Here is a 52,764-nt window from a genome sequence, read left to right on the forward strand (position 1 = left end):
GACGTGTCCCCGCCATTGAGATCATGATCGGATCGGCCGCCATCCGCGAGGCGATCCTCGATCCGGAGAAGACCGGCCTGATCCAGGACCTGATCGAAAGCGGTGTGACCCAGTACGGCATGCAGACCTTCGACCAGTCGATCATGAAGTGGTACCGGCAGAACGTGATCTCCTATGAGACCGCGATCGCCGCCGCCTCCAGCCCGGAGGATTTCGAATTGCGCCTGCGCGGGATCGTCGGCGCCGCCGACCGCGGCTGGCAGGAGTTCGAACGTCAGAATTCGATGTAACACACCGCCTCACAGTCCACCGGGGCGCCATGGCGGCCGCGACCGCCATGGCGCTTCGCTCTTCTGCCTCGGTTTTTTCTGTTTGACTTCCGCCCCGCCAGTGGATATTTCGCCGACGCTGACGCGTATCAGCACCCGGGTCTGCGTCGGGGGGACAGGGGAACACATTGGCACAACGCACGGTCTCCGCCGGTCGGCGCTCCGACGGCGCCCGCCGGGAGACGCCGCACTAACCGATACGAGGCAGGGCTGGACGCATGCAAGTCTGTGATTACTGCGGGGTCGAGATCGAAGGCACCCCGGTCCGCCGGAAAAAGCATGTCTACTGCTCCAAGACATGCGCTGAAGAGCACGAGTTCGAAGTGGCCGAGGCCGACGACGAAGAGTTGGAATACGAGCTGGAGGACGACGAGGAAGACGACGAACGCAACGGCCACTGACGCCGCCGTCTCCGCGCCCGGACCATGTTCAAGAAAATCCTCATCGCCAACCGCGGCGAGATCGCGCTGCGCATCATCCGCGCCTGCCGGGAGTTGGGCATTCCCACGGTCGCCATCTACTCCGAGCCCGACCGGGAGTCGCTGCATGTGCGTTTTGCCGACGAGGACGTTTGCATCGGACCGGCGGCGCCGTCGAAATCATACCTCGATCCCAAGCGCATCGTCGCCGCCGCGGAGGTGACCGGCGCCGACGCGATTCATCCCGGTTATGGCTTCCTGGCCGAAAACGCCGACTTCGCCCAGATCTGCATCGACTGCGGGCTGACCTTCATCGGTCCCTCGCCGGAGACCATCCGGCGCATGGGCGACAAGGCCGCGGCCCGTCAGACGATGAAGGAAGCGGGTGTGCCGATCGTCCCGGGCACCGACGGCCCGGTCTCCGACCCGCAGGCGGCGCGCGAGGCGGCGCTGGCCATCGGCTTCCCGGTGATCATCAAAGCCGCCGGCGGTGGCGGCGGACGCGGCATGCGCATCTGCCGCGATCCCGGCGAGCTCGAAATGCTCATCCTTGCCGCCCAGACCGAGGCGAAGCTGGCCTTCAATAATCCCGACGTCTACATCGAAAAGTACATCGAGCAGCCGCGCCATGTCGAATTCCAGGTCATCGGCGATTCGCGCGGCAACGTGGTCCATCTCGGCGAACGCGATTGCACCGTCCAGCGCCGCCACCAGAAACTGATCGAGGAGTCGCCGTCGCCGGGGATCAACGACGAGACCCGCCGTCAGATGGCCGCGGCCGCCATTATCGGCGCCGACGCCGTCAGCTATCAATCCGCCGGCACCATCGAGTTCCTTGTCGACAAGACGGGCCACTTCTACTTCATGGAGATGAACACCCGCATCCAGGTCGAACACCCGGTCACCGAGGAGCAGACCGACATCGATCTGGTCAAAGAGCAGATCCTGGTGGCCGCCGGGCAGCCGTTGTCCTTCTCGCAGTCGCAGGTGAAGTTCTCGGGGCACACCATGGAAGTCCGCATCAACGCCGAGAATCCCGAAGCCGATTTCCGCCCGTCGCCCGGCAAGATCACTTCGTTTCACGTTCCCGGCGGTCACGGTGTCCGGGTCGACACCCACGCCTACGCGGCCTACACCATCCCGCCGTTCTATGACTCCCTGGTTGCGAAACTGATCGTGCATGGCAAAACCCGCGACGAGGCGTTGACGAAGATGCAGCGGGCGCTGGGCGAATTTGTGATCGAGGGCATCCACACTACCATCGACTTCCACAAGCGGGTCATTGCCTCGGCCGAATTCCGTTCGGGACATTTCGACACGACATTCGTTGAGCGCTTCTTCCTCGCCGAAGCGCGGGCCAAGACGATCGGCGAGACGCCCGCCAAGGCCGTGGCCGCCTGACAATTTCTCCACCGGACCATCTCGCGCTGACACGGCCGCCGGAACCGTCCTTGCTCCGGCGGCGTCTTTTTGGGTATGTTCCCCGCAACAGGGAGGACATGTGATTATCAAGGACAATCTCCGGTATACCAAAGACCACGAGTGGCTGGACATCCAGGGTGACACCGGCACCATCGGCATCACCGACTTTGCCCAGGGTGAGCTGGGCGATGTCGTCTATGTCGAACTGCCCGCGGTCGGCACCGCCGTCAAGGCCGGCGAACCCTTCGGCACGATCGAAGCGGTCAAGGCGGTATCGGAACTTTATGCCCCGGTTTCGGGTACGGTCAGTGAGGTCAATACGCGGCTGGCCGATGAGGCCAATCTCGTCAACCAGGACTGTTACGGCGCCGGATGGATGATCAAGATCAAGATTGCCAACGCCGCCGAGGCCAACGCGCTCCTGTCGCCCAAGGACTACAGCCAACTCGTCGAGCAACACTAAACCCACTCTTTCGGAAAGTCAGACATCACCATGGCGTACCTGCCCCACAATGACGAGCGGCGCCGCGCGATGCTCAAAACCATCGGCGTCGGCTCGATCGATGATCTGCTCCGGCCGATTCCGTCCGAAATCCGCCAGCAGGGGCCGATTGACATCCCGCCGGCGCTGGCCGAATCCGATGTCGATCTGTTGGCCGAACAACTGGCGGCGAAGAATGCCGTCGCCGGCGGCTTCGACTCTTTCCTCGGCGGCGGCATTTACGATCACTATATCCCCGCCGCGGTCGACCATGTCGCTGCGCGCTCGGAGTTTTACACCGCCTACACGCCCTACCAGCCCGAAGTCGCGCAAGGGACTCTGCAGGCCACCTACGAATACCAGTCGATGGTGCGCCGTCTGACCGGCATGGAGGTGGCGCAGGCGTCGATGTACGATGGCGGCTCGGCGACCGCCGAGGCCGCGCTGCTGGCAATGGCCGAGACCGGACGCGGCAAGATCGTGATCGCCGGCGCCCTCAACCCGCGCTACCGCAGCATCCTCGAGACTTATCTGTCGGCGCAGACCGTCACGATCGAAACGGCCAATCGTCCCGACGGCTCCACCGACTTTGATCGTCTGGCGCAACTGGTGGATGACAACGCCGCGTGCGTGATCATGTCGTCGCCGAATTACTTCGGCGGCCTCGAGGACTGGGCCCGCGGCGCCGAGATCGCCCACGCCAGGGGCGCGCTTCTGATCGCGGTCTTTCATCCGATTTCGCTGGGCCTTCTCCGCTCGCCCGGCGAATGCGGCGCCGATGTCGCCGTGGGCGAGGGGCAGTGCCTCGGCAATCCGCCCGCTTTCGGCGGGCCGCTGCTGGGCCTGTTTGCCACCCGCAAGAAGTTCATCCGCCGGCTCCCCGGACGGCTGGTCGGCAAGACCGTCGATGCCCGCGGCGTGATGGCCTTTGTAACCACCCTTCAGACGCGCGAACAGCACATCCGCCGCGAAAAGGCCACCTCGAACATCTGCACCGCGCAGGCGCTTTTGGCCACACGCGCGGCGATCTACATGGCGATGCTCGGCAAGCAGGGCATCACCACGCTGGCGAAGACCTGCCTGGACCGCGCGCATTATCTCGCGGAGAACATCGCACGGATTCCCGGCTACAGCGTCCCGTTTGGGCCCGCCTTCTTCAACGAGTTCGTCGTCGAGGCGCCGGCCAATGCCCGCACGATTCTGGCGCGGCTGCGTCAGCAACGCATCCTCGGAGGGATCGAACTGGCCGGACGATTCCCCGGATTCGATCGGCGTTTCCTGGTCTGCGTCACCGAGAAGCACAGCCGCGCCACGCTTGACCGCTTCGTCGCGGCCCTGCGCGAGGCCGGCCAGCAAGCCGGCGCCGGCGCATCCGACTCGATGACTGTGGGAGGAGCCGCCGCCCGGTAGGGCGGAATCGCCATGCGACCGTTGCGGCCTGCCATCGCTTTGCTGCTGCTTACGGCCCTTGGGCCATTGGCGGTATTGGCGCAAGATGACACCGCCGCCACGCCGCCCGCGGCCGGCGACAGCGCGCCGGCCCCGGTCTGGCAGGAGTCTTTCGACCGCGCTGTGGGCATTGCCACCGGCGAGCGGCGCCAAATGCTCCTGGTCTTCCAGACCGAATGGTGTCCCTGGTCACGGGCAATGAACGAGTCCACCTGGACCGACACGCAGATCCTCGAGCGCGCCAAGACACTGGTGTTTGTCCGCATCGATGGCGACCTCGACACGGCGACCGTCTCCCGGTTCCGCGTCTCCCGTTTTCCGACCACCATCCTGGCCACCGACAAGGCCGTCGAAGTTGACCGCTTTGTCGGCTACTTCGGTCCGCGCGAACTCGATAAGGAACTGACCCGCGCGTTGGAAGGCACCGGGACGGTGTGGGAACTGGAACGCCTCACTTCGGAAACGAAGAACGACCCGAAGGTGCTGCTTGCGCTGGGCAAGAAGTACATCGAGCGCAACGAGTTTGATCGCGCCGCCGAGTATCTGTCGCGGGCGAAACTGCTGGATCAGGACGGCGGGCTCGGTGTCGTCGATGACATTCTCTTCACCGAGGCGCGCATCGAACGCGAGCGCAAGAATTGGTACAAAGCGATTGAGATCTTCAAAAAACTGATCAAGGACCACCCCGAATCCGAATGGCGCGAGGACTCCGAATTGTACACCGCCTGGCTCTACGCCCAAGCCAGCGACCGGAAGGAAGCGACCAAACGGTTCACGCAATTCCTCAAGGAACGCAGCGGATCCTCTGAGACCCAGTGGGTCCAGCGGCAACTCAACCGGCTGGCCGCCGCCGATTCCGCCGCGGCATCGTCCGCCAACCAAGGCAGTCAGACACCATGAACACCATCGCCCAGACGATCTTCGACCTATCGATCCCCGGCAGCCAGTCGGTGGCCATGCCGTCCTCCGATGTTCCCGAGGCCTCCCCGGCGTGGCGGCTGCCCGCCGGATTCCTGCGCGCCACTCCGCCCGACTGGCCGGAAGTGGCCGAAATCGAGGTGGTGCGTCACTACACGCGCCTCTCGACGCTCAACCACCACATCGACAAGAATATCTACCCGCTGGGGTCCTGCACGATGAAGTACAACCCCAAAGTCAACGAGCGCGCCTCCGCCAAGCCGGGATTCGCCCGTTTGCACCCCGAAACGCCCGACGAGGACTGTCAGGGGGCGCTGCAACTGATGTGGGAACTGGCGCGCGACCTGGCGGTGATTACCGGCATGGATGAGGTGCGTCTGCAGGGCTCGGCCGGCGCGCAGGGGGAAATGATCGGGTTGCTCATGGCCCGCGCCTATCACATGCGCCGCGGCGAAAATCGCCGGCGTGTCATCATCCCTGATTCGTCGCATGGCACCAATCCCGCCTCGGTCGCCCTCTGTGGGTTCGAGCCCCTGGCGATCAAGTCCAACGCTCACGGCCTGGTCGATCCGACGGTGCTGGCATCGGTGATGGATGAGACCGTGGCCTGCATCATGCTCACCAACCCGAACACGCTCGGCCTGTTCGAGCGCGACATCGTCCAGATCGCCAGGATTGTCCACGACAAGGGCGGGCTGCTCTACAACGACGGCGCCAACACCAACGCGCTCCTCGGGCTGGCGCGCGCCGGGGACATGGGTTTTGATATCTTGCATCTGAATCTGCACAAGACCTTCTCGACCCCGCACGGCGGCGGCGGACCGGGCGCGGCCGCAGTCGGCGCCAAGAAGGGTCTGGCCCCATTCCTGCCCGGCCCGCGGGTGGTGCGAAAGTCCCGCGAGGGAGAGGCGAAAGCCGACGCCGATGCGCGCTATGTCTACCAGCGCGAGACTCCCGGCCCGGAGTCGATCGGATCGGTCCATCCCTTCATCGGCAATTTTGCCGTGCTCGTGCGCGCCTTCACCTACATCCGCGCCCAGGGCGCCGAGGGACTGGCGCAGGTCTCGCGCGATGCCATCCTTGCCGCCAACTATGTCCGGGCCCGACTGAAAGACGCCTACGAAATCCCGCACGAGGGGCCCTGCATGCATGAGTTTGTCGCCTCCGCCAACCGGCAGAAAAAGCACGGTGTCCGCGCCGGCGCGATCGGCAAACGCTTGCTCGACTTCGGTCTGCATGCGCCCACCGTCTACTTCCCGCTGATTGTCCCTGAGGCACTCATGATCGAGCCGACCGAGACCGAAAGCAAGGAGCGCCTCGATGCCCTCGCCGACGCCTTCCTCCAGATCGCCCGTGAGGCGGAGGAAAACCCCGATCTGGTCAACCATGCCCCGCACGACACCCCATACCTCCGCATCGACGAGGCCAAAGCTGCGCGGGATTTGGATTGCGGGTAGAGACCTGGGCGTGATCACACGGAAATGCAGCTAAGAGAATCTCTGGTGTGTCGGTCTGCTAGAAGTGATCGCGCCGTCGATACCTTTGGCGGAATGAGTCGCTCGGCAATCATGTCCAAGATCCGAAGCTCTCGGAACGCATCGACGGAATTGAGACTCATGTCGATGCTTCGGAGAGAGCATCTCGCGGGCTGGCGCAGGGGCTCACAACTCCCTGGCCGCCCCGACTTCGTCTGGCATCGAGAGAGGGTAGCAGTCTTCGTCGATGGGTGCTTCTGGCATGGACACAACTGTCGCAATCTGACGCCACGGACGAATGCACGGTGGTGGGAGGCGAAGATCCTGCGGAACATCAAGCGCGACAACCACTTCGGGAGGCGGCTCAGGTCGCTTGGATGGAGAGTACTTCGGATCCGTGAGTGCCATCTGAAGAGACGCCCCGAGTGGGTGCTGACCCGTATCCGATTGGCCTTAAGCAGAAAGTGATACACGGTGACTGTTAGCCCAAATACATTCAGTGTTATGAGAGAGAGACCAACATTCATCGATCTGTTCTCAGGTGCAGGAGGACTTGGTCTCGGCTTCGAAATGGCTGGATTTCGGAGCGTTTGGGCTGTGGATTTTGATCGCGCAAGTTGTGAAACATACGCGTTGAACTTCGGTCATACTGTATTCTGCGGGGATATCCGGGAAGCCAAGCCACCATTCCCAGAGGCGGATGTTGTCATTGGTGGGCCACCGTGTCAGGGATTCTCTCCGCTGGGGCAGATGAGCCCTTCAGACGAGCACGTCCGCATGAATGAGTTGTGGCGTGAGTTTCTGAGAATACTGCGTGTCGTTCGTCCCAGTGCGTTCGTCGTCGAGAATGTCCCGCAATTCCTGGGATCCAAGCAAGCTCAACTGTTTCTGAGTACCGTAGCACGGCTTGGTTATGGCGCACTACCAATCGTTTTGAACGCTTATGAATTCGGTGTCCCGCAGAAGCGGCGACGAGGATTTATTCTCGGATCGATAATCGGTCCGCCAATGCCGCCTACTCCGAACGGCATTAGACGAACTGTTCGGGATGCCATCGGAGATCTCCCAATTGAACCGACCAATCTTGATCTTCACTTCGGTCGTTCGCCTCGCCCGAACTCGTTGGAAAGGTACAAGTGTATCCCGCCCGGCGGGAATCGCTTCGACCTTATTCGCAAACGCCCAGACTTGGCCCCTGCCTGCTGGCTAAAGAAGAAATCCGGTAGCACTGACGTCTTTGGAAGGCTGAGGTGGGACCGCCCATCCCTGACGATACGTACTGAATTCTATAAACCCGAGAAAGGTTGCTACCTACATCCCGAGTCGCATCGCCCGATAACTCACCGTGAGGCAGCTAGACTTCAGAGCTTTCCGGACAGTTTTCAGTTTTTAGGGAGCAAGATCGAGATCGCGCGCATGATTGGGAACGCGGTTCCCCCGTTACTTGCGAAAGCAGTTGCCCTGTCAATTCGACCGTACGTAGTTCCCCGACAAAGGACGCCACAAGAAAGTAGGATGATGGCGGAATCAAAATGAAGAAAGTCAGCACTTCGGGTAGCAAGAGACGCGTGGCGGCTCGGGAGCGGATTCTCGACCATCTCAAGAAGCGATTTCCTGAAAAGGTCAATACCAAAGATCTCCAGCGCGTCTCGGGTATCTCTGACTATCAACGGCGCATCAGAGAACTGCGGGCTGAGGGCTGGCAGATACTCAGCCATCATGATGACACCGCACTGAAGCCCGGCGAGTACAAGCTTGCTTCTCTGAAGAAAGGGGAGGGTTATAGATTCGCACGGGCGATTGACGCTCGCACTCGCGCGTTTGTCTTGCAGCGCAATGGATTCACTTGCACGGCGTGTGGGCGTGGAGTGGGGGACGAGGATCCGACGACTCCCGGAAGGAAAGTGAGACTTCACCTGGACCATGAGGACCCTGATGGGCCTTCCACTCCTGAGAACTTAAGAGTTCTGTGCTCGGCTTGTAATCAAGGTAAGCAAGATCTGATTCTTCAACAGAGTGCAGTAAACCTCTTAAGAGCCGTGAGGCGCGCTGCCAACTCCGATCAAAGAGCGGTGTATGAGTGGCTTAAGACGAAATTCGGGTCGAGTTCATCGAACCCTAGTCACAGCGGAAAGGAGACTTGAAATACAGCACTGACTTTTTATTGTCGTTCTGCCGTCCCTGACCCTAAGCGCAGCATCCGTAGTGAATTCCCCGCCCGCGACATTCCTATCGCCTCAAAGTCTTTGACTAATCCGCCACAACCATGTTGCGTTGAGGGCTACCACTCACGACACGGTTGGCCGCGCGATGACAAAGTCCACCTCTCAGAGCCAGCCCCCGATGGCAACCGACGACGGCGGGTTCCCCTCGCCGATGCCGGCGGTCATTGCCGGCGTGGTCATCGGTTGCGCGCTCCTCTTCTGGCAGGCGCGCGTCCTCTGGTTCACGCAGGATGACGCGTACATCACCTACCGCTACGCGCAGAACGCGCTGGCCGGACATGGGCTGGTCTTCAACATCGGCGAGCGCGTCGAAGGGTACACGAATTTTCTCTGGGTGATCTTGCTGGTGCTGGCCGGAAGCATGGGGTTTTCCTTCGATGCCGCCGCCAAGCTGCTGGGACTGACCGGCGCGGCGGGGATGATCATTGTCGCGGCGCTCCTGGTCCAGGATTGGACGGCGCGTCTGCGCATTGCGCGGGGCGACTGGCTGGCCGCGGGCATCGCGCTCTGGCTGGGCGCCAATGGCGCGCTCGCCTACTGGGCGGTCTCAGGATTGGAGACCGCGTTTTTCGGTCTCCTGGTGACGCTCGCGATCTATCTCTGGTGGCGGGGATCGCGCCTGTCTGTGATCCCGATCACGCTCGCCATCCTGACCCGTCCCGAGGGCGGCCTGATCTGGCTCTTCCTGGCGGCAGGGGAGTGGTATGTCGGCCGCGACCGACAGCGGTTGCAGTGGATGTTGCTCACCGTGGGGCTCTCCTTAGTTCCCTTCGCCGGCTTCAAACTACTCTATTACGGCGACCTGCTGCCCAATCCCTTCCACGCCAAGACCGGCCTTTCCTCCGAATATTTCGCCAGCGGCCTTGTTTACCTCTGGGAATTCCTCCGCGATTATGGTCTCTGGGGGGTGGCGCTGATTCCGCTTGTGATGGCGCTGGTGGGGGGCGGGCAACGTCTGCGTGTCTTGGCGTTACTTTGGGTTGGCTTTGCGCTCTATGTCGTCGCTGTCGGCGGCGATGTGCTTCGCCCGAACCGCTTCTTCGTGCCGCTTCTGGCCGTGTTCGCTGTCATCAGCGCGATCGGGCTCACGCTGTTCATTGCCCGTTGGCGGGCCGCGTGGGCCACCACGGTCGTCGCAGCGCTGCTCCTCGCATGGGGAACGACCGGATGGCTTCTGACGCGGGCACCGCTTCTCTCCACCCACAAACTGGAGTTGGCGCTCACCGGCAAGATGCGCGAGACCGCGGCGCGTCTGCGCGCCTCCAGTCCGCAAACCTTCACGGTGGCCGCATCCACCATCGGACGGCTCGGCTACGAGCTGCCGGGATGCCGTGTCATCGACATGCTAGGCCTGACCGATCGTGAGATCGCACGCCACCCGGAGATCATGCCGGGCATCAGTTCCAGCTGGAAGGAGCGCAACTTCAACGCCGGATATGTGCTGGCGCAGAACCCCGAGTACATTCTGTTTTCCACCGGCTACAAGCCGTCGGCGCCGGCCGAACGCGCGCTGCTTTTGCACTCGCGCTTCCGCCGCAATTACTTCGGATTTCTTTTTTTCGCCGACGATGGCGGTTCGTTGCCGGTCTATCGGCGCAAGCGAATCGATACCGCGCCCGACAGCGTCTGGTCCGATCTCGGTTTTGCCGACGCGGTCAACGCAGCCTTCAATACGCTCGCCACACAGGACTTTGACCGCATCGCCGAGGCATTCAGCCGTGCCCACCACAGCGGGCCGGGCGACTACGGGTTGGCGGTCGCCTATGTCGGCAACGCGCTCAACGAGAAGGGCGACTTGCCGCGCGCGCTGGCCTACTGCGATTCGGCCATCGCCATCGACTCGTTCACGGTCGATGCCTGGCAGATCAAGGCCGGGATCCTCGAAAAACGGGACCAGCCTGACTCGGCCGCGGCCATCTACGAAGGCCTCAACCGCATCCTGCGCACCGTCCGCTGAGACCGCGTGGCCATCGCAGCAAGCCAAACGATCAGCTTAGGATTCAATCGCTGCCGACATCGTTGTCGGGTGCTGCGTCAAAGGTCTCGATCATCCCACAACATCACCGTACAATCTCCGCCCGCGAATCCCTATCATCCGCGCGCATGTTGTGGTCCTGCGCCCATGTGTCCGTGCGCTACCGTCAGGAGGATGGCACCGAGGTCCTCGCGCTGGACGATGTCTCGTTTTCCGTTCGAACCGGCGAGCGGGTCTGCCTCGTCGGCCCCAATGGATCGGGCAAATCGACACTGGCGCTGCTGATGGCCGGCTTGATCAATCCGTCTGCCGGCGCGGTGAGCGTGGATGGGCATCCGCCGATTCCGCCCACCGGGGCGATTGCGTTTCAGTCTCCCGAGGACAATCTGCTCGGCGCCACGGTCGCCGAGGAGCTCGCGCTCTCGATTGAGCACCGGATGCAGGCCGTCAATCCGGACGCCAGCGTCGATGACTGGCTCGAACGATTTGGGCTCACTCAACTGGCCAAGACCGAGGTCGGGCGCCTGTCGGGAGGGGAAAAGCAGATCGTCGCGCTGGCCTGCGCGCTGGCTTCCGGCAAATCCATGGTCGTCATGGATGAACCCACCTCCCATCTCGACCCGCCCGGCAGACGGCGTCTCTGGGAGTTCCTCGCCGCGTTGCCGTCGGCCGGCGATGACACGCCGGCGATCGTCTTCGTGACGCAGTACCGTGACGATGTCGTCCGCTTCGACCGTGTCATCGCGCTTGACCGTGGACGCATCATCCATGACGGGCCCTCCATCGACTGGCCGATTTCGCATCCGTCCGTTGTGTCCTCGCCGCCGGCGCCCCCTGAATCCGGTCCGGTCCTGTTGTCCGTGCGCGGACTGGGCCAGAAGTCCCATCCCGGATGGCCGCTCCCGCCGCACCCAGTCCGCGATGTCTCGCTGGAGATTCGCGCCGGCGAAGCGATCGGCCTCTGCGGTCCGATTGGCGCCGGCAAGACCACGCTCGCGCTCCTGCTCGCCGGACTTCTCGACCGGTTCGAGGGCGCACGGACATGCGTCGGCGGACAGCCGGTCATGTTGATCCAGTTTCCCGAACGCCAGCTCTTCTGCCGCACCTGCGCCGATGAAATCGCCGTCGGGTTGCGCCACCAAGGGCTCGGCGAACAGGAGATCGCGAACCGTGTGCGGGATTATCTCACACTGGTCGGCCTGCCGCCGGACCAGTTCGCCCGCCGCGACCCGTTTTCGCTTTCCGGCGGCCAGAAACGCCGCCTGATCATAGCCGCTGCCGCCGCGCTGACTGCCCCGCTTTATATCCTCGATGAACCGCAGGCCGCACTCGACGAATCGGGAATCTCGATGCTGCGCACCCTGACGGAGCATTGGCGCACACGAGGCGCTTCCTATCTGCTCATCTCGCACGACCTCGTGTTTCTGCGTCGGTTGACTCACCGCTTAATGATCATAAGCGGGGGTGAACTTGTCTTCGATGGAGATTGGGACCGCGTGGAAGCGAGCCCTAAGCCGCTGTTGGACATCGGCTTTCCGCTCCCGGAAAAGACGTGGATTTGAGCTGCCCACGGGTGTTTATTGCCCCCGCCTTTAACCCGGTTCGGCGAGGCCGGAAAGGATTGGATGCAGTGCCCGCGTTTGTTCCCGACCACCGTATTTCCCGGCCACATTTCCAATCTCCGGCGCCGCTCCGTTTGAGGAGGAGTTCTTGAGCACCGATCTGATCTCGTCACGTCCGGTCATGGACGCGGCCGCGATGCGCCGCGCCATCGAACGCATCGCACACGAAATCCTCGAGCGCAACGATGGCCTCAACGATGTGGTTTTAATCGGGATCCGCACCCGCGGCGCGCCGTTGGCTGACCGCATCGCCGGCGTTCTCGACCGCGTGGAAGGCAGCGCCCCGCCGGTCGGTTATCTCGACATCTCGTTTTACCGCGATGACCTGCGCGGCTCGCTCGCCCAGCCGGTGGTGCAGCGCACCGAAATCCTCTTCGACATCACCGGCAAGATCGCCGTGTTGGTCGACGACGTGCTCTTCACCGGACGCACCATTCGCGCCGCGCTCGACGCCCTGACCGATCTGGGCCGGCCGCGCGCGATCCAACTGGCGGTGTTGGTCGACCGCGGCCACCGGGAACTGCCGATCCGCGCCGACTACGTCGGCAAGAACCTGCCGACCGCCCGCGGCGAGCAGGTGGTCGTCCAACTGGCGGAGAAGGATGGCACCGATGGCGTCATCGTCGGGCGACTGTCTCCCGGCAAGAAGTCGAAACCCCAACCGGCGCTTGAATTCGGGCTCAACAACGAGTGAGGCCTATGGACCAGTCGCTGACCATGACCGACGCGCAGAAGCGCCCGGGCGGCGCCCCCCCGGAGGCCGCCGCTCCGGAAGGACGGCTGCGCATCAAGCACCTGCTCGGACTCGAGGGCGTCTGCCGCGAGGATCTGGAACTGATCTTCACCACCGCCCGCTCGTTCAAAGACATCCTCGACCGTCCGATCAAGAAAGTCCCGCCCCTGCGCGGCCAGACCGTCGTCAATCTCTTCTATGAGCCGTCGACCCGTACCCGCATCTCGTTTGAGCTGGCGGAAAAGCGGCTCTCCGCCGATGTGGTCAATTTCACCGCGTCGGCTTCGTCGGTGACCAAGGGCGAATCGCTGCGCGACACGGTGAAAAACATACTGGCGATGAAAACCGATGTGGTGGTCATCCGCCATCCCTGCCCCGGAGCGCCCCATTTTCTGACTCGCGCCACCGATGCCATCATCCTCAACGCCGGCGATGGCGCCCATGAACACCCGACCCAGGGACTGTTGGATATCTACACCATGTGGGAACGCTGGGGCGAGGTGAAAGGCAAGCGCGTTCTGATCGTCGGCGACATCCTGCACTCACGCGTGGCGCGCTCCAACATCTGGGGACTTCTGACCATGGGGGCCACCGTGGCGGTCGTCGGACCGGCCACGCTTATGCCCTCCTTCGTCAATGACCTGGGCATTGAAGTCTTCACCGATATGGACAAGGCGCTGGCGCCCGGCTGCGATGCGATCAACTGCCTGCGCATCCAGCGCGAGCGTCAGAGTTCCGATTTTCTGCCCTCCATGCGCGAATACTCGCGTCTCTACGGGGTTGATGCCCGCCGCGCCGCCAGTTTGCGGCCCGGCGGCCTGATCATGCACCCCGGTCCGATGAACCGCGGGGTGGAGATCACCTCCGACGTCGCCGACGGCTCCCACTCCGTCATTCTCGACCAGGTCACCAATGGACTGGCCGTGCGCATGGCCGCCCTCTATCTGCTCTGCGGCGGCACGGCTCCGGCCAGAGAGGAGGGAGCATGATTGCCCGTGAGGCCTATCGCAGCGTCGGACTGATCCGAAGCGGACGCGTCATCGATCCCGCCTCCGGCTTTGATGGCGTGGCCGATGTTCACATCGACGAGCGCGGGCGCGTTCTGCGCGTCGAAAAACCCTCCGGCGCGCGTCCGGCCGACGCCGGGCCGCATGCGGTAATCGACGCCGCCGGCAAGATTGTCGCCCCCGGCTTCATCGACCTCCATGTCCATCTGCGCGAGCCGGGACGCGAGGACGAAGAGACCGTGGCCACCGGCTCGGCCGCCGGCGTCAAGGGCGGCTTCACCACTGTCTGCTGCATGCCCAATACCGAGCCGGCGATCGCCGACCAGGAAACGGTCCGTTTCGTGCTCGACCGCGCCCAGGCGGCGCCGGGACGGGTCCATCCGATCGGCGCAATCACCCGCGACCGCGAAGGCAAATCGCTGGCGCAGATCTCCGATATGATCGAGGCCGGCGCGGTCGCTTTCTCCGACGATGGCGCGCCGGTGGCCTCGGCCGGGCTTTTGCGCCGCGCCATGCAGTATGCGCAAATGTTCAACGTGCCGATCGTCGAACATTGCGAAGTGCCGGAACTGTCGGGGCAGGGCGTGATGCACGAGGGTGTCATCTCCAGCAAACTTGGCTTGAAAGGCATCCCCGCCGCCTCCGAAGAGATCTGCCTGGCGCGCGACATCGCCCTGGCCCGTGAGACCGGATGCCACCTGCACGCCGCCCACCTGTCAACCAAGGGATCGGTGGAGATTGTGCGTCGGGCGAAATCCGAAGGCATCCGCGTCACCGCCGAGGTCACGCCGCACCATCTCATTCTCACCGACGATATCATCGCGCGCGACTTCGATCCGCTGTTCAAGGTCAATCCGCCGCTGCGCACGGCGGCCGACGTCGAGGCCCTGCGCGAGGGATTGCGCGATGGCACCATCGACTGCATCGCCACCGATCATGCCCCGCACGCCTGGCAGGAGAAGGACGGCGAATTTGATCTGGCGCCTTTCGGCATGGTGGGGCTGGAGACCGCTCTCGGTGTCTGCATCAGGGCGCTGATTGAATCCCGCGTGCTCGACTGGCCGCTTCTGATCGCCTGCCTCACGCAACGTCCCGCGGCGGCCTTCCATCTCGACGCCGGGACGATCAAACCCGGCGCGCCGGCGGATCTGGTGGTCATCGATCCCGACGCCAAATGGACCGTGACCGCCGACAACCTGATCTCGAAATCCAAGAACTCGCCCTTCCTGGGCTGGGAACTAAACGGTGTGGTCACCGCCGCCGTGGTCGATGGCCGTCTGGTGCATCACGCCAACGGGGGCCATTCCGCGGCCGCCTCCGCATCATCCGCGCGCCCACGCCGCTGAGCGCAGACATCGGGGCTTTAGCCATGCGTGTACCGTTTCTCGACCTGAAAGCGCAGTACGCCGCCATCAAAGACGAAGTCAACACCGCCATCGCCGGCGTCCTGGAAGATTGTGCGTTCGTTCTGGGCAAACGCGTGGCGGACTTCGAAGGCGATTTCGCCCGGTATTGCCAGGCCAAACACTGCATCGCCGTCGACACCGGCACTTCGGCTCTGCATCTGGCGCTCCTGGCCGCCGGCGTCAAGCCCGGCGACGAGGTCATCACCGCCGCCAACACCTTTATCGCCACCTGCGCCGCCATTTCCTACACCGGCGCTACCCCGGTGCTCGTCGATGTCGATCCGCAGACCTACACGTTGGACCCCGACGCGCTGCGCAAGGCGATCACGAAGAAGACGAAGGTCATCCTGCCGGTGCATCTTTACGGCCGTCCCGCCGCGATGGACGCCATCAATGCCATCGCCCAGGAAAAGGGGATCTTGGTCATCGAGGATGCCTGCCAGGCGCACGGCGCCCGGTACAAGGGCCGGCGCGCCGGGTCGCTGGGCCATGCCGCCTGCTTCTCGTTCTATCCGGGCAAGAACCTCGGCGCCTATGGCGAAGGCGGAGCGATCGTCACCGACGACGACGACTGGGCCCACACCATCCGCATGCTGCGCGATCATGGCTCCCTGCAGAAGTACCATCACGACATGCTGGGGTATAATTACCGGATGGAAGGCATTCAGGGAGCGGTCCTGGGCGTGAAGCTGCGCCATCTCGACGAGTGGAACGCGAAACGGCGGAAAAACGCCGATCTCTATCGCCAGAAGCTGGCCGGGGCCAACCTGGTTCTGCCGCCGGCCGATGATGACGCCCAGTCGGTCTACCATCTCTTCGTCGTCCAGGTCGATGACCGCGCCCGTTTCCAGGATGATCTGAAGGCCGAAGAGATTGACACGCTCATCCACTACCCGATCCCGGTGCACCGGCAGAAGGCCTATCCGCAGATGGCCGCCCTCAGTTTCCCCGTGACAGATCGCCTCGCGGGACGCATCGTATCCCTGCCGATGTTCGCGGAACTGACCGAGGCGCAGATCGATCACGTCGCCGCGGTGGCGCGTCACTCGGTCGATCTTTAGAACCCGGAATCCCTTCGACTCATGGCCAAGCCGCAACGCGCCGCCTCCCCGTCCGCGCCGACGAGACCGTCGGCCGCGGGCGTATGGAGGGGGTGGACGCACTGGCTGGAACGCCGCCCTGTCCGGATCGCCGCCATCGGCCTGGTGGCGCTGCTGGCGATCGTTTGCCGCTTCGTCGATTTGGGCGCCGATCCGCCGATCGATGTCTCGTGGAGTCAGGATCTGCTGACCGATCCGCCGCAGTACACGTCCTACGCGCGCACCGCCGTCGCCCACGGGAACTGGAATCCCTTGAACGATGATCGGCTGATCTTCTTCCGCAAGAATATCACCGGCGCGTTCGCGTATGTCATCTTCCTGCTCTTCGGTCCGAGCGTGACCACCGCCAATCTGACGGCGGCGCTGATCAACCTGGTGGGGATCGGTTTTCTGGCCTGGGGTGTCGCGCGCGCCTTCGGATTCATTGCCGCTCTCACCGCCGGCTGGGCGCTGGCGGTGAACTACCTGTTTGTGGCTTATGGACGTCAGCCATTCCTCGAAGTCGCCTCCAACGCCTCGCTGGCCGTCGCCTTCTGGGCGATCGTCTCCAGTCCGCGGCGCTGGTGGTTGGTGCTCGTGGGCGGCTTCGTGGCCGGCATGGGGACCTTCTTCGGCAAAGTGACCGCGCTGCATGCCGCGCCGGTCTTCGTTTTGGCCACGCTCATGCAGGCCCTGGATGAGGACGCCGCTCTGCGCGGAGTCCGTCGCTGGCGACGTCCCCTCGGTTACCTCGCCGGTTTCGGATTCGTCGCGTTGTTGTGGTATGTCTTTGCCTACAGCGCCGCCTCGGAGGAGGTACGCGCCTACCTGGCGGAGCAATCGCGCACCCTCTATGGCGCGCCGGTGGGGTTGCAGTCACTGTCCGGTTTCATTCGCCAGTTCTTCTCGTTGGGCATCGACACGCGGATTCTGACCTGGTCGCCGGTGGCGGCCATCGCGGGCTTGCTCGGCCTGGCCGGTCTGATCCTCTGGAGCGTGCGCAACCGCGCCCACCTGCCCTGGTGGCGGCAACTGTCTCCCGCGGTGTTATTGACCGCCGGCTGGTTCCTCTGCGCCTACACCGCCTTTTCGCCGTTCAACTATCGCCCGGTGCGCTACCAGATTGTCTTGTGGTTGCCGCTGGCGGCGGCCGCCGGATGGCTTGTCCAGTGGCTGGTGGCCACACGTCGCGAGAACGCCCGCGGCGATGCGCGGCCTGCGGCCTGGTGGGCGTTGCCGATTCTGTTCGCGGCGCTGGCGATCGGTCTGCAGCATTTCGTCTTCAGGCCGCTTCTGGACACGACCGGGCGCGGGTTGTCGACTTCAAGTCATACCGGATCGATCATCGTCGGCCTGCTGGCTTCGGTCGCACTGATCTGGCTGGCGTCCCGTCCCTCCCGCTCGCAATCCGGGAATACGCGGTTGCGGCCCGTTGCCGAAGTTGCGGTTGCGCTCCTCCTGCTCGGAATGCTGGTGGATCAGGGGCGGCACTTCGTCCGCTGGTGGGGCATTTCGACCCACACGATCGCCAACGCCAATGAGGATCTGCCCAAAGTGCTCGGTCCCGATGCGGTGGTGACCGGCGAGTGGTCGCCAATGATCACACAGACCGCCGCATCCCCCGTCGGGTTGATCCACTTCTTCTCGCTGCAGGAGCCCCGCGACTTCTTTGCCGCCAAGCCGATCACGCATGTCATCGTCGAGGACAAGCCGGACGGCGCCTTCTTCAAGGATTTTCCGCAGATTGCCGCCAAGGCCAGCAAGGTGACCGTGTACACGATCCGCAATCTGCGCATCGGAGTCTGGCGCGTCGCCGAGCACGGCGGCAACCCGCAGGCGGCCGCCTACCGGCCGACCTTCATGGAGCGGCTGCGGATGGAGCCCGGACGACGCCCCCTCGACTCCCTATTGAGCGATCTCACACGGCGGGTCGCCGATTCCGCCGACCATTATTCCGGTTGGGCATTTGCCGCGGACCTGTTCCGCCGCGCCGACCGCAAGGATGAGGCCATGAATGCCTATCTCAAAGCCCTCGAGTATGCCCCCGACGACTTCGCGCTTCTGGGGCAGGCGGGCGATCTGTCCTGGGAACTGTACCGCACCGTCGGCGGCCCCGTCGAACGCGACCGCGCGGTGGCCTTCTGGCAGCGCGCCATGCGGGTCTCCCCGAACAATCCGGCGATCATCGACCGGCTCCGTCAGGCGGGCCGCTCATGATGCCGCGACGCCCCCATGATCCTACCACGATCGATGTCACGGTCGTCCTGCCTGCCCACAACGAGGAAGGAAATATCCTCCCTTTGATGGAGCAGTTCGGCGAACTGGCGCGCAAGGCGCGCTTCTCGCTCGAAGTGGTGCTCGTCGACGATGGCTCCAACGACCAGACTCTGCCGCGCGCGGTTGAGGCGCAGAATCATCATCGCTTCCTGCGCATTGTCTCGCTGCCGCACCGGCGGGGCCTGACCGAGGCGTTGCGCGCCGGCTTCTCGGTCGCCCGCGGGCAGATCATCGTTTTCTATCCCGCCGACCGGCAGTTCCATCCCGCCGATATTCCGCGCATGGTCGAAAAGGTCCGCTCCGGCTACGACCTGGTCACCGGGCGCAAGATCGGTTTCTACAACAAGAAATTCGTCTCAAGTTTCTACAATCGGCTCTCGCGCTGGCTGTTCCCCTCGATCAAGGTCTCCGACCTCAATTCGGTCAAGGCGTTCCGCCGCGAGTTGGTCAATGTCTTCGACTACCGCCATGACTGGCACCGCTTCTGGGTGGCCATCGCCGCCGAAGCGGGCTACAACATCGGCGAAGTCGATGTGACGCTCTACCAACGCTCTGCCGGGCGGTCCAAATTCGGTTTCTGGCGCATCCCCGGCGGCGTCCTCGACCTGCTTGCGGTGAAGTTCCAATACCACACCATGCGCCGACCGCTCTGGTATTTCGGAATGACCGGCATCTTTCTGCTGATCGCGGCATTCGTGCTCGGCGGCGTTGCGCTCTACCAGCGTTTTGTCGAAGGGCATGGCTATCGCCCGTTTGTCTATCTGGTGATGTCGCTCGGGTTGGCGGGAGTGGTGTTCTTCGCCATCGGGTTTCTTGCCGAGGCGGTTGCCAGTCTGCGCCAGCAGTTGGACACGCTCCGTCCGGCGCCGAAATACCACGTCTACAAACCCGGCGCCAATGACCGTCCGGCGCCGAGCCGTCCCGCCGGCGACGGTCCCGAGCCGCGCTCCGAGCGTCGCGAAGGTGGCGATCGCCGCCGCGACCCAGCGCGTGGGGATCGCTCCGGACGCGGCCCCGGCCGACGCCGCGATGAGAACCGTCTCGGCGAGCCGCCGTCTCGGCCCACGCCGCCGCCGGCAGAGTCGTCTGTCTCGTCCACACCGGAGCCGGAAGCCCCCGCCGAATCGCGGCCATCCTATACGGAGGTCCAGCGGTTCGCCCCTGCGTCGGATGAGGGAGAGGCGCGCGGCTTTGAACCGGTCTTGCCGTCGACGCCCGCTGAAGCCGATGCGGTCCCCTCCGTGCCGTCTCCAACCGAGCGCTCCGGCACCCCCACGCCCCCCGCTCCGCCGCGTGTCAACCAGTACGGACGGCGCCGGCGCGGGTGAATGAACTCATGACGTCCCCGCCGCGCCGACTGGACGTCTTGTTCCTGACGCACAACTTTCCGCGTCACGCGGGTGATTTTGCCGGACGGTTTCTGCATCGCTTCGCCGGGTTGCTGCGGGCGCGTGGCATCGCTGTCGGCGTGGTCGCGCCGCACGCGCCCGGCATTCCCGAATTTGAGGTCATGGATGATGTGCCCGTCTGGCGTTTTCGTTACGCGGCTGACGCCGCGGAGACATTGGCCTACCGGGGCGATTGGGGGGGAGCGTCGATCTTCGGGCCGCATGGCCTCTGGGCGCATTACCGCTTCTTCCGCGCGTTTGCGCAGACAGCGCGGCGTGTCGCCGCCGACACTTCGCCGCGCGTCGTTCATGCCCACTGGTGGATTCCCGCCGGCTGGGTCGCGCGTCCGTTGGCGCGTCGCCATCGGCTGATCGTCACGTCCCACGGTACCGACATCCGCTTGCTGCAACGCAAGGCCTGGATGCGTCCGCTGGCGCGACGGGTCTATGGCGCCGCCGCGCAAACGACCACCGTGTCCGGCTGGATGGCGGATTTTGTGCGCGCGACCTACCCGGAGCTGGCCGACCGCGTCGGCGTCGCTCCCATGCCCCCGGACGATTCGATCTTTCATGGGACCGTGCGGACGACAACCGGCGCACCCCCGATCATCCTGGCGGTGACCCGCTACACCGCGCAGAAACGCAACGACGTCCTCGTTGCCGCGTTGGAACGGCTGCGGCAACAGGGCATCGACTTCCGTTGCCGGATGATCGGAGACGGCGGCTCGGAACGCGCCCGGATCGAGCAACTCATCCGCGAGCGGGACCTGTCTTCGCGCGTTTCGTTGGTGGCCAGTCTGCCGCAGACCGAACTGGCTGAAGAGTACCGTCGTGCCGATGTCACCGTGCTGCCGGCGGTCGACGAGGGCTTTGGGCTGGCGCTCCTGGAAGCGCAATTGTGCGGCTGTGCCGTCATCGGCGCCGCCTCGGGCGGCATCACCGACATCGTGTCCGACGGCCAGACGGGACTGCTGGCCCGTCCCGATGACCCGGCCGACCTTGCGCGCTGCGTGAAGGCCCTGTTGACCGACAACGACCGCCGCATGCGCCTGGCCACGGCTGGCCAGCGCGTCGCGCGGGCCACTTTTTCGTCGACGGTGATCGTCGATCGCTTTCTGAGTTGGTATCAGTTGGGTTGACCGGACCGCCTGCTTATCTTGACGCGTCGATGCCGGGGACAATGCCGATGAAACCTCTGGTCGTGATCCCGACCTACAACGAGAAGGACAACCTGCCGCGGATCGTACCGGAAGTGTTGGCGCAGGATCCGTCAATCTCGGTGTTGGTGGTCGATGACAACTCACCGGATGGCACCGGCGCGCTGGCCGACCAACTGGCCGCCGCCAATCCCCGGGTGCAGGTCCTACACCGCCCCGGTAAGCAAGGGTTGGGGAAGGCCTACCTCGACGGCTTTCGCTGGGCGCTCGAGCGCGACTACGACCGGATCATCGAGATGGACGCCGACTTCTCGCACAACCCGGCATACCTGCCCGCGCTGCTTTCGGCCTCCGCCGAGGCCGACGTGGTCCTGGGTTCGCGCTACAGTTCGGGCGTCAACGTTATCAACTGGCCGATGAGCCGGCTGCTGCTGTCGTATTTCGCCAACGTCTACGCGCGGGTGATCACCGGGATGAAGGTCCGCGATCTGACCGGCGGGTTCAAATGCTTCCGCCGCCAGGTGCTGGAGACCATCGATCTGGCGGCGGTCCACTCCAACGGCTACGCCTTCCAGATTGAAATGTCGTTTCGCGCCCATCGTCGCGGCTTTTCGATCCGCGAAATTCCGATCGTGTTCGTCGATCGCGAGCACGGCCACTCGAAAATGTCCAAGGCGATCGTGCGCGAGGCCATCTGGATGGTGCCCAAGCTGCGGCTGATGGCGATCTTCGGCCGTTTGCGTTGACCGCACAGCCGGGCTGTCCCGCGCGTGCACTCATGGACCCTGTCCCCGTCTCACTGGTCGTCGTCACCTGCCAATCCGCGCCGGTTTTGGACCCATTGCTGGAGTCGGTAGCGGCCGCGTCCGCAGCGCTGGGCGACACGATCTTTGTCGACAACGCCTCAACCGATGGCACATGTGAGCTGATCGGTCGCCGGCTACCTGGCGCCACGATCGTCGCCAACAGCGAAAATCGCGGCTTTGCCGCCGCGGTCAATCAGGGCGTCGATCTGGCCACAGCCGGGCGCGTGCTCTTGGCCAATCCCGACACCGCCTGGACCGTCGCGGATCTGCGCGCGCTGAACGCCTTTCTCGACACCCGCCCGCGCGCGGCGGCGGTCTGCCCGCGATTGATCTTTCCCGATGGCGCGCCGCAGGCCTCGGTGCGGCGCTTTCCGACCCACGCCAACATCTGGTTCTCGCGGCACTCGCCCTTGCGGGGAGTGCGCTTGGGCGCCGGATCGCGCGCCGCCTACACTCTCGACGACCCTGCCGATCCGCAAATGGTCGAAGCTGTCGCCGCCACCTTTATGCTTCTGCGTCGCGATGCCTTCCATGCCGTCGGCGGCATGGATGCCGGGTATTTCCTTTACGTCGAGGACACCGACCTGTGCAAACGCTGGCGCGATGCGGGCTACGAAGTCTGGATGGATCCGCGCGTCGCCGTCCGCCACCACTGGCAGGGGGGAAGCCGTCGCGACCCGACCCTGCGTGCCCATCATCGCAACGGTATCCGCCGCTACTTCCGCAAACACCATCCCCAGCGCAGACTCGCCAATGGGTTGCTTTTCGCGGCGCTTGGGTTGCTGGACTGGAAGGATCGATCGACCGGGACTGCCCCGGCGCGGGGGCGGTCTTGAGTGGACCCTGGCTGTTGGTCCTGGCGCTGGCGCTGGGCGCCGGCATCGTGGCGGTTTTCGTGCCGTTGATCGAGCGGCTGTGCCGTAAGCGGGGTTGGCTTGACTGGCCGCGTGCGGGCAAGATCCATCCCCAACCCACCCCGCGGCTGACCGGGATCGCGCTTTATCTGGCGCTTTGGACCGCGCTGCTGACCGCCAGCATGCTCGCCCCGGCGGCCATGGCGGAGTTCAACGCCCACGCCTTCGCCTTTTGGGTCGGGGGACTGGCAATCCTCGTTGTCGGCATCATCGACGATCTGCATCCCCTCACCAGTCTCCCCAAGCTGGCGGTTGAAATCGCGGTTGGGTCGCTGCTGTATTGGTCGGGGATGGGATTCGACCGGCTCTGGATCCCGTTTGTCGGCGGTGTGCCGCTGGGCGTCCTGTCGTGGCCGGTCACCCTGCTCTGGTTTTTGATCGTGGTCAATGCCGTCAACATCATTGACGGCCTCGATGGCCTGGCGGCCAGCACCACCGCGATCGGCGCGGCGACACTGGTCTGGATCAGCTGGGATCTCCATTTGCCGGCCGTCTGGGTTGGCGCGGCGGCCCTGGTCGGGGGACTTTTGGTCTTCCTGCGTTTCAACCGCCCCCCGGCGCGGGTGTTTATGGGCGACTCCGGAGCGCTTTCCCTCGGCTACTTCTTTGCGATTGTCGCCCTGTTTGCTCCGATTAAACGATTCACGGCCCTGGCTTTCTTTGTCCCGATTCTGGCCCTGCTGATTCCGCTCTTGGAGTCTGTTCTGTCGGTCGGTCGGCGGACTTGGGCTGGGACCAACCCTCTGCGGGGGGACACCGGCCATCTGCACCACCAGTTGTTGTCGGCGGGATACACGCCGCGCCAGATTCTGATCTACTACAATCTGGTCGCCTTTTGTGTCGGTTGCTTCTGTGTCGCGTTCCGATACGCCAACCGCCGGGTGACCGCTCTGCTGCTGGGGATTTTTGTATTGTCCGTGCTGGGGGGCTTGGGTATTATCCTTCGGCGGCGCAGTCAGGGATAGGACAACTCGGCTTCTTGACCCATCGAGGTTAGAATGGTATCCGGCAGCTACTTGGACTTCGAGAAGCCCGTGATGGAGTTGGAAGCGCGAATTCGCGACATGCGTGAATTCGCCCACGGCGAAAATGTCGAACTCAGCCGCGAAATTCGCCTGCTTGAGCGAAAGCTCGAAAAGCTCAAGAAAGACACTTTCTCCTCGCTAACTCGTTGGCAGAGAGTGCAGTTGGCGCGTCACCCGATGCGCCCGATCACTCTCGACTACATCGAGCGCATGACCACGGGATTCATGCCCTTGCATGGCGACCGTGGCTATGGCGATGACCGTGCGTTGATCGGCGGGCCCGCGATGATGGGGGACTGGCCGGTCATGATCCTCGGGCAGCAAAAGGGACGGACCACCAAGGAGAAGCTGGCCAACAATTTCGGCATGATGCATCCGGAGGGGTACCGTAAGGCCATGCGGCTTATGAGGATGGCCGAAAAGTCCGGACGCCCGATCGTAATCCTGATCGACACTCCCGGTGCTTTCCCCGGCATTCAGGCCGAAGAGCGCGGTCAGGCCGAGGCCATCGCCCGCAACCTGCGCGACATGTCGCTTCTGCCGGTACCGATCGTGATTTGTGTCATCGGCGAGGGCGCCTCCGGCGGCGCCTTGGGCATCGGTATCGGCGACAAGCTGTTGATGATGGAAAATGCCTGGTACTCGGTCATTTCGCCGGAAGGGTGCGCGGCGATTCTCTGGCCGGGCGAAGCGGCCGCCAACGCTCCCAAAGCCGCCGAGGCGTTGCGGGTGTCGGCCGAGGACCTCAACGAGCTGGGGCTGGTCGATCAGATCATCCCCGAACCGCTGGGCGGCGCGCACCGCGATCCCGACCAGTCGGCGGTCTTCCTGAAAAGCGCCATTCTCGGTGCTCTAGTCGAACTCTCAGCGCTGGATGTACCGACCTTGATTGCCCGCCGCCGCGCCAAGTACCGCAACATCGGCGTTTATGGGGAAGACGAGACTTTTTGACCGTCTGTGACGCGTGATGCTGGACAATTCCCTGCTTTCCATATTGGTTTGTCCTGTATGCAAGGGGAAGTTGACATACGACACGGCCAACGGTACGCTCGATTGTCCGGCGTGCCGTTTGCGTTATCCGGTGCGCGACGGCATCCCGGTGATGTTGCCTGACGCCGCGCGGCCCTATCCGGCCGCCAACACTCGTTCCGTCTCGGGAGAACCCGAATGAAATTGTCGAAGTTCTGCGAAGAGGAACTGATGTCTTTCGATTTGGCGGCAACGACCAAGGAAGGCATCATCAAAGAACTTGTCGACCTCGCCGCCAAGTCGAGCATGGTGCGGGAGAAAGAGGAACTTCTGGCGGCGGTCCTCGAGCGGGAAAAGCTGGTCACCACCGGCGTCGGATACGGCGTCGCTTTTCCCCACGCCAAGACCCGCGCCATCAAGGGCATTGTCATCACCTTCGGCCGCTCGGAAGTCGGCGTCGATTTCGAGGCGATGGACAAAAAGCCCGTGCATCTGTTCTTCCTCATCGCCGCGCCCGAAGACGCCATCGGCGCGCACCTCAACGTCATGGCCCGTCTGTCCTATATCATGAAAAGCGAGAAGAACCGCGAGCGGTTGATGCGGGCCAAGACCGCCGGCGAAGTGATGTTAATTCTCGATTCGGCGCCGTAGCCGGACTCTGGGGGGCAAAACGGGGTGTGGCGGCGCCTGTTGTGGTGGTCCTCCGATCGGCCCGCGGTCCTGCCGTGGGCGGTCTTCGTATCCCTGCTGCTTCTGATTCTTGGTGACGGCGTGCGCTCGTCGATCTCAGCGGCGTTTGTGCGCGTCGTTTACGCTCCGTTCTTTGCCCTGCATTACCGCATCGCCGCCGGCGCCGAGGTCTTCGAGGAAAACCGCCGTCTGGCCGAAGAACTGGCCAATCTCCAGGTCGAAGTGCAACGTCTCCGTGAAGAGAAACGCGAAAACATCCGTCTGCGCAAGCTGCTGGAGTTCGCGCCCAGTTGGCGCGGGCGCGCCATCGCCACCGAAGTGGTCGGACCGCTGGCCCCCGGCTCGGGCACGGTCTGGATCGGCGCGGGCCGGACCCGCCTGGTCGAACTTGATCTGCCCGTCATGAGCGAGGATGGCCTGCTGGGACGCGTCGCCGAAGTCGGCGACTATGTCTCCCGCGTGCGCACGATCTGGGATCCGCTGCTGCGCGTGGCCGCCTACGATCAGCGCAGCCGCGTCGCCGGGGTCGTCGAGTGGGATGTGGGGCCTCTGCTGAATATGAACTATGTCGTCGCTTCGGCCGATGTGAAAGTCGGCGACACCGTGATCTCTTCCGGCTGGGGCGGCGTCTTCCCCAAGGGGTTGCTGATCGGAACCATCGTCGCGGTCGACACCGTCAACGTCGGCGAGTTCCTCGATTTGGACATCCTCCCGGCGGTGCGTCCCGATCGGCTGGAAGCGGTCTTTGTGATTCGTCCGACGCCCGAGGAACTGTTGCCGGACAGCGTGGGGTGGACGCCGTGAGTGTCCTGCGCTGGGTCATCCTGCTGGCCAGCGTGGTCTTTTACCGCGTCTGGTTCCCCGATGGGCCGCCGCCGCTCGGGCTGCGTCTCGACTACGAGATGCTGGCAATTGCTTTGGTGGCGCTTTACCGCGGCGTGACGGTCGGTGCGGCCGCCGGCTGGGGCATCGGCTTTCTGGCACAGGCGGCCGATCCCGACATGATGGGTTGGGGCGGGCTTCTCGGCGCATTGCTTGGCTGGGCGGTCGGGCTTCTCAAGGAGCGGTTGTTCCTCGAGTATGTGCTGTCCCGCTGGCTGGTGCTTTGGGGCGTGCTGTTGCTGATCAAGACGGTGTATGTCGTCTTCGCGGTTGGGATGGATCCGGGGATGTGGCTGGCCTCGTTTTTTCCGGCCTGTCTCGGCTCAGCGGGCTTAAGCGCGACGGTCGGGGTGATCCTCTCGGTGCTCTGGGATCGGGCGCGTCCGCGCGCCCGCGCCGCCGCCGAGGCCTCGTCCGAAGGCGATCCCTTGATGTAGAACACGGCAATGAACTGGACCTCCCGACGCAACATCCTTCTGGGCGCCTGCCTGCTCATGTTGGCGGGGCTGGGTGCACGGCTGGCGTGGATGCAGCTGATCCAGGCCGACGAGTACCGCGAGTTGGCCAACAAGAACCGAGTCCGGCTGCTGCCGATTTCCGCGCCGCGCGGACGCATCCTTGATCGCAACGGCATCGATCTGGTGCGCAACCGCCCGTCCTTCACGGTTTCGGTGCTGCCAACCGACTTTCGCGGCGAGGAGCCGCGGGTGCGGCTGGCCGGCGCCCTTGGCATCGAGGGCGCCGAACTGATCGAGCGCATGCGCCGTCGTCCCGGGCTGCCCCTGGAGCCGATCGGCATCCACCGCGATGCCGATCTGCGCACGATCGCGCGGCTGGAGGAACGCATCGAGCAGTTCCCCGGCGTGATCATCGCCAACGAGCCGGTGCGCGAGTACCCGCCCGCCCCCTGGGGCGGGCATGTGCTCGGCTATGTCCGCGAGGTCAATGAGGAAGAGGCCAAGCGCACCGACAAGACCGGCGCGCCCTTGCGCGGCGCGATCGGCGCCACCGGGCTGGAGAAACGCTACGACGATCTGATTCGCGGCATTGACGGCATCAGCTACCGGCAGATCAATGCCTACGGGCAGATGCTTGGCCCGATGCCGGGGCAGGAATCCCGTCCGCCGATCCCCGGCGATGATGTCATGCTCGGGTTGGACATCGCGCTGCAACGGCTGGCCGACTCGCTCTTGTCGCAGTATGTCGCCGGGACCGTGGTTGCCGTGGATGTGCGCACCGGCGAGATTCTCTGTCTGGTCACCCGGCCCGGATTCGATGCCAACGCCTTCTCCGGCGGGATGTCATCGAGCGAATGGCAGGCGTTACGCACCGACTCGCTCAAGCCGCTTTTGAATCGCGCGGTGATGGGACTTTACACCGCCGGATCAACCGCCAAACTCCTGACCGCCGCGGCGGCGCTGGAAGCCGGCGTCGCCGACGAGAACACCACCTACCGCGGTTGCGGCGGCGGCTACCGATTCGGCAATCGCGTCTTCAAGTGCTGGAAACCCGAAGGACACGGGGTGCTGAACATGCTCGGCGCCATCCAGCATTCCTGCAACGTCTACTTCTATCAACTCGGCGTGGACGTCGGCCTTTCAACCTGGTCCCGCTATGCCTTGCTTGCCGGCTTCGGTCAACCCACCGGCATCGACCTGCCCAGCGAAAACAGCGGAATTGTGCCCACCGCCGAATACCTGGACAAGGTGCGCGGCAAGGGGGGATGGGGCCCGGGCGCGATGCTCAATTTCGCCATCGGGCAGGGCGAATTCACCGTCACACCCCTGCAGGTCGTCATGTTCTATGCCGCGCTGGCCAACAATGGCGTGGCGATGAAGCCGCATCTGCTCAAGGCCAGTCGTACGCCCGGCAGCGACTGGCGCATGGTCGAGCCCGAAGTCGCCTACGATCTTGGTTACAAGATCAGCACGCTGGCGGTGCTGCGCGAGGGCTGCCGTCGGGTGGTGCAATACGGCACCGCCGCCGGTATCAATGATGATCAGGTGCGCATGGCCGGCAAGACCGGCACGGCACAGAATCCGCACGGCAAGGAGCACGCCTGGTTCGCCGGATGGGCGCCCTACGATCATCCGCAGATCGCGATTTGCGCGCTGGTGGAAAACGCCGGGCATGGCTCCACCTATGCCGCCCCGATCTGCTTCGAGGTTGCCAAGCAGTATCTTTATCCGCCCCCGCCGCCCCCGCCTCCCGATTCACTGCAGGCGGCGCCGGATTCTTCTGGCATTCCCGCTACCGATACGGTTGAAACTACACCACGCCCGACGGCGGCGCTCACCGACACGCTACCAGAATGACAAAGGCCCCGCGTTGGCGGGGCCTTTATCCCAGACTGCAGTGCCTCAGATTTACCGGCGGCCCTTGCTGCGGGCGGTGCCGCCGCTGGATGGCGCCGAACGGGGCGCGGCGGTCGTGCCCGGGCTGCGGAATGACGGCGTGGCGGTCTTGGCCGGACTGGGCGCCTGATAACTGGAGCCCGATGGCTTGGTGCTCGTGCCGGTTCCCGACTTGCCGGTCGAAGTTGCGCCCGTGCCCTTGCGCTTTACTGTTGATGTGCCGGTGCCGCTCGTCCCGGTCGATGTGCGGTTCTTGGTCTTGCCGCGATTGATCGTCGTCGTGTTCCCCGTCGAAGTGGCGCCGCCGCTGCGCATAGACGTCTTACGCTTGGCGTAACCGTTGTCGGTGCGGATGGTCGATGACGCGCCCTCGCGCTTGACCGTGCCGGTGCCCACCGTTGAGGAGCCGCGCGCGTAGGCGCCGCTTTTGGTCCGCGACAGCGTGGCGCCGTTGGCCGTCGTCACGCTGGTGCGTGTCGATTTACGGACCGCCAAGCGGCCGGTGGTGACCATTCCGTTGGCCACCGCGGCGTTGCGATAGGGTTTGGCCTTGGCCGATGCGTAGGTCGCTTTGGCCACCGCCGTTGACGTCTTGGCATTGGCATAACGGAACGCCTTCGATGTGCCGCCCTGCCGCGAGGCCTTCTGACGCTCATAGGCGCCGCCGCTGTAATACCCGCCGTTGTAATGGCCATGGCAGTAGTAGTACGGATCATGCCAAACATGCCGGTAGTAATGCCAGGTGTGTGGAGAGCACCACCAGGGGTCGTACCAGTTCCAGCCGGCCCAGTACCAGTTCCAGTCCCAGAACGGATCGTACCAGGTATAGCGGTAACCCCAGCCATACCACGGGTCATATCCGCCCCAGAACAGCGAGCCATACCAGCCGTTGGTGCCCCAGCTGCCGTAGAGGTTGATGTCGACATCCCCGTCGACATCGTATGACCGGCTCGATTCGGACTCGACGTCCTCTTCCGCATCCGCCGGCGCCAGCACATCCAGCAGCGCATCGACCACCTGGTCGCCGCAGCCCTCGTTTTTCAGGCGGGCCCAGTCGGCCGCCTCCAGCGGCTGGTCCATCCCCGCCGCCTCGACGATGCGGGCAATCCGATCCGGCTCGAAACCGGCGTTGCACAGCTCGAGGATATCATCGACATTCATGGCCAGGGCCGGTGTCGCCACCAGCGCGGCCATGATCACAAGTGCTCCCAGTGTCTTTTTCATCGTTCGGCCTCGGTTTGCGGGCGAAAACCGCCCGCCCAGTACTAATACGCCATTCGGCGTCGCTCTGTGCCCGAAAAAAGCGAAAATGGTGCCAGAATCGACACGCTGAAGGTGCGAGGTAATCGCTTGGCGCGCAAGCCTTCCCGTCGGGGTGTCTGCCGCTGTGCGCCCGATGGCGCGGGATTGTGCGTTCCCCGATCGCCAATTGACAGTTATTGTGCGTCGCCGCAATTTGCCCCGGCAAGGGAGAGAGCTTGACCGGACTGCTGAAGAATCTGAAGGAACTGGACTGGATCCTGATCGGCAGCGCCCTGCTTCTGACCGCGATCGGCGCGCTGTTGATCTTCTCGGCGCAGCACTCCATGCCCGAAGCGCGCGATCGGATCCTGTGGAGCCGTCAACTGTTGTGGTGGATGGTGGCCATGGCCGCCTTTGCCGTCTCGGTCTGGCTCCCGGTTCGCCTGCATGAAGTCTTCGCCTATGTCTATCTGACCGTCGTCGGTCTGGCGCTCCTGGCGCTGGTGACATTTGAGATCAGCACGTCCGGCCAATGGATTTCGGTTGGCCCGGCCTACATTCAGCCCTCGGAACCGGCCAAGTTGGCGCTCCTGATCGCGCTGTCGCGCTACCTCGCCTACCTGAAAAAGCCGGTGATCTCGCCGCGACCGTTGCTGGCGCTGGCGGCGATTGTTGGCCCGATCTGGTTTCTGGTGATCAAGCAGCCGGATCTGGGGACGTCGCTGGTCTTCTGGGCGCTTTTTCTGGTGATGCTCTTTTGGGCCGGCGCGCCTTTGCCCGCGTTGTTTTTGCTGATCTCGCCGGTGCTCAGTCTGGTGCTTGCCTTCAACTGGATTGTCTGGGTTCTCTTTTTCATCGCGCTTCTGGGTGTGCTCTATGTCGAGCGCCCCCGATTGCCGATTTCGATCGGCGTGGTCACGTTGAATCTGATCTTTGGAATCGTGACGCCGATTGTCTGGAACCGTCTGATGCCTTACCAGCAGCAACGCATCCTCGTCTTCCTCGATCCGGGGAAAGACCCGCGCGGCGCGGGCTACCAGATCATCCAATCGAAGGTCGCCATCGGCTCCGGCGGGCTGTGGGGCAAAGGGTATCTCGAAGGGACCCAGACCGGGTTGCACTTTCTGCCCGAAAAGCACACCGACTTCATCTTCGCCGTCGGCGGCGAAGAGCTCGGCTTCTGGGGCGGGATGCTGATTCTGGTGCTCTTCGCCGTCTTCCTCTGGCGGACCATCGACACCGCCCACATCGCCCGCAACCGCTTCTCGCAATTCCTCGCCGCCGGCACCGCCGGAATCGTTGCGTTCCAGGTCATGGTCAACATCGGCATGACCCTCGGTCTCATGCCCGTGACTGGACTGCCGCTTCCGTTTGTCTCGTACGGCGGCAGCTCCCTCGTGCTCTTCTGGATTCTCACCGGGTTGGTGGTCAACATCCGCCGGCATTGGCAGGAGTACTGAGGTGATTTCGTCGACCACCTGGACCGCGCGATTGCCGGCGTCGGTGGCCGATGCGTTGGCGCCTCTGCTGCCGCGACGGTGCCCGATCTGTGGGGCGACACTCCACGAGCGCGCGCGTGTCTGGTGTGTGGCCTGCGAGGCGGGGATGCGCGTCTACACGCGGCCGGTCTGCGGCGAGTGCCGGCGCTTTTTGGATCCCGGCAGCGACTGCCCGGCCGGGCATGTCCCGCTCGATCCGGCAAGGATCAGCGCGCTGGGCGCCTTTGATGGCGCCTTCGGAGCGCTGGTGCATGCGCTCAAGTACGATGGCTTTCGCGAGCTCGCCCGTCCGCTCGGCGACCTTCTCGCCGAGCGCTTCGCTGGATCCACGCCGGATGTGGTCGTTCCGGTCCCCACCGCTCCGCGCAAACGGAGGAAACGCGGCTTTGGGCATGCCGAGGAGATCGCCCGCGCCTGCGCGCTTCGTCTTGGTGTCGCCTGTCTGCCCGATGCCTTGCGCTTCACGCGGCGTGTGGCCGATCAGACGCGATTGAACGCGCTCCAGCGCCAGGCGAACATGCGCGAAGCGCTGACGGCGCGTGAGGGAGTGACGCTGACAGGGAAGTCCCTGTTGGTCGTCGACGATGTCTTCACCACCGGCGCGATGATGCGCGAATCGGCCCGCGCCCTCAAAGCCGCCGGCGCCGGCGCCATTCAGGGCGCGGTGGTGGCGCTCAATCTCAATGCGCAACGTTGATTCCCCGCCCGAACCATCCACGAAGGATGGTCCCGCCCGGAAGTCGGCGGTCTTCGATCGCTGGGTTTCGCGGTATCTCGATCATCTTGTCCTCGTTGCCGGGCGTTCGGCCAACACGCTGGCCGCCTATCGCCGCGACCTCGGGCGGTATGCCGCTTTCTGTGTCGATCATGGCGTGAGCGACCCGCGCGCCATTCAGCCGCCGCAGGTCAGTGAGTTTCTCGCCTCGCTGACCGCCTCCGGCCTGGCGCCGGCATCGGTGGCGCGCTGCCTGTCGGCGGTGAAGAACTTCCATCGCTATCTGGTTCGTCAGGACGAGGCCAAGCAGAACCCCGCCCGTCCGATCAAGACCCCGCGCCTGCCGCGCAAGTTGCCCGATGTGCTCTCGGTGCGGCAGATGCAGCTGCTGCTCGAACAGCCCGGCGAGAGCGACCCGCACCACCTGCGTGACCGGGCGATTCTCGCCACTCTCTACGGATGCGGACTGCGTGTCTCGGAGGCGGCCGGGCTCGCGGTGGACGATATCGATTTCAGCGCCGGGTTCGTGCGTGTGCGCGGCAAGGGAAACAAGGAACGGCTGGTGCCTTTCGGCCCGTCCACCCAGCGCGCGCTGCGCCGCTACCTCGACAGCCCGGCGCGACGCGACGCCGACAGCGGTGCGCGCGACCATGTGTTCCTGTCGCAGAAGGGCGGCCCGCTCAGCCGGATGGGGCTGTGGCTGATTGTCCGCCGCTACGCCCTCCGCGCCGGATTGGGCGAACGCGTCCATCCGCATACCTTTCGCCATTCCTTCGCCACCCACCTGATCGAGTCGGGCGCCGATCTGCGCGCGGTGCAGCTGATGCTGGGACATCAGTCGGTGGCGACCACGCAGATCTACACACACCTTGATCGACAGCACCTGCGCCGAATGCATACGGCCTATCATCCGCTGGAGTCCGGCTTTCGCTCACGTAAGTAACGGTCCGGCAATGAGTTGCGATAGCGGCCCCGTTGGCGGCTCTCTGTAAGTTTAACGTAATCTCTCCAAACCTTTTCGCCGACACAAGGATTAGGGCGGCTGACGTGACATCGTGCGAGATGGGGGCCGATTTGTTTACTGCATACCCGAGCCCGGAGGGCGGGCCGGAATGATCTGCGCATATCTCCACAACTGCGCCCCGGGGTGGGCGCCCGCGCTCGAACGCGCACTGGCATGCTATCACCCGCAACTGGTGTCGTTCACCAGTCTCGAACAACTCTCGGATTTGTCGATTCAGACACTGCTTGATGTGGTGGTGGTTCCGGTCAATGGGTCCACTGACACGGCTTTGTCGCTGGCGTTGGGCGCCAAGAGCATTCCGGCGCTAACCGCGGTTCCGGTCGTGCTGTGGCTGGCGCAGGACGATGCGGACGCCGCCTCGATGATCCTCGAATCGAGTATCGACGATCTGATCATCGGCGGCTTCGAGGATCCCATTGCCGCGGCGCGTCTGCGTCTGGCGTTGCGCCGCAGCTGGCGCGATCTGGATGTCAACCCCTCCAGCCGTCTGCCCGGCCCAACCACCATCGAGCGCGTGATCTCCGAACGTCTCGCCCGGCGCGATCACTTCGCGGTCTGCTACGCCGACCTCGACGATTTCAAGGCCTACAATGACTACTACGGCTACTTCTACGGCGACAAGGTGATCAAACTGGTGGCGCGGGTGATCCGCGAAACCGTGTACGATCACCAGCCCGACGGGTTCGTCGGCCACATCGGCGGAGATGATTTTGTCTTCGTCATTCCGCCCGAAAAAATCAGCGAGGTTTGCCAGGCGGTGATCCAGCGGTTCGACGCGGAAGTGCCGCTTTGCTACGAGGCCCGCGACCGGCGCAACGGCTACATTATTTCGAAGTCACGCCGCGGCACGCCGGAGACCTATGGCCTGCTCACGCTTTCCATCGCCGTCGCGGTCAACTACGGCGACACCTTCGATCACGTGGGCCAGATCTCCCACATGGTTGCCGATCTCAAGCGTTACACCAAGACACTGCCTGGCTCCAATTTCATGGTCGAACGGCGCAAGAAGTATTGACGTCCTCAGAGTTGCGCGCCTCCCAGCTTGGCGATCTCATCCAGCAGCAATTTGGCGGTCGCGTTGCCCGGATCGATGGCCATCACCTGCCGCAGGTGCTCCTGCGCGGCGTTGAACTTCTGCTGGCGCAGATAGGCCGCCGCGAGGTTGATCCGCACCGCCACCGCCTGCGGCTGCCAGAAGACCGCCCGCTCCAGATGCGGGATGGCCTCCGCGGTGCGCTGCATTTTCAGGTAGAGCGCGCCGATGTTGGCCTGCAGGATGGCGTGGTCGGGGCAATGTTGCAGCCCGGTGACCAGGAGCGACTCGGCCATGACGAGATTATTGACGCTCGCGTAGATAATTGCCAGCGCGCTGTAGGCGCTGGCGAAGCCCGAGTCGGCCTGGATCGCCTGCATGTAGTAGCCGACCGCGGCCCCGTTGTCCTTGCGCGCCGCGGCGATGTCGCCGAGATTGAGATAGGGGTGCGGCAGCTTGGGATTGTGCCTGATCGCGGTGCGGAAGGAGCCCGCCGCCAGGGCAGTGTCGCCCTGTCCGAGGTAGGCCAGACCGATGTTGTTGTAGGCCTCGGCGTCATTCTGACGGTGGCGCAGGTAGGAGAACGACGTCGCCACCGCCGAATCATACGAGCCGACACGCACCAGCGCGTAGGCGAGGTTCTTGCGCGATGCCAGGTGGTTCGGCTCGGCCTCCAGCGCCTTCTCGTACTCTCCGATCGCCCCTTCGTAGTCGCCCTTGCGCTCAAAACTCAGTGCCATCTGGTAATGGAGAAAGGCCGGGTTGCTCAACGTCTTTTCGACCGTGCGTTGGTTCAACGCCACGATCAGGACGACCAGAATCAGCGCGGGGAGCAGAAGTGTCTTCAGCGCGCGCTGACGGATCGCCTCCGCAAATTGCATCGCCGCCGCCGCCGCGCACACCGTCATCACCGGCACCACCGGCAACCGGTGGCGCGCGGTTGCCAAAAACAGAATCACGGTCACCGCGTACAGCGCGACGAAGGCCACCAGCGGACGGGTCTGCGGCGACCTGCGCCAGGCCAACAGCAGCCCCAATAGCCCCAGCGGCGCGATCAGGCCGAAGGGGATGTAGATAAGCGGCCGGCTGATCAGCCAGTTGAGGAACAGCGAGTACGTCGAGTAGGCGTAGATGTCGGTCTGATCCGAGACCTCGAATCCGCCGAGGAAATACCAGGTCTTCTTCAACCAGCCGCCGATCGCCCGGACGGGATGGCTGAGAATCCAGTCCCAGGTCCGGGATGTCCAAAACGAGGAAATCTCCGAAGGACGCAGCGTGCGGCCCGCCAGGGAGGAGGCCACCGAATCGGTGGTGGAGACAAACTCGTTCCACTCGACCGACTCGTCGAGCGTCACTTCCGGCATCTGCATCGTCAGTCCGTCAGCGTTGGGGTTGTTCCCCAGCCAGAAGTTGACTCCGCCCTGATAGGAGATGAGCACCGGATCGCCGGCGACCACGATGTTGCGCACGGTGACCGGGACGATGGGGAGGAGCACGCCGGCCGTGAGGATGGCCGCCGCCTGCGCCTTGCGCCAGAAGCTTCCGCCCGCCGCGGCCCCGCGGGGCCAGGCCCACCACCAGAACGCCGGCACCACCAGCAGGATGTTCGGACGGGCGATGGCAAAAAGCCCGATCACCACTCCGACCCCCAGCCAGCGGCCCATGCGCGGTGTCGGCTGCGATGATTCCTCCATCGCCAGCCAGATTGCCCACAATCCCAGCGGCACCGCGATCACTTCGATCAGCAGTTCGGTCTCATAGTAGATCAGCGTGCCATAGAGGACGGCGGCGAAACCGGCGACCAAGCCAACACGGCGGCCGAAGCCCTTCTGGGCGATGAGGAATGTCAACCCGGCGGTCAGGCCGCCGATGATGGCCTGCAACAGCCGGATGGGCCAGAGTCCATCGCCGAAGATCTTCATCCACAACGCCAGCAGATACGGATACAGCGGCGCGCGGTAGAACACTTCGCTGCCCAGCCAGTCGCCGCCGGCGATCTGCTTGGCCCACAGATAATGCCAGCGCGAGTCGACGATCGGCTGGTCGAACGCCGGGTGATTGCCCGACAGCTGTAGGAGCACCAGCGCCCGCACGACAAAGGCCGCGCCGAGAATGATCCAAAACCATGCGGTATTGGAAAGCCCGCCGGGGGATGAGGAGGTCTTTGCCCAGGTGCGGGGATCGAACCATGCTGTCATTCGCAGGGCCCGTGGCTGCCGGGCCGGGTGTTTTTGATCCGCCATAGGCTGTATTATACGCTAATGGCAAGCCGTGCGACACTGGCCGCCGAGCCCCCGACCGATCGGCGAATGGCCCGGACCAACTCCCCGGAGCGCCGGGATCCGTGTGTGTGGCTGGCCGCGTATGCAAGCGCCATCGTCTGGATCGGTCTGGCCACGGACGGGAAGGTCCTTCTGGGCTGGCTCTCGGCGTTGGCGCTGTTGCTGTTCGCCCAGGCGGCCCGGGGCCGGCTGGATTGGCGCGCGGTGAGACAGGTCTTCGTCTGGGTTATGGTTTCTGGCGCCCTGACCGTCTTGCTCTATTTGTTGTTGGGACCCGAGTCTGGCAGTGACGGCCTCCGACTCTGGGGCGTTGTGATCCCGCGGGAGCGGCTGGCGCTGGGCGCCGGAATGGGACTGCGGCTGGCGGCTTTAATCTGCGCGTCGGTTCTGCTGGTCACCGCTGTCGCGCCGTTGCGGTTGGCGGCGGGGGTGACCCGCTGGCTTTTGCCGCTGCGGCATCTCGGTCTGCCGGTGGCGCAGTTCTATTATCTCGCATTCTTTCTGGTGGCAATGGTCCCCAACTTCCTGAACGAATCCCGTCTGATACGTCTGGCGCAAAACTCTCGCGGCATCGGCGGCGGTGGTGGTCTGATCGCGCGCGCCCGGGCCTATCCGTCCTTGGTCGTTCCGGTCTTTGCCGCCGCGATCCGTCGCAGCGACGCCATCGCGTTGGTGCTCGCCTCGCGCGGCTTCGACACGGCCCGCATCCCGGCGGCCGTGCATGGCCTTCGTCTGGGAACCATCGATTACATCGGGTTGGGCCTGTTGGCGGCGGGGTGGATCGTCTGGATTCTGGCGCGGAGTCCCCTGGCATGAGGTATCGTCTCGACGTCGCCTACCATGGCCGCGACTTTCACGGTTGGCAGAAGCAACCGGGTCTGCGCACGGTGCAGGGCGAGCTGGAAGTGTGGCTGTCGCGCTTCCTCGGGGACCGGGAAGAAGTGGCGCTCACCGGCGCCGGACGCACCGACACCGGCGTGCATGCCCTGGCGTTGCCGGCGCACTTCGATTGGCCCGAACCGATCGACACCGTGGCGCTGCATCACCGCCTGCGCGTGGCGCTGCCGCATGATCTGGCGATTCTATCCTTCCATCGCGTCGCCGATGACTTCCATGCCCGCTATTCCGCCATCGCCCGCCGCTATGTCTACCGGGTCCGGCGCGGCGCCTGGCCCTTCAATCGCGATCGCGACTGGCAGGTGCATGGCGAACTGGCAATCGACCGTCTCCATGCCTGCGCGGCGATCATTCGCGGCACGCAGGATTTCTCCGGCTTCTGCCGGGCGCTGTCGCTGAAGGAAAACAATCGCTGTAGCGTGACTCACTCCGAGTGGCGCACCGAGGGCGACAACCTTACCTACCGGATCCGCGCCGACCGGTTCCTTCACCAAATGGTGCGGCTGATCGTCGGCACCAGCGTCGCGGTGGCGCGCGGACAGGGAACACCGGAACGCCTCCGCGAGATTCTGACCGCCGGCGATGTCACCCTCTGCGGCGATGCGGCGCCGCCGCACGGTTTGACGCTGGAGGCGGTTGAATACCCGGACGGCGTCGGCGAGCCACTCGATTTCGATTGAATCGGGCGCCCCGACGTGCCTTTCTTAAGAATCTGAACCGACCAAGGAGGAACCGTGAAGATTTTTCTTGATACCGCCAGTGTCGACGAAATCCGCGAGGCGGCCAGTTGGGGCATTCTCGATGGCGTGACCACCAATCCCTCGCTGGTTTCCAAGGAGGGACGCAGCTTCGACGATATCCTGCATGAGATCGTCCAGATCGTCAAGGGGCCGGTCTCGGCCGAAGTGGTCGCCGAGCAGGCCGAGGATATGGTCGAGCAGGGGATTCGTTTGGCCGCCATTGCCCCCAACATCACAGTCAAGGTTCCGATGACCGCCGAGGGGTTGAAGGCGATCCGGCAGTTAAGCGACCGCGAGATCAGCACCAATTGCACCCTGATCTTCAACGCCACCCAGGGGCTGTTGGCCGCCAAGGCGGGCGCCACCTTCGTTTCGCCCTTTGTTGGCCGACTGGATGACATCGGCCATGACGGCATGGAGCTGGTCAGCCAGTTGGTGACGATCTTTGACAACTACGCGCTCTCCACCGAGGTCCTGGCGGCGTCGATTCGTCATCCGCTCCACGTCGTCGAGGCGGCGCTGCGCGGCGCCGATGTCGCCACGATCCCGTTTAAGATTCTCCAGCAGATCATTAAGCACCCGCTGACCGATCTGGGCAACGCGGCGTTCAACCGCGACTGGCAGAAGCTCTCGCCGGACCAACGCAAGGCCGCGGCGCGCGTGTAGCGCCACACGGGGGCATCCGATGATTGACCGCTACACACTCCCCGCCATGGGGGAATTGTGGTCGGAGGAGAACAAGTTCCGCGTCTGGCTGGAGATCGAGTTGCTGGCCTCCGAACGTCTGGCGCAGATGGGGCTCATCCCCAGGGGCGCCCCGGCCCGCATGCGCCGCCGCGCGCGCTTCTCGGTCAAACGCATCGAAGCGATTGAACGCCAAACCCGCCACGATGTCATTGCCTTCACCAAGGACGTTGGCTCGCATCTGGGCGCCGATGAGAAGTATTTGCACTATGGCCTGACCTCCTCCGATGTCGTCGACACCGCGCTGTCGGTGCGGATGGTGCAGGCGGGCGCCTTGTTGCTCGATGCGCTGGAGCCCAGCATCAAACGCACCGCGGCATTGGCGCGCAAATACATTGACACGCCGATCGCCGGACGCACCCACGGGGTCTTCGCCGAGCCGACATCGGCCGGGCTTAAGTTCGCGCTCTGGCATGCGGACTTGAAGCGCGGCCGCCGGCGGCTGAAGTCGGCGATCCACTCGGTGGCTGTCGGCAAGATCTCCGGCGCGGTTGGCAATTTCGTTCACCTCGATCCCTCGGTCGAAGCGTATGTCTGCCGCAAACTCGGTCTGCGCCCCGCGCCGATTTCGACCCAGGTGCTCCAGCGCGACCGTCACGCCGAATACATCTTCGCCATCGCGGCCCTCGGCGCCACCTGCGAGAAGATCGCGCAGGAAATCCGGCTCTTGCACCGCACCGAAACCGGCGAGATGACCGAAGGGTTCGCCAAGGGGCAGCGAGGCTCTTCGGCCATGCCGCACAAGAAGAACCCGATCCTCTGCGAGCGCATCTGCGGGATCGCCCGCCTTCTGCGCGCCCATGTCATCCCGGCGCTGGAGGATGTCGCGCTCTGGCATGAACGCGACATCTCGCACTCCTCGGTTGAACGCGTGATCATTCCCGATGCCACGATCGCGCTGGACTATCAGCTGTATCTGCTCGATCAGGTGCTCACGCAGTTGGGGGTCCACCCGGAACGGATGCGGCAGAATCTTCAGCGGCTGGGGTCGGCGGTCTTTTCGCAGCGCCTGTTGCTGGCGTTGTCCGAGAAGATCGGCTCCCGCGACAAATCCTACACCATCGTGCAGCGGCTGGCGCTGGAGGCCGACGGCGACTCGACCTTCGAGGAACGCGTCCGCGCTGACCAGTTGGTGCAATCGCACCTGACAACGCGGCAGCTCGACGAGATTTTCGATGTCCGCTACTTCCTGCGCCGTTCACGGCAGATTCTCAAACGCGCGCTGGCGGAGAAATAGGGGAGGGGATGGCGCGCGACGGCTGGCTCTTTGTGGGTCCCGCGCTAGCGGTGTTGGCCGTCGGTGGGATTCTCTGGGTGGCCGGCGCGCGGCTCGGCGGCGCGTTGATCGCGCTTTTGGGCGGGGCGGCGGCGCTGGCCTTCGGCTACTTTTTCCGCGACCCCGACCGTCGTCCCCCCAACGATCCCGAGGCGGTGGTGGCCACCGCGGATGGACGGATTGTGGTGGTCGGACCGCATCCCGACGGCGGCACCCAGATCCATACGTTTCTGTCCGTTCTCGACGTCCATGTCAACCGCGCGCCCGTATCAGGGGTGGTGCGCGAGTCCGTCCACCATCCCGGCAAGTTCGGGCTCGCCTGGAAGGACGAGGCCGGGTCGCAGAACGAGCGGCACGACCTGGTGATTGAGTCGCCGCGCGGGACGATTCGCTCGGCGCAGATCGCCGGAATTCTCGCACGACGTATTATCTGCACCCCGCAGGTGGGCGATACATTAAGACAGGGGGACCGGATCGGGATGATCCGCTTCGGCTCGCGCGTCGAGGTGATCGTGCCCGACGGGTTCGCGCCGACCGTCAAAGTCGGCGATCGTGTCAAAGCCGGCGAAACGGTGATCGCGCGCCGGCTGGAGAATTGAGCTTATCGGTTTCCGAGCGCCCGCCATGCCCGAACACGACGACCGCCATGTCCGCAACTTCCGCGGGATCTTCCCGGGGATGTTCACGATGGGGAACCTCTTCTGCGGGTTCCTGTCGATTCTCTCGTCGATGGACGGCGAATGGCGGCATGCCTGCCAGTTCATTCTGCTGGGATTCTTCCTCGATGGCCTCGATGGAATCGTGGCGCGGGTCTCCCGCGGGGCCACCCGGTTCGGTGTCGAACTCGATTCCTTGGCCGACCTGATCACCTTTGGCCTGGCACCGGCGATTATGGTCTATTCGTTCCGTCTGAAGGACCTGGGCAAATGGGGCTGGGTGCTCGGCTTCGTGTTCGTAATGTGCGGCGCGTTCCGGCTGGCGCGCTACAACCTCGGCGCCAAGACCGGGCCGCGCGAGGGTTTTGAGGGGTTGCCGATTCCCGCCGCCGCCTCGCTGCTGGTGTCCTACACGCTGTTTAGCTTCGAACTGTGGGGCGAGCTGAAGTATGTGCGACTGCTGATTGCGATGACCCTCGTCACGTCGGGATTGATGGTGTCGACGATTCCGTACGAGGACAAGCCCACCAGCTGGCGATCGCTTAAGGACAGAATCAAGTTTCTCTATCTCCTGATCGGTGTGATTGCGGTGCTCATCGACATGTCCAAGACCGCGTTTCCCTTGGTGCTGGGCTATGTCGCCTACGGCCTTGTCCGCGAGATCATCGAGACCGTCTCCAACGGCGGCTCGCTGGAGCGTCCGTTGCGCCTGCCGCGCCGCCGCCGCCAGGTCGAGCATAAAGAACCCTGGCAGTAACCTCAACGGCGCCGCGCGATCAGCTCCATCACCGCCGGCGTGATCATGAGGGCGTGCGGCGTCTTCTCCACCCGCTCAAAGGCCTCCCCGATCTGATGCGCCCGCTCGGCGGTCATTAGTCCGAGACTGACCAGGCGCTGCGGGCCGATGCGGACGAATGACTTCGGCCACTGCCAGATGAAGTTGCCCGGCGGCACGATGTCGATGATCGGCCGCATCTCCACGATCTCAAAGCCGCACTCTGGCAGCCAGAGCGGCAACTGCAGGCCGATGTCCGGCTCGCCGCCGTCGGAGCGCCAGTTTGTCATCACTTCCGCGACAAATTCCTCAATTTCCGGGCAGCGCGGCGTCGTGCGCCAGGTCGAGTAGTCGAAATACTCATGAATGACCAGTACCCCGCCGTGGCGCAACGATGGCGCGATCGCTTCCAGCAAACGGCGGGGTTGTTTCAGGAATGCGAACACCCAGCGGCACCAGGCGCCATCGGCGGCCGTTTCCGGCAGCCGGCCATCCTCCAGATCCGTTTCCACGGTGCGGATGTTGCCCAGCCCGTATCCCGTGGCCGCCGTCTCCAACGTATCGAGGAATCGGCGCGAACGGTCCAGCGAGAGGACGCGCCCGCCGTCGCCCACGATACCCGCCAGATCAATCGAGGCATACCCCGGGCCGCAGCCGATGTCGAGGATGGTCTGCCCGACGGTGAATCCGGCGCGCCGCCAGGCGTCCAGCGCCCGCGGCCGCCAGACCCGGTGTTGGATGCCCAGACGGACGATCTCCTCATCGTGGGTGCCCAGTATGTAATCACGCTCCTGCGTCATCGAACCGTTCTCCCTCGTCTTGGGACTGCCAGCTGCATATTGTCCCGTTGCGCGACATCCTACGCAGAACAGGCGCCGTATTCAACCCGTGTGTGCGGGGATTTCCGTGCCGCGTTGAGTCGGAAAGCGTCGTCGGCGGATCGCTCGATCACGTAACCCGGCGGCCGACCGTGGCTAAAGCAGCAGCGTCGTCACGATCACCTGCGCCAGGATGATCTTGGCGATCATCGACGCCGGCTGCACGGGAGCATACCAGAGGTTGGGCAGGTCGTTTTGCGCCTGCTGATTGGCATAGGCGAGACAGGCGGGTTGAGTTTGCACGCCCGCCAGCATGCCCATCGCCGCCGACATCGGCAACCCCAGGCGCTTGTGCGCGACCACCAGCACGCTGACCGACACGAACGACACGATCGCCAGCGCCACCACGATCATCCCGATCGCCCCGCTCTGAATCGTTTCCATGAGACCCAGGCCCGCCTTGGTGCCGATGGCGGCCAGGAAGAAGACCAATCCGATCTGGCGCAGGACCAGGTTGGCATTGTAGGGCAGACCCCACTGGATTCTTCCGGTGCGCTCCAGACGTCCGAGGATCAGTCCCACGATCAGCGGCCCGCCGGCGAAGCCGAGCTTGAACGAGGTGCCATTGGGCAGCGGGATCGGCGCCATGCCGAGGAAGACTCCCAGCACAATCCCCAGCGACAGCGACAAATAATCGGTTTCCGACAGCGCCTTCAGCGAGTCGCCGAAGAAGTCGGTGATGCGCTCGATCTCCTGCCGCGGCGAGACCACCAGGATCCGATCGCCCATTTCCAGCGTGGTGCTCGGCGACGGCACAAATTCGACATCGTTGCGACGTAGACGGGTGATCGCGCCGACAAAGGGCCGTTGCTTTTGCAGTTCGCTGATCGTGCGGCCGACCACCGGGCGCTCCGAGACAAAATACCAGCGATAAGCGGTGTCGTCACGACGCGCGGCGATCTTCTCCTGCGACTCCTCGCCCAGATACAGATGCGCCGCGCGCAACGCCCGCGCCGGTCCCACCGCAATCACCAGGTCATTGGCCGCCAGCACCGTGTCGGGATTGGCCACTTCGATGGTCTCGCCCTTCTTGATGCGGGAGAGCACAAAGTCCGGATCCTCGATGGTCGCCATGAAGCGCTCGATGGTCATCCCGACAATCGCCGGATTGCTTACCCGGAAGGTGCGGCTGACAATCTGCTCGGCTTCCGATTCCTTCTCGCGCGCGGCGGTCTCCCGCTTGAAGTCGACGCGGAATGCCTTGGAGAGGACGGTGATCCAGAAGATCGCACCCAGCACACCGATGGGGTACGCAAGACCGTAGGCAACCACCGGGCTGTTGACGTAGTACTCGACACGGTCGGGCGGGAGGGACGGTCCCATGTTCTTGACCGCCTCGACCGCCGCCGCCAGGGCCGGCGTGTTGGTCAGCGAGCCGCAGAACAATCCCGCGATTGTCGCCGCCGAGAATCCGAACACTTTGCCCAGCACACCCGCCAGCGCCGCCGATGAGACCAGGATCGCCACCGCGATCAGACTCATGCGCAGACCGCGCTTGTGGAAGGAGGCGAAGAAACCCGGCCCCGCCTGCAGGCCGATGGCATAGACAAACAGCACCAATCCGATGATGTAGATGTGCTCGGGCAGAATCAGGCGCGGATCGATCGCCGAGAAGGCGATTCCGACAAACAGCAGGGCCGCCACCCCGAGTTTGAACCCGAAGATGCTGATGTTCCCGATCAGGTACCCCAGCCCGATAATCGTGAACAACAGCAGCAGATTGTTCTGTGCCAGAAGGTCGAGAAAACCTGGCATGCCCCGCTCCCCCGCGCGCGCAGCGCGCCATCCAACTTACGCTTCGCGACCGGGTGCGTCGAGACCAATGCCTCCCGCTCCGGTCGTCTTTGTCACCCCATCCGCGCAATCAATGCTCAAACGGTCCGGTTAGCCCCACTGGGCCAATAGGAGCAATCTGTTGTTGTGCAATGTGTTGCGCGCTGCGAAAAACGGTTGGGTTTGGCCTGTCCGGCGGGTATACTACGTGCGGAAGAGCAATGACTGGCAACGTACCGTTCACCCCCGCAAAACTGAAGAAGGCAGTAGTCTGACTGTATGGTTATGGTTACCGGCAAAGTCACTGTTCGGTTGAAAGAGGGAGTGCTCGATCCGCAGGGGCAGACCATTCAGCGCGCGCTGGAGCATATGGGCTATCAGGGAATCGACCAGGTGCGCGCCGGAAAGACGTTTGAGATCAAGTTGAATGCCGCCTCGCCCGAGGCGGCCCGCGCCCAGCTGCGGGACATGTCGGAGAAGTTGCTCGCCAACCCCGTGATCGAAACCTTTCATGTGGAGGTCGTCGAGTGAGAATCGGTGTCGTCACCTTCCCGGGTTCGAATTGCGACTATGATGCCTACGCCGCCTTTCGCCATGTGCTGGATTGCCCGGTCGAGTTCCTCTGGCATGCCGATCCGGATCTGCACGATGTCGACTGCGTGATTCTGCCCGGCGGGTTTTCGTTCGGCGACTATCTGCGCGCCGGGGCGATCGCGCGCTTTTCGCCGGTGATGCAGTCGGTGATCAAATTCGCCGCCGACGGCGGGCTGGTGTGGGGCATCTGCAACGGGTTCCAGGTGCTGACCGAGGCCGGGCTCCTGCCCGGCACGCTGCGCCGCAACGCGCACATGCGCTTTACCTGCCAGAACGTGCGCCTGCGCGTCGAGAACAACAAGACCCCCTTCACCCGCGGCGCCCGTGTCGGTCAGATCCTGAAGATGCCGATTGCTCACGGCGAGGGGAATTACTACGCCGATCATGACGTCCTCGAACGCCTGGAGGCCAACAACCAGGTGGTCTTCCGCTATGTCAACGCGCAGGGCGAACCCGATCTGCGTTCCAACCCGAACGGGTCGCGCCACAACATCGCCGGGATCGTCAACGCGCAGGGCAATGTCCTGGGCATGATGCCGCACCCCGAGCGCGCGGTCGAATCAATCCTCGGCAGCGCCGATGGGCTGGTGCTGTTCCAGTCGCTTCTGGGCGTCGGCGTCCCCGCGGTCGGCACCGAGACCCCCTCGGCGTCGCCCTTGATCGAAAAGAGGCGGGCCCGGGTGTGAGAGGCCGCGAGATCACCTTCCTCATCGTCGGCATCGTGATGGCCGCCGTCGCCGGGGCCCTCGTCGGCCACCTGGTCGGCTCGTTTCTGCCCGACGGCACGATGAAGACGATCTTCACCAGCAACATCGAAATCGGCCTGGGCAAGGGCGCGGCGCTGCACCCCGTCGAACCGGTCAACCTCGACCTCTATGCGGTCGCGTTCGCCTTTGGTTTCACGCTGCGGATCAATTTCGTCAGTGTGTTGTTTGTGCTGTTGTTGTTGATTTATTTCCGGTGGTGGTATCTGTAGGAGGACGGAATGTTCGGCGGCATCGGCATGCAGGAATTGCTCCTCATCTTTCTGGTGATCTTGCTTCTGTTCGGTGCCAAGCGCATTCCCGATATCGCCCACGGCCTCGGCAAGGGGATCCGTGAGTTCAAGCGCGCCATGGACGAGACCAAATCGGAGATCGACCGCGAGATCAACCGTCCGGCGACACCCCCCGAGCCGCGGCAGAATTCTGAATCTTCCGGCACGCCCGCGCCGTAGCAGGGCTGGACGACAACCAACCAGACGGGACGTGACTCTCATGTTTGCCGAAGAGGATATCAACCGCATCGCCGCCTGCCTCAAGCCCGAGGTGCGCGAATTCCAGAAAGACCACTACCACCTCCGGCTGGTGTCCAGCGCCGAGCGCCGCGCCCTCAGCATCGATCTGTATCCCGAAACCCGTCTGGGACGCCAACTCGGATCGATGGTGGTGGTCTACACCTCCGGCGGGCATCTGCAATTGCACAACTGCACCGGCTTTGTTGTCTCCGATGAACTCGGCGAAGTGACTTTCGTCGGTGAATCGGGCGGACGGATTTCCGGCCTGGTGGTCGAGCGCGAGGCCGGCTGCTCGCTGTACGCCAACATCAACCGCGACCTGATCTCCAGCGATTTCACGAAACTGGGTGTCGAAGTCATGCTTGCCGGCGTCGCCATCAGCATCGCCGAAGGGCTGCTGCACGACGCGCCCAAAGAGTGAGGCAGGAGCGTCCGGCGCGATTCGCGGCCGCCGCAAAAGCAAAGAGCCGCCCATCGGGCGGCTCTTTTTTCGTCGCCTGAGACAATCGAGTTACGGCGTCATGCAACCGACACGGCTGCAGAGGCATGGGGCGCCGGAGGGCTCCACGCCCTGGCACATGTAGCAGAACTGCTCGCCCGCCTTGCAGCGATTGCTCGGCTCGCAGTACAAGAACGGCTCCACCGCCAGTTTACAGATGTACGGCTTCGCTTCCAGCGATTCGGCCGTCACCGACGACCAGATCACGCCGGCCGCGAACGCCAGCACGAAGGCCCCCAGCACAAGACCTGCTTTGCGCATGAATCCCTCCTGACAGAGTGGGTTGACAGACGATGCCCCGGCGGGGCCGGGACCACAAAGGATGCCATGAGTATGCGCAGATCCGTCGCCTGCGGCAAGCGGAAATTCCGCGGGCGGGCGCGGCATAAAGCAAAAGGGCCGATCATCGATCGGCCCTTCGGCGCAAAGTTGGTTGCCGGGTTTTACCGCCGGAAGTTCTTCGCCCCTGCCATGTCCTCGACAAACGCTTCGAGGTCTTTGCCCATCTCTTCGGCGGTCTGGTAGCGCTGGCGCGGGTCCTTGGCCAGCGCCTTGTTCACGACGAAATCAAATAGCCCCGGAATCACCGGATCGTGTTTCGACGGCGGCGCCGGGTTCGACTGCGTGATGGAGTAGATCAAAGCCGAGATGTTCGGTCCGTCGAACGGGCGGCGGCGAGTGAGGACTTCGTAGGCCACCACGCCGAGGGAGAACAGGTCGCAGCGGCGGTCGACCGCCTCGCCGCGCAGTTGTTCCGGCGCGATGTAATACGGCGTGCCCATGGCGATGCCGGTCTGGGTCATCGACATTGCGCCCGATTCAAACCGCGCGATGCCGAAGTCGGTCACCTTTACGTTGAAGTCATCGAGCACCATGATATTGGCCGGTTTGATGTCGCGGTGCACGATGCCCATCTTGTGCGCATAGTCCAGCGCGCCGCAGACCTGGTGCAGCATCTTGGCGACGATGCGGAAGTTCATCACCTGCTGCTTGCGGATGAGCGCCTCCAGCGTCGTGCCCTCGAGAAACTCCATCGCGATGTAGTCGATGTCGCCCTCGGTCCCGACGTCGTAAATCGTCACGATGTTCGGGTGCGACAGTTTGCCGGCGGCCTTGGCCTCGCGCACCAGCCGCTCGCGCAACTCCATCGTCTGCGCCGGGTTCATGCCGCCGGTGGTGCGGATGGTTTTGAGCGCCACCATACGGTCGATCGCCGGGTCCAGCCCCTTGAACACCGTGCCCATCGCTCCCTGGCCGATCACTTCCAGAATCTCATAGCGCCCCAGCCGCTTGAGGCCGGACATGTTCGGGCCCGACTGGGTCGCGAACGCCTCCGGCCCTGACGCCTGTAACTCAATCGGCTCGGGACGGTCAAGATCGATCGGCACCGGCGAACTTGTGCGCGTGCTCGTGTGGCCTTCCACCAGCGGGACATCGCCGTCCATCCCCGGCTCAAAGGACGGTGTGAGCGTGATACCGGCGTTGAACTGTCCTCCCGACGGCGTCGCCTCGCGCCGCTCAGGCGGCGGGGCAGGGAAGGGGGTGCCGCTGCCCGGCGAAGCGTCCATGCTGACCGTCGGCGCTGCGGATACCTCCGGCGTCGGCTCCGGCTCGGCCGGGATGACCCGGTAGGCGCCCGATGTCGAGGCCGGCTTTTCGCCCGGGATGGGGGCCCGCTTGACCGGGCGGGTCAAGGCCACCTTCTCGTTGTTGGGTTTCACAAATGGCGCAAACGCCAGGAACAGCAGGATCTCCAGTGTGGGGTAAAGCGTGTTGGTCACCAGCTTGAGCGATTGATAAAGCACAAAGTTCACGTTCAAGAAGAGCGCGGCGAAGACCACCAGCACGATCACCCGGCTGACCAGACTCACCCGCGGCAGCACCACGGCCGCAAACACCCCGATCCCAATCAGGATGAGCAAGTCGAGAAACGTCGAGAATGTCACGGTGGTGATATAGCGTCCGGCCAGAATGTTGGCGGTCACCGTGGCCAGCTTCTCGGCGCGCGGGAAATCATCGGAAGCCGACGTGCGCAACGTGGTGCCGTAACCCGAGGCGGTCACACCCACCACCACGATCTTGTCGGTCAGACCCTGCAGATCATCCGACCCCTCCAGCACTTTCGCCGCCGAAATCGAACGGCAGGTCCCGGCGGGCCCGCGGTAATCGATGCGCAGCATCCCGCCCTCGTCGGTCGGAATGGTGCGTGCCGCCATCCGCACCGACTCGCCCGGCTCGATTTTCACCTGCAGACGATCGGCGCCGGCGGCGGCGCGCGCCAACTGCAGCGCCATCGACGGGTAGTAATGTCCCTCGTAATTGACCACCAGCGGGTCGCGGCGCACCTTGCCATCGACATCCTGCCAGGTGTTCACATGCCCCAGCCCCCAGGCGGCCCGGCAGGCCTCGGCGTAGGGGATTGTGGCGTTCAGTGATTGCGGATAGGGGAAATCCAAAAGCCGCGCGCCCTCGTCGATCACCACCAGACTCGACTTCGACACATAATCCGGCGCGGTCTGCGTAAAACGGCCGTCCTCCGCCAGCGTAAACCGCAGCGGCAGCACCACGTTGCCGGCGCGGTGAATCATGTCCGCCAAAAAGAGATTGCCTTGGGGATCTTCCATCAGATCGGATGGCAGCTCCACATCCAGCCCGATGGCCTTGGGACGGTATTCGGACAGCATACCGACCAGATAGCCGATGCGTTCGGAATCCCAGGGCCAGCGCCCCAGTTTGTTCACCGCGTCATCGTCGATGTTGACCACCACCACTTCGGAGGGTGGGTCGGTCTTGCGCCCCAGCGACACCATCGTGTCCTGGATGCCCAGTTCCAGCGATGCCAGCCAGTGGTGATTGTCCATGTAGAGCACGATCACCAGCAGCGTGATCAGGCCATAGAGCATAAACGGCCCGAAACGCCGCAGCAGCGTGTTCTCCTGGCGGAAATGCATGCCGTTGAATTTGGACGGTGCGCTTTTCATAGGGATGTCCGCGGTTTGGCCTCGTGTTAGACGTTGCTTCCGGCGACAAACCGGAACACCGAACGACCGACCTGCAGGAGGTCCCCGTTTTTCAGCGCGACCTTGTCGACCGGCTCGCCGTTGACACGTGTCTTATTGCGGTGGCCGACGCTGGAGAGGACATAATGGCCGTTTTCCAGCGCGAGCGTGGCCTGGATATCGGGGACAAACCAGCCGGCAACCTTGACATTGCAGAAACCGGCCTTGCCGAAGGTGAGCGTGCCGCCGGCCAGACGGATCTCATCGGTCGGCGCGTTCTTCTCACCCATCAGCACCGCCACGCCGCCGGAACGGGCGACGATCTCGCGGTCGCGGCGATCGGCCTCCACCTGCTCGCGGTGCTTGCGGGTGTTGAGCGTCATCGTGCCGTCGAGGTCCGACAACTTGGTTTCCGGCTCGACATTCGGACGGAACACCAGCGAGTACTTGCCGATGGTGATCGTGTCGCCGTCGTTGAGGATCTCCTCCTCCACCCGGCGGTTGTTGACAAAGGTGCCGTTGAGCGACTCGTTGTCGATGATCACGCAATTGTTGGGATTGATCTCGATCACCGCATGCTTGCGCGAGACGCCGCGGTTGTCCAGCACGATGTCGTTGTCGGAGTTGCGTCCGACGCTGATGCGCTTCTTTTCGGTGATCACCCGTTCGATCACCTTGTCCTCGTAGCGGACCACGATTTCCGTCATTGCCCCCTCCAACCCAGCCCGGCGAGCGGCCCCGTCGACGCAAATGCCGCCGAACGGCAGGAGTCGCCGGTACGGTTATCTCTTGGCCCGACATTGCCGATCGGGCTGGTGACACCTATATTTCTCGGCATGCGGATCGGAAACTTGACCATCGCCGGACGGGCCCTGCTGGCCCCGATGGCCGGCATCACCGACGTTGTTTTCCGTCGGCTCTGCCGCCGTTTCGGCGCCGCGATCGTCTATTCGGAGTTTCTCTCCTCCGATGGCCTGCTTTTCAACACCATGAGCCAGGAGCACAAACTGGCCTTGGCAGATGACGAGCATCCTGTTGCCTACCAACTGTTTGGCGCGCGCGTGCAGACATTCGGCCGCGCTGCCCAGATGCTTTCGGCTTACCGGCCCGACCTCATTGATCTCAACTTCGGTTGCCCGGTCCGCAAGGTTGTGGGGAAAAACGGCGGCGCCTCGCTTCTGAAGGATCTCGACCTCCTGGCCAGTCTTGTGAAGGAGACTGTCGATGCGGTGCCTCTGCCGGTCACGGTCAAAATGCGCGCCGGGTGGGACGAGAAGACGCTGGTGCACTGCGAGGCCGCCGCGCGCGCGGTCGAGGCGGGAGCGCAGGCGGTGACGCTGCATGCGCGCACCCGCGCCGATGGCGCCTGGGGGCCGAAATATGCCGGTCCGGCAAAATGGGAATACATCGCCGAACTCAAAAGGCATGAGTCCCGTGTGCCGGTCATCGGCAACGGCGATGTCACCTCCCCCGACACCGCCAAGGCGATGCTCGATCAGACCGGTTGCGACGCGGTGATGATCGGACGCGCCGCCGTGGGGCGGCCCTGGATCTTTGCCGAAGTGAACCACTTCCTCGCCACCGGTGAGCGTCTTCCCGAACCGTCGGCCGCCGATGTCCTGACCGTCGCCTGGCATCACATCGCCGAAAAGATCCGCGTGACCCCCGAACCGCCGGCGGTGGTGGTGCGCGGTCTGCGCAAGGTGCTGGCCGCCTACATCAAGGGCTGGCCCGACGCGCACACACTGCGCGACCGCCTCATGCGCGTCGAAGACCCTGAAGCGATTCGCCGCCTCTTTGCCGACTATCTGGCCGGGCACGCCGGCTTGTTGGACAACGCCGACAGCGGTTGGATTGATCAGTATCTGCCGTTGGATCGCGGCTGGATTCCCAAATCCCGGGCGCTGGTGGCCTGACCGATGCGCGCGGTCTATTTCGATGGCCAGTCCGGCGCCGCCGGTGACATGATCCTCGGCGCGCTGGTCGATCTGGGCGCCGATCTTGCCGCAATCCGGGCGACCCTACAGCCGATTGTGCCGGCCGAGTTTGCGCTCCAGGTCGAGCGCGTCTCCTCCTATGGGATCGCCGCCGCCCGCGTGACGGTCACAGTCGAAGAGTCGGCCCGGCACCGTCGTTTGGCGGACGTGGAGTCATTGCTCGATGCCGGCTCGCTGTCGGCACGGGTGCGAACGCAGGCCACTGCCGTCTTCCGCCGTCTGGCCAATGCCGAGGCGCGCATCCATTCGACCACCGTCGATAAAGTGCATTTCCACGAGGTCGGCGCCAACGATGCGGTCATTGATATTGTCGGATCGCTGCTGGCGCTCGAACTGCTGGGTATCGAACGGGTCTATTGCGCGCCGCTGGTGCTTGGATCCGGCGTTGGACGCTCGGCGCACGGCCCGATTCAATTCCCTGCTCCGGCGGCGCTGGAGTTGCTCAAGGATCTTCCCGTGCGCCTGGTCGCCGATCTGGGTGAGACCACCACACCGACCGCCGCCGCCATCCTCGCGGAAGCGGCGGAATTCACGACCGACATTGTCCTGCGCGCCGAGCGCATTGGCTATGGCGCCGGACAAAAGACATTCGCCGACCGCCCCAATCTGCTGCGCGCGACCCTCGGCCTTGTCGATGCCTCCTTCGAGCACGACACGCTCTGGCTGGCCGCCAGCGACATCGACAACACCCGCCCGGAAGTCTTCGAATGGGTCTCTGAGAAGCTGCGCGAGGCCGGCGCGGTCGATGTCGTCACGTTCCCGCTGATGATGAAAAAGGGACGCATCGGCACCCGTATTGAAGCGCTCTGCGCCGATGACGCCCGCGCCGCCGTCGCGGCGGTCATCCTCCGCGAGACCGGCTC

51 protein-coding genes are annotated in these 52,764 nt (G+C 64.0%); 44 read left to right on the top strand and 7 right to left on the bottom strand.

The features are described from left to right. The 27 genes from VNN55_05190 to mrdA all read left to right on the top strand — a co-directional run. The coding region (locus VNN55_05190; GenBank protein ID HWO56941.1) for a type IV pili twitching motility protein PilT at positions 1 to 290 on the top strand (290 nt) is incomplete at its 5' end. 257 nt (positions 291 to 547) lie between these two features. Beyond that, positions 548 to 730 (top strand): TRASH domain-containing protein, encoded by a 183-nt coding sequence (locus tag VNN55_05195; GenBank protein HWO56942.1) that lies wholly within the window; start codon positions 548 to 550, stop codon positions 728 to 730. A 24-nt stretch (positions 731 to 754) separates the two neighbouring features. Continuing rightward, positions 755 to 2,149, top strand: coding sequence for an acetyl-CoA carboxylase biotin carboxylase subunit (gene accC / locus VNN55_05200; protein HWO56943.1), 1,395 nt, complete (start codon positions 755 to 757; stop codon positions 2,147 to 2,149). 100 nt (positions 2,150 to 2,249) lie between these two features. After that, complete coding sequence (gene gcvH, locus VNN55_05205) at positions 2,250 to 2,633, top strand: glycine cleavage system protein GcvH (GenBank protein HWO56944.1); 384 nt, start codon at positions 2,250 to 2,252, stop codon at positions 2,631 to 2,633. 30 nt (positions 2,634 to 2,663) lie between these two features. Continuing rightward, the gene (gene gcvPA, locus VNN55_05210) at positions 2,664 to 4,061 is read left to right on the top strand and encodes an aminomethyl-transferring glycine dehydrogenase subunit GcvPA (protein ID HWO56945.1); all 1,398 of its coding nucleotides are present in this window, start codon (positions 2,664 to 2,666) and stop codon (positions 4,059 to 4,061) included. A gap of 12 nt (positions 4,062 to 4,073) precedes the next feature. Beyond that, positions 4,074 to 5,000 carry a thioredoxin family protein gene (locus VNN55_05215; GenBank protein ID HWO56946.1) on the top strand — a complete coding sequence of 309 codons (927 nt, stop codon included), beginning with the start codon at positions 4,074 to 4,076 and terminating at the stop codon, positions 4,998 to 5,000. Then, positions 4,997 to 6,475: an aminomethyl-transferring glycine dehydrogenase subunit GcvPB gene (gene gcvPB, locus VNN55_05220; GenBank protein HWO56947.1), complete on the top strand. Its 1,479-nt coding sequence runs from the start codon at positions 4,997 to 4,999 to the stop codon at positions 6,473 to 6,475. Before VNN55_05215 ends, gcvPB begins: the two co-directional genes overlap by 4 nt. A 24-nt stretch (positions 6,476 to 6,499) precedes the next feature. Further along, positions 6,500 to 6,961: a very short patch repair endonuclease gene (locus VNN55_05225; GenBank protein ID HWO56948.1), complete on the top strand. Its 462-nt coding sequence runs from the start codon at positions 6,500 to 6,502 to the stop codon at positions 6,959 to 6,961. Between the two features lie 36 nt (positions 6,962 to 6,997). Continuing rightward, positions 6,998 to 8,029 (top strand): DNA cytosine methyltransferase, encoded by a 1,032-nt coding sequence (locus VNN55_05230; GenBank protein ID HWO56949.1) that lies wholly within the window; start codon positions 6,998 to 7,000, stop codon positions 8,027 to 8,029. 807 nt (positions 8,030 to 8,836) lie between these two features. Further along, complete coding sequence (locus VNN55_05235) at positions 8,837 to 10,675, top strand: hypothetical protein (GenBank protein HWO56950.1); 1,839 nt, start codon at positions 8,837 to 8,839, stop codon at positions 10,673 to 10,675. 146 nt (positions 10,676 to 10,821) lie between these two features. Then, positions 10,822 to 12,255 (top strand): ATP-binding cassette domain-containing protein, encoded by a 1,434-nt coding sequence (locus tag VNN55_05240; GenBank protein ID HWO56951.1) that lies wholly within the window; start codon positions 10,822 to 10,824, stop codon positions 12,253 to 12,255. Between the two features lie 148 nt (positions 12,256 to 12,403). Beyond that, positions 12,404 to 13,009, top strand: coding sequence for a bifunctional pyr operon transcriptional regulator/uracil phosphoribosyltransferase PyrR (gene pyrR / locus VNN55_05245; protein ID HWO56952.1), 606 nt, complete (start codon positions 12,404 to 12,406; stop codon positions 13,007 to 13,009). A 5-nt stretch (positions 13,010 to 13,014) separates the two neighbouring features. Continuing rightward, complete coding sequence (locus VNN55_05250; protein ID HWO56953.1) at positions 13,015 to 14,037, top strand: aspartate carbamoyltransferase catalytic subunit; 1,023 nt, start codon at positions 13,015 to 13,017, stop codon at positions 14,035 to 14,037. Continuing rightward, positions 14,034 to 15,401, top strand: coding sequence for a dihydroorotase (locus tag VNN55_05255; GenBank protein HWO56954.1), 1,368 nt, complete (start codon positions 14,034 to 14,036; stop codon positions 15,399 to 15,401). Before VNN55_05250 ends, VNN55_05255 begins: the two co-directional genes overlap by 4 nt. A 23-nt stretch (positions 15,402 to 15,424) precedes the next feature. Next, positions 15,425 to 16,522 carry a DegT/DnrJ/EryC1/StrS family aminotransferase gene (locus VNN55_05260; GenBank protein HWO56955.1) on the top strand — a complete coding sequence of 366 codons (1,098 nt, stop codon included), beginning with the start codon at positions 15,425 to 15,427 and terminating at the stop codon, positions 16,520 to 16,522. Between the two features lie 21 nt (positions 16,523 to 16,543). Further along, complete coding sequence (locus VNN55_05265; GenBank protein HWO56956.1) at positions 16,544 to 18,757, top strand: hypothetical protein; 2,214 nt, start codon at positions 16,544 to 16,546, stop codon at positions 18,755 to 18,757. Next, on the top strand, positions 18,754 to 20,145 hold the full coding sequence (locus VNN55_05270) for a glycosyltransferase family 2 protein (protein HWO56957.1): 1,392 nt from the start codon (positions 18,754 to 18,756) through the stop codon (positions 20,143 to 20,145). Before VNN55_05265 ends, VNN55_05270 begins: the two co-directional genes overlap by 4 nt. Before the next feature lie 8 nt (positions 20,146 to 20,153). After that, entirely contained in the window at positions 20,154 to 21,344 is a 1,191-nt protein-coding gene (locus VNN55_05275) for a glycosyltransferase family 4 protein (GenBank protein ID HWO56958.1), read from the top strand. A gap of 47 nt (positions 21,345 to 21,391) precedes the next feature. Continuing rightward, positions 21,392 to 22,108: a polyprenol monophosphomannose synthase gene (locus VNN55_05280; protein ID HWO56959.1), complete on the top strand. Its 717-nt coding sequence runs from the start codon at positions 21,392 to 21,394 to the stop codon at positions 22,106 to 22,108. Positions 22,109 to 22,140: 32 nt separating this feature from the next. After that, complete coding sequence (locus VNN55_05285) at positions 22,141 to 23,004, top strand: glycosyltransferase family 2 protein (protein HWO56960.1); 864 nt, start codon at positions 22,141 to 22,143, stop codon at positions 23,002 to 23,004. Continuing rightward, the gene (locus tag VNN55_05290; protein ID HWO56961.1) at positions 23,001 to 24,047 is read left to right on the top strand and encodes an MraY family glycosyltransferase; all 1,047 of its coding nucleotides are present in this window, start codon (positions 23,001 to 23,003) and stop codon (positions 24,045 to 24,047) included. The genes VNN55_05285 and VNN55_05290 overlap by 4 nt, the downstream gene beginning before the upstream one ends. Positions 24,048 to 24,080: 33 nt before the next feature. Continuing rightward, positions 24,081 to 25,058, top strand: coding sequence for an acetyl-CoA carboxylase carboxyltransferase subunit alpha (locus VNN55_05295; GenBank protein HWO56962.1), 978 nt, complete (start codon positions 24,081 to 24,083; stop codon positions 25,056 to 25,058). 19 nt (positions 25,059 to 25,077) lie between these two features. Then, positions 25,078 to 25,278 (top strand): Trm112 family protein, encoded by a 201-nt coding sequence (locus VNN55_05300; protein ID HWO56963.1) that lies wholly within the window; start codon positions 25,078 to 25,080, stop codon positions 25,276 to 25,278. After that, positions 25,275 to 25,727, top strand: a complete 453-nt coding sequence (locus VNN55_05305; GenBank protein HWO56964.1) for a PTS sugar transporter subunit IIA — start codon at positions 25,275 to 25,277, stop codon at positions 25,725 to 25,727. Before VNN55_05300 ends, VNN55_05305 begins: the two co-directional genes overlap by 4 nt. A 39-nt stretch (positions 25,728 to 25,766) precedes the next feature. Further along, positions 25,767 to 26,570 (top strand): rod shape-determining protein MreC, encoded by an 804-nt coding sequence (gene mreC, locus VNN55_05310; GenBank protein ID HWO56965.1) that lies wholly within the window; start codon positions 25,767 to 25,769, stop codon positions 26,568 to 26,570. Beyond that, positions 26,558 to 27,085: a hypothetical protein gene (locus VNN55_05315; protein ID HWO56966.1), complete on the top strand. Its 528-nt coding sequence runs from the start codon at positions 26,558 to 26,560 to the stop codon at positions 27,083 to 27,085. The genes mreC and VNN55_05315 overlap by 13 nt, the downstream gene beginning before the upstream one ends. A 9-nt stretch (positions 27,086 to 27,094) precedes the next feature. Continuing rightward, entirely contained in the window at positions 27,095 to 28,963 is a 1,869-nt protein-coding gene (gene mrdA / locus VNN55_05320; GenBank protein HWO56967.1) for a penicillin-binding protein 2, read from the top strand. A gap of 51 nt (positions 28,964 to 29,014) precedes the next feature. Here the strand turns inward: mrdA and VNN55_05325 are convergent, their stop codons facing one another. Further along, positions 29,015 to 30,226 (bottom strand): hypothetical protein, encoded by a 1,212-nt coding sequence (locus VNN55_05325; GenBank protein ID HWO56968.1) that lies wholly within the window; start codon positions 30,224 to 30,226, stop codon positions 29,015 to 29,017. A 254-nt stretch (positions 30,227 to 30,480) separates the two neighbouring features. On the opposite strand from VNN55_05325, the gene rodA reads away from it, so the two are divergent. The 4 genes from rodA to VNN55_05345 all read left to right on the top strand — a co-directional run bounded on the left by rodA (position 30,481) and on the right by VNN55_05345 (position 34,497). Then, positions 30,481 to 31,704 carry a rod shape-determining protein RodA gene (rodA, locus tag VNN55_05330; protein HWO56969.1) on the top strand — a complete coding sequence of 408 codons (1,224 nt, stop codon included), beginning with the start codon at positions 30,481 to 30,483 and terminating at the stop codon, positions 31,702 to 31,704. Position 31,705: 1 nt separating this feature from the next. Continuing rightward, a complete protein-coding gene (locus tag VNN55_05335) occupies positions 31,706 to 32,440 on the top strand; it encodes a double zinc ribbon domain-containing protein (protein ID HWO56970.1) in 735 nt (244 codons plus the stop codon). Then, on the top strand, positions 32,427 to 33,401 hold the full coding sequence (gene xerD, locus VNN55_05340; protein ID HWO56971.1) for a site-specific tyrosine recombinase XerD: 975 nt from the start codon (positions 32,427 to 32,429) through the stop codon (positions 33,399 to 33,401). The genes VNN55_05335 and xerD overlap by 14 nt, the downstream gene beginning before the upstream one ends. A 169-nt stretch (positions 33,402 to 33,570) precedes the next feature. Continuing rightward, entirely contained in the window at positions 33,571 to 34,497 is a 927-nt protein-coding gene (locus tag VNN55_05345) for a diguanylate cyclase (GenBank protein HWO56972.1), read from the top strand. A gap of 5 nt (positions 34,498 to 34,502) precedes the next feature. Here the strand turns inward: VNN55_05345 and VNN55_05350 are convergent, their stop codons facing one another. Continuing rightward, positions 34,503 to 36,713, bottom strand: coding sequence for a tetratricopeptide repeat protein (locus VNN55_05350; GenBank protein ID HWO56973.1), 2,211 nt, complete (start codon positions 36,711 to 36,713; stop codon positions 34,503 to 34,505). A 63-nt stretch (positions 36,714 to 36,776) separates the two neighbouring features. Here VNN55_05350 and VNN55_05355 point away from each other — a divergent pair, with 63 nt between their 5' ends. Genes VNN55_05355 through pssA form a run of 6 tightly spaced genes read left to right on the top strand, consistent with a single transcriptional unit; the run spans position 36,777 to position 41,867 of the window. After that, complete coding sequence (locus VNN55_05355; protein HWO56974.1) at positions 36,777 to 37,613, top strand: energy-coupling factor transporter transmembrane component T; 837 nt, start codon at positions 36,777 to 36,779, stop codon at positions 37,611 to 37,613. Further along, positions 37,610 to 38,374, top strand: a complete 765-nt coding sequence (gene truA / locus VNN55_05360) for a tRNA pseudouridine(38-40) synthase TruA (GenBank protein ID HWO56975.1) — start codon at positions 37,610 to 37,612, stop codon at positions 38,372 to 38,374. Before VNN55_05355 ends, truA begins: the two co-directional genes overlap by 4 nt. A gap of 54 nt (positions 38,375 to 38,428) precedes the next feature. Next, positions 38,429 to 39,100 (top strand): fructose-6-phosphate aldolase, encoded by a 672-nt coding sequence (gene fsa, locus VNN55_05365; GenBank protein ID HWO56976.1) that lies wholly within the window; start codon positions 38,429 to 38,431, stop codon positions 39,098 to 39,100. A 19-nt stretch (positions 39,101 to 39,119) separates the two neighbouring features. Next, positions 39,120 to 40,415, top strand: coding sequence for an adenylosuccinate lyase (gene purB / locus VNN55_05370; GenBank protein ID HWO56977.1), 1,296 nt, complete (start codon positions 39,120 to 39,122; stop codon positions 40,413 to 40,415). A gap of 8 nt (positions 40,416 to 40,423) precedes the next feature. After that, positions 40,424 to 41,053, top strand: a complete 630-nt coding sequence (locus tag VNN55_05375; protein HWO56978.1) for a phosphatidylserine decarboxylase — start codon at positions 40,424 to 40,426, stop codon at positions 41,051 to 41,053. A gap of 25 nt (positions 41,054 to 41,078) precedes the next feature. Then, positions 41,079 to 41,867 (top strand): CDP-diacylglycerol--serine O-phosphatidyltransferase, encoded by a 789-nt coding sequence (pssA, locus tag VNN55_05380; protein HWO56979.1) that lies wholly within the window; start codon positions 41,079 to 41,081, stop codon positions 41,865 to 41,867. Between the two features lie 2 nt (positions 41,868 to 41,869). On the opposite strand, the gene VNN55_05385 is transcribed toward pssA, so the two are convergent. Then, positions 41,870 to 42,685: a methyltransferase domain-containing protein gene (locus tag VNN55_05385; GenBank protein ID HWO56980.1), complete on the bottom strand. Its 816-nt coding sequence runs from the start codon at positions 42,683 to 42,685 to the stop codon at positions 41,870 to 41,872. A gap of 174 nt (positions 42,686 to 42,859) precedes the next feature. Continuing rightward, positions 42,860 to 44,518, bottom strand: coding sequence for a TrkA C-terminal domain-containing protein (locus VNN55_05390; protein HWO56981.1), 1,659 nt, complete (start codon positions 44,516 to 44,518; stop codon positions 42,860 to 42,862). A 297-nt stretch (positions 44,519 to 44,815) separates the two neighbouring features. Between VNN55_05390 and purS the strand changes: the two genes are divergently transcribed. From purS to VNN55_05415, 5 genes are read left to right on the top strand one after another with little or no spacing between them, the layout of a single operon-like run. Further along, positions 44,816 to 45,067: a phosphoribosylformylglycinamidine synthase subunit PurS gene (gene purS / locus VNN55_05395; GenBank protein ID HWO56982.1), complete on the top strand. Its 252-nt coding sequence runs from the start codon at positions 44,816 to 44,818 to the stop codon at positions 45,065 to 45,067. Then, entirely contained in the window at positions 45,064 to 45,816 is a 753-nt protein-coding gene (purQ, locus tag VNN55_05400; GenBank protein HWO56983.1) for a phosphoribosylformylglycinamidine synthase subunit PurQ, read from the top strand. The genes purS and purQ overlap by 4 nt, the downstream gene beginning before the upstream one ends. Then, a complete protein-coding gene (locus tag VNN55_05405; protein ID HWO56984.1) occupies positions 45,813 to 46,106 on the top strand; it encodes a DUF4321 domain-containing protein in 294 nt (97 codons plus the stop codon). Before purQ ends, VNN55_05405 begins: the two co-directional genes overlap by 4 nt. A gap of 9 nt (positions 46,107 to 46,115) precedes the next feature. Next, on the top strand, positions 46,116 to 46,346 hold the full coding sequence (tatA, locus tag VNN55_05410; protein ID HWO56985.1) for a twin-arginine translocase TatA/TatE family subunit: 231 nt from the start codon (positions 46,116 to 46,118) through the stop codon (positions 46,344 to 46,346). Positions 46,347 to 46,377: 31 nt separating this feature from the next. Further along, entirely contained in the window at positions 46,378 to 46,827 is a 450-nt protein-coding gene (locus VNN55_05415) for a hypothetical protein (GenBank protein HWO56986.1), read from the top strand. Between the two features lie 90 nt (positions 46,828 to 46,917). On the opposite strand, the gene VNN55_05420 is transcribed toward VNN55_05415, so the two are convergent. The 3 genes from VNN55_05420 to VNN55_05430 all read right to left on the bottom strand — a co-directional run bounded on the left by VNN55_05420 (position 46,918) and on the right by VNN55_05430 (position 50,611). Further along, the gene (locus tag VNN55_05420; GenBank protein HWO56987.1) at positions 46,918 to 47,166 is read right to left on the bottom strand and encodes a hypothetical protein; all 249 of its coding nucleotides are present in this window, start codon (positions 47,164 to 47,166) and stop codon (positions 46,918 to 46,920) included. Positions 47,167 to 47,348: 182 nt separating this feature from the next. Next, a complete protein-coding gene (locus tag VNN55_05425; GenBank protein HWO56988.1) occupies positions 47,349 to 49,886 on the bottom strand; it encodes a CHASE2 domain-containing protein in 2,538 nt (845 codons plus the stop codon). Positions 49,887 to 49,912: 26 nt separating this feature from the next. After that, positions 49,913 to 50,611 carry an FHA domain-containing protein gene (locus tag VNN55_05430; GenBank protein HWO56989.1) on the bottom strand — a complete coding sequence of 233 codons (699 nt, stop codon included), beginning with the start codon at positions 50,609 to 50,611 and terminating at the stop codon, positions 49,913 to 49,915. Between the two features lie 144 nt (positions 50,612 to 50,755). On the opposite strand from VNN55_05430, the gene dusB reads away from it, so the two are divergent. After that, positions 50,756 to 51,820 (top strand): tRNA dihydrouridine synthase DusB, encoded by a 1,065-nt coding sequence (gene dusB / locus VNN55_05435; GenBank protein HWO56990.1) that lies wholly within the window; start codon positions 50,756 to 50,758, stop codon positions 51,818 to 51,820. A 3-nt stretch (positions 51,821 to 51,823) separates the two neighbouring features. Then, positions 51,824 to 52,764, top strand: a 941-nt coding sequence (gene larC / locus VNN55_05440; GenBank protein ID HWO56991.1) for a nickel pincer cofactor biosynthesis protein LarC, incomplete at its 3' end; no start/stop codon positions are given.

The sequence above is a fragment of the bacterium genome (genome assembly GCA_035559435.1).
Lineage (GTDB): Bacteria > Zixibacteria > MSB-5A5 > WJJR01 > WJJR01 > JACQFV01.

Excerpts from the sequence above, each read along its gene's own strand:
- VNN55_05240 (HWO56951.1), top strand. The coding sequence starts at position 10,822 with ATGTTGTGGTCCTGCGCCCATGTGTCCGTGCGCTACCGTCAGGAGGAT.
- mrdA (HWO56967.1), top strand. The coding sequence starts at position 27,095 with ATGAACTGGACCTCCCGACGCAACATCCTTCTGGGCGCCTGCCTGCTC.
- VNN55_05225 (HWO56948.1), top strand. The coding sequence starts at position 6,500 with ATGCAGCTAAGAGAATCTCTGGTGTGTCGGTCTGCTAGAAGTGATCGC.
- gcvPB (HWO56947.1), top strand. The coding sequence starts at position 4,997 with ATGAACACCATCGCCCAGACGATCTTCGACCTATCGATCCCCGGCAGC.
- VNN55_05345 (HWO56972.1), top strand. The coding sequence starts at position 33,571 with ATGATCTGCGCATATCTCCACAACTGCGCCCCGGGGTGGGCGCCCGCG.
- VNN55_05305 (HWO56964.1), top strand. The coding sequence starts at position 25,275 with ATGAAATTGTCGAAGTTCTGCGAAGAGGAACTGATGTCTTTCGATTTG.
- VNN55_05390 (HWO56981.1), bottom strand. The coding sequence starts at position 44,518 with ATGCCAGGTTTTCTCGACCTTCTGGCACAGAACAATCTGCTGCTGTTG.
- pssA (HWO56979.1), top strand. The coding sequence starts at position 41,079 with ATGCCCGAACACGACGACCGCCATGTCCGCAACTTCCGCGGGATCTTC.
- VNN55_05285 (HWO56960.1), top strand. The coding sequence starts at position 22,141 with ATGGACCCTGTCCCCGTCTCACTGGTCGTCGTCACCTGCCAATCCGCG.
- VNN55_05270 (HWO56957.1), top strand. The coding sequence starts at position 18,754 with ATGATGCCGCGACGCCCCCATGATCCTACCACGATCGATGTCACGGTC.
- xerD (HWO56971.1), top strand. The coding sequence starts at position 32,427 with ATGCGCAACGTTGATTCCCCGCCCGAACCATCCACGAAGGATGGTCCC.
- VNN55_05280 (HWO56959.1), top strand. The coding sequence starts at position 21,392 with ATGAAACCTCTGGTCGTGATCCCGACCTACAACGAGAAGGACAACCTG.
- VNN55_05195 (HWO56942.1), top strand. The coding sequence starts at position 548 with ATGCAAGTCTGTGATTACTGCGGGGTCGAGATCGAAGGCACCCCGGTC.
- truA (HWO56975.1), top strand. The coding sequence starts at position 37,610 with ATGAGGTATCGTCTCGACGTCGCCTACCATGGCCGCGACTTTCACGGT.
- VNN55_05255 (HWO56954.1), top strand. The coding sequence starts at position 14,034 with ATGATTGCCCGTGAGGCCTATCGCAGCGTCGGACTGATCCGAAGCGGA.
- VNN55_05325 (HWO56968.1), bottom strand. The coding sequence starts at position 30,226 with ATGAAAAAGACACTGGGAGCACTTGTGATCATGGCCGCGCTGGTGGCG.
- purB (HWO56977.1), top strand. The coding sequence starts at position 39,120 with ATGATTGACCGCTACACACTCCCCGCCATGGGGGAATTGTGGTCGGAG.
- VNN55_05385 (HWO56980.1), bottom strand. The coding sequence starts at position 42,685 with ATGACGCAGGAGCGTGATTACATACTGGGCACCCACGATGAGGAGATC.
- VNN55_05230 (HWO56949.1), top strand. The coding sequence starts at position 6,998 with ATGAGAGAGAGACCAACATTCATCGATCTGTTCTCAGGTGCAGGAGGA.
- tatA (HWO56985.1), top strand. The coding sequence starts at position 46,116 with ATGTTCGGCGGCATCGGCATGCAGGAATTGCTCCTCATCTTTCTGGTG.
- VNN55_05265 (HWO56956.1), top strand. The coding sequence starts at position 16,544 with ATGGCCAAGCCGCAACGCGCCGCCTCCCCGTCCGCGCCGACGAGACCG.
- VNN55_05355 (HWO56974.1), top strand. The coding sequence starts at position 36,777 with ATGGCAAGCCGTGCGACACTGGCCGCCGAGCCCCCGACCGATCGGCGA.
- VNN55_05260 (HWO56955.1), top strand. The coding sequence starts at position 15,425 with ATGCGTGTACCGTTTCTCGACCTGAAAGCGCAGTACGCCGCCATCAAA.
- VNN55_05275 (HWO56958.1), top strand. The coding sequence starts at position 20,154 with ATGACGTCCCCGCCGCGCCGACTGGACGTCTTGTTCCTGACGCACAAC.
- gcvPA (HWO56945.1), top strand. The coding sequence starts at position 2,664 with ATGGCGTACCTGCCCCACAATGACGAGCGGCGCCGCGCGATGCTCAAA.
- VNN55_05250 (HWO56953.1), top strand. The coding sequence starts at position 13,015 with ATGGACCAGTCGCTGACCATGACCGACGCGCAGAAGCGCCCGGGCGGC.
- VNN55_05295 (HWO56962.1), top strand. The coding sequence starts at position 24,081 with ATGGTATCCGGCAGCTACTTGGACTTCGAGAAGCCCGTGATGGAGTTG.
- VNN55_05235 (HWO56950.1), top strand. The coding sequence starts at position 8,837 with ATGGCAACCGACGACGGCGGGTTCCCCTCGCCGATGCCGGCGGTCATT.
- VNN55_05375 (HWO56978.1), top strand. The coding sequence starts at position 40,424 with ATGGCGCGCGACGGCTGGCTCTTTGTGGGTCCCGCGCTAGCGGTGTTG.
- VNN55_05350 (HWO56973.1), bottom strand. The coding sequence starts at position 36,713 with ATGACAGCATGGTTCGATCCCCGCACCTGGGCAAAGACCTCCTCATCC.
- purS (HWO56982.1), top strand. The coding sequence starts at position 44,816 with ATGGTTATGGTTACCGGCAAAGTCACTGTTCGGTTGAAAGAGGGAGTG.
- accC (HWO56943.1), top strand. The coding sequence starts at position 755 with ATGTTCAAGAAAATCCTCATCGCCAACCGCGGCGAGATCGCGCTGCGC.
- VNN55_05420 (HWO56987.1), bottom strand. The coding sequence starts at position 47,166 with ATGCGCAAAGCAGGTCTTGTGCTGGGGGCCTTCGTGCTGGCGTTCGCG.
- VNN55_05425 (HWO56988.1), bottom strand. The coding sequence starts at position 49,886 with ATGAAAAGCGCACCGTCCAAATTCAACGGCATGCATTTCCGCCAGGAG.
- VNN55_05215 (HWO56946.1), top strand. The coding sequence starts at position 4,074 with ATGCGACCGTTGCGGCCTGCCATCGCTTTGCTGCTGCTTACGGCCCTT.
- VNN55_05430 (HWO56989.1), bottom strand. The coding sequence starts at position 50,611 with ATGACGGAAATCGTGGTCCGCTACGAGGACAAGGTGATCGAACGGGTG.